Here is a 57,671-nt window from a genome sequence, read left to right as displayed (position 1 = left end):
TTCTGGTGATGACATTTATTATCAACGCGTGGGTGAATTATCGGCATGATAAGCAGCGGGGAGAATGATTCGCTGTATATTAAGCCATTACCAGAGATAACTCATTCCAGACAAAGGTGAGCTATTAATTATGTAATCGGCTTATAGCTCTTTACAAAAAGACCGCACGGGTGCAGGGGGCGGCGGCGATTGGCCGCCCCCTGCGCGCTCCCTGCGCCAGTGACTTTATATGGCATAGCACATTAAAGGAGCGCAACCGTTCTCATATTCCAAATAGTTTTGCCCATATGTTATCTAATCAGCCTTAGTAGCCAGTCCTTCCTTCTGTTTATGTCAAATAAATGTAACCATTAAGTTGCAAAATATGACCTCTCTTTAAAATCCAGCATTTTTCGCTTCCCGAAGCTGTAACTTTCCTTATACTCGACCTTGCAAACACTTTGTTACATCCTGAAAGATGCGTCGACAGAACGCACCAGGGATGTGCGACAACACAATGAAAGGATCGAAAAATGACTACGCAACATTCACCGGGGCTATTCCGGCGTCTGGCTCACGGCAGCCTGGTAAAACAAATCCTGGTCGGCCTTGTTCTGGGGATTCTTCTGGCATGGATCTCAAAACCGGCGGCTGAAGCTGTCGGTCTGTTAGGCACTTTGTTCGTTGGTGCATTGAAAGCTGTAGCGCCAATTCTGGTGCTGATGCTGGTAATGGCTTCCATCGCTAACCACCAGCACGGGCAGAAAACCAATATCCGCCCTATTTTGTTCCTCTATCTGCTGGGTACTTTCTCTGCCGCGCTGGCTGCGGTTGTCTTCAGCTTCGCCTTCCCTTCGACCCTGCATTTGTCCAGTAGCGCGGGCGATATTTCCCCGCCGTCAGGCATTGTGGAAGTGATGCGAGGGCTGGTGTTGAGCATGGTTTCCAACCCCATCGACGCCCTGCTGAAAGGTAACTACATCGGGATTCTGGTGTGGGCCATTGGCCTTGGTTTCGCTCTGCGTCACGGTAACGAAACCACCAAAAACCTGGTCAACGATATGTCGAATGCCGTTACCTTTATGGTGAAACTGGTGATTCGTTTCGCACCAATCGGTATTTTTGGTCTGGTAGCTTCAACGCTGGCAACCACCGGTTTCTCCACCCTGTGGGGCTACGCGCAACTGCTGGTCGTGCTGGTTGGCTGTATGTTACTGGTGGCGCTGGTGGTCAACCCATTGCTGGTGTGGTGGAAAATTCGTCGTAACCCGTTCCCGCTGGTACTGTTGTGCCTGCGCGAAAGTGGTGTATACGCCTTTTTCACCCGTAGCTCGGCGGCGAATATTCCGGTAAACATGGCATTGTGTGAAAAGCTGAATCTGGACCGCGATACCTATTCCGTTTCTATTCCGCTGGGTGCCACCATCAATATGGCAGGCGCAGCCATTACCATTACCGTGTTGACGCTGGCTGCGGTTAATACGCTGGGTATTCCGGTGGATCTGCCCACAGCGCTGCTGTTGAGCGTAGTTGCTTCTCTGTGCGCCTGTGGTGCTTCCGGCGTGGCAGGTGGTTCTCTGCTGCTGATCCCGCTGGCCTGTAATATGTTCGGTATTCCGAACGATATCGCCATGCAGGTGGTTGCCGTCGGCTTTATCATCGGCGTATTGCAGGACTCCTGCGAAACCGCTCTGAACTCTTCAACTGACGTGCTGTTCACCGCAGCGGCGTGCCAGGCGGAAGATGCACGTCTGGCAAATAGCGCCCTGCGTAACTAATACTTAGCCCCTTTCGTCTACGGCGGAAGGGGTTTTCTCCACTTTAAACGGATCAATTCCCCTTCTCTGCATACGCCAGAAACGAATGATGTTCAGGCCATTCATTAGCAGAAAACTACCCTCAATCATCGTGCCACCAATCGACCCGGCCCAAATGTTGTGAGTTAACCAGCAACAAGTAGAAAACCACATCACGCAGCGCATGGTCAGTCCTTTAAAGCGAAATAGCGCCCAGGTACTGACAATCGTGCCAATGACTGGCAGCAGCTCCATCGGATGATGGAACTTCGCCAGACCAACTCCTCCCGTCAGCACGATGAAGATCGCCATTATCCATAAACTACGGGTACGCAGAGTAATTAACGTACGGATAGCATTGAGGATTGAGCTGGCCCCCGCCGGGAAGACACCCATCAGGAAAAAATGTATGCCAATAAATACGCTATAGATGGAAAGCTGAATTTTGAAGCGACGTTCATCGCGGTTGAAGAATGTTGTAATACCAATCAGAAAGGCGATGACACCCACGCCCTGGGCCAGCCAATACGCGGTCATGATAAATCCTTAGCAGGTATGGAAAAGCAAACGGCGCTTCACATTATGAAACGCCGTTTTTTATTAACAACTCATTTCGACTTTATAGCGTTACGCCGCTTTTGAAGATCGCCAGTTCGCGGAAGTCGTTACGCTCGTTACAGGTTTGCTTACCGTTGGCAAACTCAACGATGGTATCGATAAATTCTTCCAGCAACTGCGGCATCGCTTTACCGTGGATCAGCTGACCCGCGTCAAAGTCGATCCAGTGTTTTTTCTTCGCTGCCAGTTCGCTGTTGGTGGCGATTTTCACCGTCGGTACAAATCCGCCGTACGGCGTGCCGCGACCGGTACTAAACAGCACCATGTGGCAGCCCGCACCCGCCAGGGCGCTGGTCGCTACGGCATCGTTACCCGGTGCACTTAACAGGTTCAGCCCTGGTGTTTTCAAACGTTCGCCGTAGCGCAGCACGTCTACCACCTGGCTGGAGCCCGCTTTCTGCGTACAGCCGAGAGATTTATCTTCCAGCGTGGTGATACCACCCGCTTTGTTCCCCGGCGATGGGTTTTCGTAGATCGGCTGGTCATGGGCAATAAAGTACTGTTTGAAGTCGTTGACCATAGTGACCAGTTTTTCAAACGTCGCTTCATCGCGACAATGGTCCATCAGTAACTGCTCTGCGCCGAACATTTCCGGTACTTCGGTCAGCACGGTAGTGCCGCCGTTAGCGATGACGTAATCAGAGAAACGCCCCAGCATTGGGTTAGCAGTAATACCGGAAAGACCGTCAGAACCACCGCACTCCAGACCAAACTTCAGTTCGCTGAGTTTGCCTGGCTCGCGTTTATCGTTGCGCATGACGTTATACAGCTGATGCAAATGCTCGATCCCGGCTTCGATCTCATCATCCTGCTGTTGGCAGATCATGAAATGGACGCGTTCAGGATCGATATCGCCCAGCGTTTCACGGAAAGCATCAACCTGGTTGTTTTCACAGCCCAGACCAATGACCAACACGGCGCCTGCGTTCGGATGACGCACCATGTTTTGCAGCATGGTGCGGGTATTAATGTGATCGTCGCCCAACTGCGAGCAGCCGTAGGTGTGGCTGAAGAGGAACACGCCGTCGGTACCTTCAGCGTTGTTTGTCTCTTTCAAAAAACGGTTCTGGATCTGTCGCGCGATGCCGTTAACGCAGCCCACGGTCGGCAGGATCCACAACTCGTTACGTACCCCGACATCACCGTTAGCGCGACGATAGATCTGCACTTCACGATCTGCCGCTTGCGCAGGCAGATCCTGAAAATCAGGTTGATAGCGATACTGATCCAGATCGCTCAGATTCGTGCGCGTATTGTGGGCGTGAACGTGTTCCCCCGCCGCAATATCCGCCAATGCATAACCAATCGGCAGGCCATATTTGATGACGTTGGCCCCTTTTGCGATATCCGTTAACGCAAATTTATGTCCACGAGCAACATCCTGGCGCAGCGTTACGGTCTGGTTATCGACACTGATTTCTGTGCCTTCAGCCAAATCCGCTAAAGCAACCGCGACGTTATCCAGCGCATGGATCTTGATGTATTGCATATCAACCCCAGACCTTAGTTCAGTTCAATGGCGAAGTAATCACGCGCATTGTTAAAGCAAATATTTTTCACCATCTCGCCCAGCAGGTTGATGTCCGCCGGTGCTTCGCCCGCTTCCACCCAGCGGCCAATCATCTGGCACAGAATGCGGCGGAAGTATTCGTGACGGGTGTATGACAGGAAGCTACGGCTGTCAGTCAGCATACCGACAAAGCGGCTCAGCAGACCGAGCTGCGCCAGTTGGGTCATCTGACGTTCCATACCGTCTTTCTGATCGTTAAACCACCAGCCGGAACCGAACTGCATTTTGCCCGGCATACCTTCGCCCTGGAAGTTACCGATCATGGTGCCCAGCACTTCGTTATCGCGCGGGTTCAGGCAGTAGAGAATAGTTTTCGGTAGCAGGTTTTCTTCGTTCTGTTTGCTCAGCAGCTTAGACAGTTCTTCCGCCATCGGACGGTCGTTGATGGAGTCAAAGCCGACATCCGGCCCCAGCAGTTTGAACTGACGCAGGTTGTTATTACGCAGCGCGCCAATGTGGTACTGCTGTACCCAGCCGCGACGTGCGTATTCGGCGCCCAGGAATACCAGCACCGCAGTTTTGAACTGTGCGACTTCATGCTCACTCAGGGTTTCGCCAGCCAGACGGCGCGCCAGAATGCTATCCAGTTCCGCTTCGTTCGCTTCGGCAAACATCACCACGTCCAGCGCGTGGTCAGACACTTTACAGCCGTGAGCCGCGAAGTGATCCAGACGTTTGGTCAGGGCAGTTTGCAGGTCTGCAAAGCGGCGAATGTCGGTATCGGAAACTTCACCCAGCTTCGCCATGTAGTCGTTAAAGGTCGCCTGTTCAATGTTGAAGGCTTTATCCGGACGCCAGCTCGGCAGCACTTTAATAGTGAAAGAGCCGTCTTTGGCGATCTCTGCGTGATGCTCCAGAGAGTCGATCGGGTCGTCGGTGGTGCCGACCATTTTCACGTTCATCTGCTGCATGATGCCGCGCGCGGAGAATTTGTCCTGCGCCAGCAGTTCGTTACATTCGTTCCAGATTTCATCCGCGGTAGACGGAGACAGCAGTTTGCCAGTGATGCCAAACGGACGACGCAGTTCGAGGTGCGTCCAGTGGTATAACGGGTTACCGATCGTGTGCGGAACGGTCGCCGCCCAGGCATCAAACTTCTCACGGTCAGATGCATCACCAGTACACAGGCGCTCAGCAACACCATTGGTACGCATTGCACGCCATTTGTAGTGGTCGCCTTTCAGCCAGATGTCATACAGATTCTTAAAGCGATAGTCTTCTGCGATTTGCTGCGGCGGTAAATGGCAGTGGTAGTCGAAAATCGGCTGGTCTTTTGCGTAGTCGTGATACAGACGGCGGGCAAATTCAGTATCTAACAGGAAATCTTCAGTCATAAACGGAGTCATTATCGTCTTCCTCTCAACGAGTGAGCTAGCTTGCTTAGGGTGCGATGCTGACAAAGTTATCACACCAATTTCCAGAGCCCGAAGATATTTTCGTGAGTTAGATCAATAAACGTAGTTAAAAAAATTACTCTCAAAGTGGTAAATCCCTCTGCAAGCCGCGCCAGTTCTGGCTTCACTCTCATCCAGTAATGCCCCTACAAATATTCCCACATTTGTGATGGCTCTCACCTTTTAAAGTTGTATGACAAGTTATCTTTCTGCCGTCGCGAATCATAAGTCGACGGAATGCAAATTGCCGATTCATTCATTTGTTAGATGGATTGGGTTGACCGGTACGGAAGCCGAATTAGCACGAAACTTTCATGGCAGCGTTCGGGGTGTACCGGTTTTTTTTTCGGTCATCCGGTCGTAACTAACATCCTCTGCCCCAGGCAGGATGATGACCGCGCTTATTGCGGATATAACAAAACGATGAGGTTTTACATGCGTAAAATTAAAGGGTTACGTTGGTACATGATCGCATTGGTGACGCTCGGCACCGTGCTCGGTTACCTGACGCGTAACACTGTGGCGGCAGCTGCACCAACTCTGATGGAAGAGTTAAACATCTCCACCCAACAGTATTCCTACATCATCGCAGCCTATTCTGCTGCATATACGGTCATGCAACCTGTAGCGGGTTATGTTCTGGATGTTCTGGGGACAAAAATCGGTTACGCAATGTTTGCCGTGTTGTGGGCGGTATTCTGTGGCGCAACTGCACTGGCTGGTAGCTGGGGCGGTCTGGCGATTGCCCGTGGTGCGGTAGGTGCGGCAGAAGCAGCGATGATCCCTGCAGGTCTGAAAGCCAGTTCCGAATGGTTCCCGGCGAAAGAACGCTCCATCGCAGTAGGTTACTTTAACGTTGGTTCCTCAATTGGTGCGATGATTGCGCCGCCGCTGGTGGTATGGGCAATCGTCATGCACAGCTGGCAGATGGCATTTATTATCTCCGGTGCGTTGAGCTTTATCTGGGCGATGGCATGGCTGATTTTCTATAAACATCCACGCGACCAGAAACATCTGACCGATGAAGAACGTGACTACATTATTAATGGTCAGGAAGCCCAGCACCAGGTTGGCGCGGCGAAGAAAATGTCCGTTGGTCAGATCCTGCGTAACCGTCAGTTCTGGGGTATCGCATTACCGCGCTTCCTGGCTGAACCTGCCTGGGGTACTTTTAACGCGTGGATCCCGCTGTTCATGTTTAAAGTTTACGGCTTTAACCTGAAAGAGATCGCGATGTTCGCCTGGATGCCAATGCTGTTTGCTGACCTTGGTTGTATCCTCGGTGGTTACCTGCCGCCACTGTTCCAGCGTTGGTTTGGTGTGAATCTGATTGTTTCCCGTAAGATGGTGGTAACACTGGGTGCGGTACTGATGATTGGCCCAGGTATGATCGGTCTGTTCACCAACCCGTATGTCGCGATTATGCTGCTGTGTATCGGTGGTTTTGCTCACCAGGCACTGTCTGGCGCGCTGATTACCCTCTCTTCTGACGTGTTTGGTCGTAACGAAGTGGCAACGGCAAACGGTCTGACTGGGATGTCTGCGTGGCTGGCAAGTACGCTGTTTGCGCTGGTTGTAGGTGCACTGGCTGACACCATCGGCTTCAGCCCGCTGTTCGCAGTACTGGCGGTGTTCGACCTGTTAGGCGCGCTGGTTATCTGGACCGTGTTGCAGAACAAACCGGCAATTGAGGTAGCGCAGGAATCACATAACGATCCCGCACCGCAACATTAACGTTTAGCGTAAGTTGTAATGACGAAGCCGCCTTATCAGGCGGCTTCGTCGCTTATATAGACAAAAGCGTTTGTCCGGCCTACGAGGTTAATTGATGGTTGGCAAGGAAGGCGTGAAGATTACCGACAATTTTCCCATGTAGTACCCCGCCTGTTTGTCCATCACACTAAATTTATCGACCGCCAGGGTTAACGGCGTGGGGACACACATCACAGCATAACGAATGCCTGGCAGTACCACCGGGCGTACTCGCTTCAGGTTGATGCTGTTCCAGACCATATTTTCATTGTTGCGCACATCTATTTGCCCGCCCGTTTCCGGGTTATACATTTTTACCCGATAGTCGATCCGTTCTGCGTCGTCAGTGGTTGTTCCTCCCTGACGATATATAGAGAAATAACCATCCCTGCGTCCTGCTGCCGGGCGACCTTCATCTTTGAGCTGGATTTCATAGCTGATGGCATTACCGTTAAAGCCATCGTACAAACACATATCCAGCATCGTCAGATCTTGTGCATAGTTGCTGCCATTAACGCTGCCCGTCGGGTGCAAGTCTAGCTGTACTCGAGGCGTGGCGTGGGCGAACTCCGGGAAAAACACGTCGATATGGTTGGGGTCAAGCGTATTCAGGGTAATATCCGCGAAATAGTCCTGGGATGGACTATTCAAATGCAGTTTTACCTGTCCTTTCCAGACACCACCAATTGGCAGTTTCTTCATTTCTGTCTGCTCAAGGTAGAGGGTTAGCTGTTTTCTGTCTGCGTCGTGTGGCCCATTTTCGTCATAGCAAGTTCGCCCACCACTATCATTTAATGGGCGTTGCCTGTTATAACCCGCTTCACCGCACCCTACCGATCCCGTTTCTGAGGTGATAACCTTTTGAAAACCCTTAAGTTTAACCGGCCAGCGCATACCGCTACGCTGTTCAGTGAGATAAATTTGTACAATGGATATTGAACCCGAGGTAGTACAAGTTTGTTGAAGATTGGCATAATTACATTCGTACCACATGAACATATTTTTTCCGGGCGGCTCTTCGTTGTCCCAGAAGTAATAATCCGCTCTGCCAGACGCCAAATCGTACGTAATTTCACTGGTCACGTTAGGAGCTGCCTGAACGCCAGTAAGCGCGCCAAACAAGCTCAATATCGCCGCAATCAATCGATTTCTCATGGTGCAACCTCCCTTTGCGCCGTCTGAACGTTTCCACGTAATTTAGGCTGTTTCAACTGTGCCTGAACCTGAATCGACTCCGGTAATTGTGAATAAGTCACCACACTACATGTGACATCTCCGCTGTAACGAATGCTGGCGCGTTTCTTCTGCACGCTCAGTGGGCATTTCAGAAACTCATGGCCGGAAAGCAGATAAAGCTCTTTCTCCTGACTATTAATTTCGAGGGTAAACCCACCGTCATCTGCCAGGAGCAGCATGGCGCTGTTCAGACCCACAATCGGGAATTTTTTCACCGATGCCGGGAGTAATAAGCGACCGATATAGTTGTAATTAAAGCTGGCTGATACTTCGCGATAACGTAATTTACCGGGCAATAGCATTAACTCACGATTCCCGGCACCGTTAATCACGTTGGTTGTCCCTTGCTGATTTCCCTGGTTGCTGTCGCTGACGTCCACAAAACCAGGCTGGAAACTGCCATAAGGGAAAAGCGCAGTGTCATTGGCACCAAGCTGCATTGTGCGACTTCCTGCCACCCGAGCTTCCAGTTGCATCTCCTGACTCTCTTCGTCACCTTCGGCAAAACCTTTGACATCTACCAGCACCGCCCCCAGTAAATCGTCGGTTCCGCTGGCACCTAAATTGATGCCGTAACGGCTGACCGCAAGCGTTGAACTGTACGTTCCGGTAAATGCGGTGAGATGATCGCGCTCATTACGGTCGTAACTGTCAGAAACCGTACCGTAGAGATTGCCGTATTGACCATCCAGTCGCCCATGAACCGCGCTGTTAATGGTGTCGGTGTTAAGGCCACCCACTTCCACTCCCAACTCTTTATGGCTAAAACTGTCGTTATAAAAAGTATGCGATACTTGCCACGATGTCTGGTCACCGTCCTGATCGCTGTGACGATAATCGGTGGTCACATTGGTCGAATGACTATTGTTATTGCTGTCCATGGCTGGCGTATCAGAGAGCGATAAGGTCAGATAGACACCGTTATCATCGTTATCATTGCCATCATCATTACGGTGGAAAACACCGACCGAGGTACTCAGCACCCAGTCGCGCATGACAAAAGCGCGTGAGGCGCTTAGTTGTACGGTTTCCGAGGTATTTTGTGCCGTAGTTTGGCGTAAGTAATTATTTTCAAAGCTTTCCTGTTTATCCCAGAGGAAGTTATCGTCAGTATGGTTTTGCGTGCGGCTATAACCCAGCAACATGTTCCAGCCAAACAGATTTTGCGATATCGTCGCGGAAATACTTTCGTAGCAGCTTAACGCGTTGTAATTATCATTACTGCTGCTTGAACAGGAATCACCTTCCGAATTAGTACGATAGAACCCTAGCGTCGGCCATCCTGCCAGGCTCCAGTTAGCCTGTTGCATATCGCCCTTGCCGCCATCATCATTACGAAACACACTCGCACTGACGTTTAAATTTCCCGCTCCGCCAAAGTCAGTATTCCAGTTATTCCCCAGTTCAAACGCATTTATGTCATCTGCATTCGCCAGACCTGCATAAAGTTCATAACGGGGATGCAATGGCAGCCGTAAACCCAGTTGATAGACAGCACTGGTGTCATCTGATGATTCAGAGGTCGTCTGCCCTGCCTGTAAAAACCATTGTATTTGCCCGTCTGTCAGACCACCTGTTTTGGTGAATGGCACCATCTCGGTACGCGTAAGTTGGTTATTTTCATACACTTTTAACGCGACGTTGTAGCTGCCAGAAGGGAAAGAAGTGGTATCAATAAACTGTGTACCGCTATTCAGGTAGAAAGAACCTAGCAGTTGTTCATTGCGCCAGGCATCGACACGAGCATTACGTGACAGCAGCAACATCACAGGCGTTCCCTGCTGACTTTGTGCCTGGTTCAGATAACTCAGTGTCGAACCCACGCGCATTCCGTCAATTGCACCGAGCGGTAAAAAATTAAAAGTAAAACTGCCACCCTGTGCATTAAATAAGGTACGACTATCCATTCGCCCAGCCTGGGCATAATAGCGACGGAAGAAATCGTAGCGGTAATAGAGGTCGCTGACATCGACGTTAGTATCGCTGCCATCATCGGTGTCATAACCGTTTAAATTCCAGTGACCACCAATATAACTATTTTCTGTTACTCCCAGCGCACCATTACCCTGAATGGATAAAGATTTGTAATCGTCCTGCGCCAACACGTTGATATCCTGCTGATGGATAAATGCGTTAACCACATTTTTATCGGGAGTCAGATAAAGTGATTTACCAAAATCGGCAGAAAACCATTGTGGATTCAGAAAAAGAGTAACAGAACCTTCTTCATCATTATAAATAATATCAACCGAATCCGTATTCAGATAACCGCAGCCATTATTAGTATGCATGTAGGCACAGGCTAATTCGCCGTGGCGTGCCAGCGGTTGTGATAGCTTTTCTTTTATCGTATTTGCAACTTTTCGGTCTTCAGTATCTAATTCGAGCTTATTAAATAAACTCTCTGATTCATTAAACGTTACAGTATCAAGGTTCACCATCGCGTAATATTTGCCAAGGCTTTTCCCTGCAAAGAAAACCTCTATGTATTCATGTTGCCCTTGAGCAATGACTTCAAACCCGGCGGGGATTTTCGTTAATGCCGCCCGTGCCGGGCTAAGACATGACAGGATCAAAAGAGCCAATATTTTTTTTATCCATGGCAAACCTGTAATCCATAAGCAATAAAATTATTCAGCAAAATAAGGGAGGCAATTACCTCCCTCATAGTGCAATTGTAAATCTCAACCTAAAAAAGAGGTATTAGATATCCTGGGAGAGATAAATGCTGACTACGCCACGATAAATACCGGTATCCAGAACACCTTTGGTAGTCTGAGCAAACATCAGGGTTTTAGCCAGAGAGCCGTTAGTTAACGCATCGGAAGCAAAGATTTTGGTTGCGGTAAAAGTGGTTGCCGCATCAGCTTTAATCTCGTCACCACCCCAGCTTACAGTCAGTGGAACGATTTTGCTGGCGTCCAGGTTGTGAACCAGCTGAGCTGGAGAAACTAACTGCATTTTGACGTTTTTGGTGGTGTCATTTGACCAAATTTTGGTCATCAATTGGTAAGATTGCAGACCCTGACCTGGCAGATATTGCATCTCTACTGCTTTCGGCAGCGCGGTGTTGTCGCTCTGAGTCATATCCAGAGCAGCATCAACGTTGGCTGTTACAGTAATGTCTTTCTGTACAGCTAACGCTGAACCGGCAACAGAGAACATTGCTGCAACGAGGAGAGATTTTACAAATACCTTTTTCATTACTATTCCTTTATTTAAAAAACACATTAATGAATTACTAGTTCAACTTCACCGTTGTCTTTAGTGATCCAGTTATTATATTTGACCACAATTTTATTGTAGCCAGATATGCTGTCTAATGTTCTTACTTGTCCTGGAAAGAGATTTTTGTTTACCGTCTGTGTCTTACAGGAACCGGTATTACAATAATCAATGGTAAGAATTTTTACACGCTGATTCCCTTCATTAAGCAACTCACCACTGGAATTCGTTTTTAAAGCAATAACAGGATTCTGTGGGGGAACGCTTACAACGATCCCCCAAATTAAATTAACTGTTAACTGCATAGAGAGATTTTTTTTATCCGTGGCAACGTCATCAATACTGGGAACCGCTTCAAATTTAACGCGATAATTTTTCTCTTTTTGCTCTGGTTCCATTGCGACAAAGCGCACGGTTTTGCTGCTACCCGCTGGCAGCGCGAACTTAGGCGGCATCACTACCAGATGAGTGGCATCCCCGGATTTTATTTCAACTTCCTGCTCTTGAGGCGTTGAAGGATTATCAATACGAAATACCGTCGCTTTAATATATTGGACTTCGTTCGTTTTCGATATTACGCGAACGCTTCCTTCTCCCTGACTGTTAATTGAAACCGCCATAGGGTAGACCGTCATATTTGACTGCGCAAAAAAAGGAGCGAACACGAATAAAAGCGGCGTAAGCCGTGATAAGAGGTTAATTTTCGCCACCATATAGATTTGATTTTACAATATTGTTTCCAAAAGTTAGCGCATTAGAAATGTATATTTATTGTAAGTCAATATAAAAAAGCATTTTTAGTTAAAATTAAATTTAAAAGCAAAGAATCAACTTACTGAAATATAGTAATTTTAACAATAGTGACACTTAATTTTTAGGAATTTATAAATATTCACAATATGAATTAAATACATTATTTCAATCAATATATTTATATATGAACAATGGCATACCCATAAACAAAGTGGTATGATAACTTTGTCCGCATTCCACTCCGGGAGACGCATATGGAAATCACTGAACCACGCCGTTTGTACCAACAGCTCGCCGCTGACCTGAAAGAGCGCATCGAGCAGGGCGTCTATCTGGTGGGTGATAAACTGCCCGCCGAACGTTTTATTTCTGATGAAAAAAACGTCAGCCGCACCGTGGTTCGTGAAGCCATCATCATGCTTGAAGTCGAGGGCTATGTAGAAGTACGCAAAGGCTCGGGAATTCATGTGGTTTCCAACCAGCCTCGCCATCAGCAGGCGGCGGACGCGAATATGGAATTTGCCAATTACGGTCCGTTTGAACTGCTCCAGGCACGTCAACTTATCGAAAGCAATATTGCCGAGTTTGCTGCAACCCAGGTAACGAAACAGGACATCATGAAACTGATGGCCATCCAGGAGCAGGCGCGCGGCGAACAATGCTTCCGTGATTCCGAGTGGGATTTGCAGTTTCATATTCAGGTCGCATTAGCGACGCAGAACTCTGCACTGGCTGCCATCGTTGAGAAAATGTGGACCCAGCGTAGTCATAACCCGTACTGGAAAAAATTGCACGAGCACATTGATTCCCGTACCGTCGATAACTGGTGTGATGACCACGATCAGATCCTCAAAGCGTTGATACGCAAAGATCCTCATGCCGCCAAACTTGCAATGTGGCAGCATCTGGAAAATACCAAAATTATGTTGTTTAACGAAACCAGTGACGATTTCGAATTCAATGCCGACCGCTATTTGTTCGCCGAGAATCCTGTCGTTCATCTGGATACTGTGGCCAACAGCAGCAAATAAACTCCCATTTCTGACAGGCGCAGCAACGCGCCTGTTCGCTTTATCAGTAAGCGAAAAGTATAAAGTGTCAGCCTGTGTAAATCCTCTCGCCACCCTCCTCTGCAATCAGCAAAATCAGACTCCACGGACATGTAATTTTGATAACGAACAACGTTGACCTTTGTTACAATTAGATTCAATTTGAATTTATGCTATTAAATGTTTTCTTATCTCACGTTTTAACAGGGAATAGTTCAGGCCGTATTGGTGTCTCGACCCGCAATATATACAACAACAGCAATAACCTGACGGGTGTGCATCATTTAAAACCGGCGTGGCGTTAACCGATTCACCAGGAATAATGAATGGAACTTTTGACCCAATTGCTGCAAGCCCTGTGGGCGCAGGATTTTGAAACCCTGGCCAATCCGTCGATGATTGGCATGTTGTATTTTGTCTTGTTTGTGATTTTGTTCCTCGAAAACGGCTTGCTTCCAGCGGCCTTTTTACCAGGCGACAGCTTGCTGGTGTTGGTTGGTGTATTGATTGCCAAAGGCGCAATGGGTTACCCGCAGACTATTATGCTGCTCACTGTTGCGGCCAGCCTCGGTTGCTGGGTCAGCTACATACAGGGGCGATGGCTGGGAAACACCCGCACCGTACAAAACTGGCTATCCCATTTACCTGCGCACTACCACCAACGCGCACACCATCTTTTTCATAAACACGGTTTATCTGCGCTGTTAATTGGTCGCTTTATCGCATTTGTCAGAACATTACTGCCGACCATTGCCGGACTGTCAGGGCTGAATAACGCCCGCTTCCAGTTCTTCAACTGGATGAGTGGCCTGCTGTGGGTGTTGATCCTGACAACCTTAGGTTACATGCTCGGCAAGACGCCGGTATTTTTGAAGTATGAGGACCAGCTGATGTCATGCCTGATGCTGCTCCCGGTGGTGCTGCTGGTGTTCGGCCTGGCAGGTTCTCTGGTTGTTTTATGGAAAAAGAAATATGGAAATCGGGGGTAAAGGATGCAAATACCTCGCATGTCGCTTCGCCAGCTAGCCTGGTTCGGCGCTGCTATATTGCTGGCTGGCACGCTGCTGCTGGCCTGGTCTGCGGTTCGTCAACAAGAATCCACGCTGGCGATCCGCGCCATTCATCAAGGGACGACGATGCCGGACGGTTTTTCCATCTGGCATCACCTTGACGCTCATGGCATACCTTTCAAAAGCATCACCCCTAAGAATGACACACTGTTGATTACGTTTGATTCCAGCGATCAAAGCGCCGCCGCCAAAGCGGTCCTCGACAGAACATTGCCTCATGGCTACATCATTGCGCAGCAGGACGATAATAATCAGGCCATACAATGGCTGACCCGGCTGCGGGACAATTCTCATCGCTTCGGATAACTTCCTGTTATCCGAAACATATCACTCACTTTGGTGATTTCACCGTTACTGTCTATGATTAATAAGGCGGTGGTTAATACCACCGCCTCGTTGTCTGGACAATCGTTCCTCTGTAATGGGTCCGAGTCACAATGGAAGGTTCAAGAATGAAATACCGCATCGCTTTAGCTGTTTCTCTTTTTGCTCTTAGTGTCAGTAGTTATGCCACTACCCTTTGTCAGGAAAAGGAGCAAAATATCCTTAAGGAGATCAGCTATGCCGAAAAACATCAAAACCAGAATCGTATCAACGGCCTGAACAAAGCCCTTAGCGAAGTGCGGGCGAATTGTTCAGATAACCAGTTGCGTGCCGATCATCAAAAGAAAATCGCGAAGCAGAAAGATGAAGTGGCAGAACGCAAGCATGATTTAGCCGAGGCGAAACAAAAAGGCGATGCGGATAAGATTGCTAAACGCGAACGGAAACTGGCAGAAGCGCAGGAAGAGCTGAAAAAGCTGGAAGCGCGCGACTACTAATCCCCAATAGTTAATACTTACTCACCTGGAGAAAACTATGTCGAAAGAACACACTACGGAACACCTGCGTGCTGAGTTGAAATCCCTGTCCGATACGCTGGAAGAGGTTCTTAGCTCCTCTGGCGAAAAGTCAAAAGAAGAGCTGAGTAAGATTCGTAGCAAAGCGGAACAGGCACTGAAGCAGAGTCGCTATCGTCTGGGTGAAACCGGTGATGCGATTGCTAAACAAACCCGCGAAGCGGCGGCGCGTGCCGATGAATATGTGCGTGAGAATCCGTGGGCGGGAGTTGGTATTGGCGCAGCCATCGGCGTGGTGCTGGGCGTTCTGCTGTCGCGTCGTTAATTATGGCGGAAACTCATCACGCGCAAGGGCCCGGTAAAAGCGTTCTGGGCATCGGGCAGCGAATTGTCACCATCATGGTCGAAATGGTGGAGACGCGTCTGCGGCTGGCGGTTGTTGAGCTGGAAGAAGAAAAAGCCAATATCTTTCAGCTTTTACTGATGCTCGGCCTGACGATGCTTTTCGCTGCATTTGGTCTTATGAGCCTGATGGTGCTGATTATCTGGGCCGTTGATCCGCAATATCGCCTGAATGCAATGATTGCCACCACTGTGGTGTTGCTGCTTCTGGCACTCATCGGCGGCATCTGGACGTTACGCAAGTCGCGCAAATCCACCTTGCTGCGCCATACGCGTCACGAACTGGCAAACGATCGACAACTTCTCGAGGAGGAGTCCCGTGAGCGGTAAAGTCGAACGTGAACAACGTAAGGCACAACTGCTTCGTCAGATCCAGCAACAACGGTTGGATCTTTCCGCCAGCCGCCGTGACTGGCTGGAGGCGACAGGCGCCTACGATCGTCGTTGGAATATGCTGTTGAGCCTGCGTTCCTGGGCGCTGGTCGGCAGCAGCGTGATGGCTATCTGGACGATTCGCCATCCGAATATGCTGGTCCGATGGGCCAGGCGCGGTTTTGGCGTCTGGAGTGCGTGGCGTCTGGTTAAAACCACCCTCAATCAGCAACAGCTTCGCGGTTAAATTCCTCTCTGGCCGGAACTATTCCGGCCTTATCCCTCAAATTTTTTGAAAATTTTTGACAGTTTTCCTTGCTAACAATCACCATTCACTACGTTTATGCTTCTCTCCATCGACAGCAATGACGCTAATACCGCGCCCTTGCACAAAAAACAATCAGCAGCCTGAGTGGTGCAGTGGAGAGTATGATGAAAAAATTAGAAGATGTTGGTGTACTGGTAGCGCGTATTTTAATGCCGATTCTGTTCGTTACCGCAGGCTGGGGAAAAATTACTGGCTACGCTGGTACTCAACAATATATGGAAGCAATGGGCGTCCCGGGCTTTATGCTGCCGCTGGTGATCCTGCTTGAGTTCGGTGGCGGTCTGGCAATCCTGTTCGGTTTCCTGACTCGCACCACCGCGCTGTTTACCGCTGGCTTTACACTGTTGACGGCGTTTTTATTTCACAGCAACTTTGCTGAAGGCGTCAACTCGCTGATGTTCATGAAAAACCTGACAATTTCTGGCGGATTCCTGCTGCTGGCGATTACCGGACCGGGCGCGTATAGCATCGACCGTCTGCTGAATAAAAAGTGGTAAGCACGCGCTATACTTAACGATAAAAAAACGAGGGGGAAACTCCTCGTTTCAGATTGTTGACAAAGTGCGCGTTGTTCATGCCGGATGCGGCGTGAACGCCTTATCCGGCCTACAAAAACATGCAAATTCAATATATTGCAAGAACCTCGTAGGCCTGATAAGCATAGCGCATCAGGCAGTTTTGCGTTTGCCATCAGTCTCAAACGAGGAGAAACGCTCCTCGTTTTTGCTATTGGAGGAGAGAAAAATGGGTCAACTGATTGACGGCGTCTGGCATGACACCTGGTACGACACCAAATCCACTGGCGGTAAATTTCAACGTTCAGCTTCCGCATTTCGTAACTGGCTCACTGCCGATGGCGCACCAGGCCCCACTGGCAAAGGTGGATTTGCCGCAGAAAAAGATCGTTATCATCTCTATGTTTCACTCGCCTGCCCGTGGGCGCACCGCACGCTGATCATGCGTAAACTCAAAGGACTGGAACCGTTTATTTCCGTTTCCGTGGTGAATCCGCTGATGCTGGAAAACGGCTGGACCTTTGATGACAGTTTCCCGGGTGCAACCGGCGACACGCTCTATCAACATGAATTCCTGTACCAGCTTTATCTCCACGCTGATCCACACTACAGCGGACGTGTTACTGTCCCCGTGCTGTGGGACAAAAAAAATCACACCATTGTCAGTAACGAATCAGCAGAAATCATCCGCATGTTCAATACTGCGTTTGATGCGCTGGGCGCAAAAGCGGGTGATTATTACCCCCCTGCTCTGCAAACTAAAATTGACGAACTTAACGGCTGGATATACGACACCGTAAATAATGGCGTCTATAAAGCTGGTTTTGCCACCAGCCAGGAAGCGTACGACGAAGCGGTGGTGAAAGTGTTTGAATCGCTGGCGCGACTGGAACAGATACTAGGGCAGCATCGCTTCCTGACGGGTAACCAGTTAACCGAAGCCGATATTCGCCTGTGGACCACGCTGGTTCGTTTTGATCCGGTGTATGTCACCCACTTCAAGTGCGATAAGCACCGTATCAGCGATTACCTGAATTTGTATGGCTTCCTGCGCGATATCTATCAGATGCCGGGAATAGCTGAAACCGTCAATTTCGACCATATCCGTAATCACTACTTCCGCAGCCATAAGACCATCAACCCAACGGGAATTATTTCGATTGGTCCGTGGCAGGATCTCGATGAACCGCACGGGCGGGATGTTCGCTTCAGTTAAACAAAGGCACCCTTCGTGGTGCCTCTGGTTGTTGGCTAAGTGCGTGTTGTTATGTCGGATGCGGCGGGAACGCCTTATCTGACCCACAAAACATTGTACATTCAATATATTGCAGAACCCGCCCAGGCCAGATAAGCGTAGCGCATCTGGCGATTTTGCGCTTGCCCTTATCCTTCACAGCGCCTTATTAATTCATCGAGATAATATTTACTGCAAATTCATTCATGTCTATTCTTAATTTGCTGCTTTAAAAACAAGTGATTGAGCAAAATTGAGGCAAAAATGGACTGGTATCTGAAAGTACTAAAAAATTATGTCGGTTTCCGGGGGCGTGCACGGCGCAAAGAGTACTGGATGTTTATTCTGGTCAACATCATCTTTACGCTCGTGCTGGGACTGCTGGATAAAATGCTGGGCTGGCAACGTGCCGGTGGCGAAGGCATCCTGACGACTATCTACGGCATTCTGGTGTTTTTGCCGTGGTGGGCTGTACAGTTCCGTCGCCTGCATGACACCGACCGTTCAGCATGGTGGGTGCTACTGTTCTTAATTCCGTTTATCGGTTGGCTGATTATCATCATCTTTAACTGCCAGCCGGGGACACCAGGCGAAAACCGGTTTGGACCTGATCCAAAACTGGAACAGGAATAATAATTAAGCACCTTGTGAAAGGTGCTTCAGATTGTTGACAACGTGCGCTTTGTTTATGCCGGATGCGGCGAAAACGCCTAATCCAACCTACAAAATCGCCAAAATTCAATATATTGCAGTGACTGCATAGGCCTGATAAGCGTAGCGCATCAGGCAGTTTTGCGTTTGTCAGCAGTCAGAAGCACCTTGTGAAAGGTGCTTAATAGATTATTTTCCAGCGAACAACTTTGGAATTTCCCGGAGACACCAGGATTTTGCTTCCCCCATACTGTCGCGACGCCAGGCCATAATAATATCGATTTCACTGGTCGATTCCGGACTAACTACACGCAAACGCCCTTCAGCAATATCTTTCTCTACCATCGGGTACGGCATCGTTGCGACGCCAAGCCCTGCCAGCAATGCCTGACGTTTATCTTCAATGGTACTGACCGTCAGGCGCGGTTGTTTATCCAGTAACTGTACGGTCAATACCGGGCGTTCACGAGCAGTATCTGCCACTGCAATTCCGCGATATTTCACGCGCGTCACTTCAGAAAGCGGTTCCGGCTCCTGATGAATCGGGTGATCAGGCGCTGCCACGTAGACGTTCATCAAGGTGTAAAGCTTACGAGAGTTGATCTCCGACGAGGAGCGAAAATGCATATCCGGCGCGATAACAATATCCGCTCGCCCCTGTTCCAGCCGCTCCCACGCCCCCGCCAGCACTTCGGTGATGATTGCCAGTTGGGTATTGGCTTTAGCCGCCAGTTTGTCGATCAACGGGAAAAAGGCAGGCGTGGGCACCAGCGCTTCAGTCACGATGGTGAGATGCGTTTCCCAACCACGCGCGAGGGCTTCGGCGTCGGTGGTCAGTTTATCTGCGGCTTCCAGCAGAACACGTCCCCGCTCCAGCAACATCCGCCCGACATTGGTGAATTTGGTGCGATGGCCCGAGCGGTCAAACAGCACCACATCGAGCTCTTCTTCCAGTTTTTGCATGGTGTAGCTAAGCGCGGAAGGCACGCGTCCCAGCTCATCGGCCGCCGCCGCAAAACTACCACGGCGATCGATCGCATCCATAACCCTTAATGCTTCCAGCGTTAATGCCCTTTCTTTGGCCATTTCGTTCTCATTCAGGAAATTTGAACATACCGGGCAGAATATCTGGCTAACAATGTAGCGTCCAGCCCCTTACCATAAAAGGAAGTAAAGAGAGGTCAAGAATTATGATTACTACCCGAACTGCCAGGCAGTGTGGACAAGCAGACTACGGATGGTTGCAGGCCCGGTATACTTTTTCCTTTGGACACTACTTCGACCCTAAATTGTTAGGCTATGCCTCCCTGCGCGTGCTTAACCAGGAAGTGTTGGCTCCAGGGGCCGCCTTCCAGCCACGTACCTACCCAAAAGTTGATATTTTGAATGTGATTCTCGACGGAGAAGCAGAGTATCGGGACAGCGAAGGTAATCATGTTCAGGCCCGCGCCGGTGAAGCCTTATTGCTTTCTACTCAGCCGGGCGTGAGTTATAGCGAACATAATATCAGCAAGGACAAACCGTTAACGCGAATGCAGCTCTGGCTGGATGCTTGCCCACAACGGGAGAATCCGCTGATTCAAAAACTGGCGCTAAATATGGATAAACAGCAATTAATCGCCTCGCCAGATGGCGCGAAAGGTAGCCTGCAACTGCGCCAGCAGGTGTGGTTGCATCATATTGTGCTCGCCGAGGGAGAAAGCGCGAACTTTCAACTGCACGGTCCGCGTGCTTATTTGCAATCGATCCACGGTCAATTTCATGCGCTTACGCATCACGAAGAGAAAGCAGCGCTGACCTGCGGTGATGGCGCATTTATTCGTGACGAGGCTAACATTACACTCGTTGCTGATTCCCCGCTGCGCGCTTTGCTGATAGATTTACCTGTCTAGTTTTTTTACAGGGAGAAGATGATGAGTAAAAAATCGGCGAAAAAACGTCAGCCAGTAAAGTCCGTTGCAGCGAAAGAAACCACCCGCGCTACCAAAAGTTTTGGCTATGAAGAGATGTTGAGTGAGTTGGAGGCGATAGTCGCCGACGCCGAAATACGGTTAGCCGAGGATGAAGCTACCGCGTAAACACAGGTTGCCGGATGCGGCGTAAACGCCTTATCCGGCCTACAAAACCAACAAATTGCACACCCCGTAAGCCGGATAAGATGCGCCAGCATCGCATCCGGCACCAGGTATAACATCCGAAATCCGGCGCTTACCTGGCCTTACTGGCCATAATCTCGATAATCTGCCGATCCGTTTGCTGCATTGAATGGCTTGCCAGCGCACACAGGTTGGCGATTGACTGCTCAACATCATGCTCCACAATCCCTTCATTGCCAGTCACGGCGGTATCATCCAGCGCCATTAACACCGCTTTCCACGCCGCCGACGCACTGGTCGAAACCTTCATCGCGCAACTGTTCGACGCGCCATCGCAAATCATACCGCTGACATCGCCGATCATGCTGCTGATCGCCATCGAGATGGTTTCATAACGCCCATCCACCAGCCATGCCATCCCGGCGGCGGCGCCCATTGCGGCGGTCGTTGCGGCACACAGCGCAGACAAACGCGGTAACTGGTTATGGATATAAATCGCGCTCAAATGCGAAAGCATCAGCGCACGTGCCAGCCGTTCATCATCTGCCCCGAAGTGTTCCGCGACCACCACCACGGGCATTGTTGCGGTGATCCCCTGGTTGCCAGAACCGGAGTTACTCATTGCCGGAAGCGTTGCGCCACCCATACGCGCATCGGATGCCGCGCTGGTACGAATCACAATTGACGAGGAGAGATCTTTCGCCAGCAAACCGCGTGCACACTGTTTTTCCAGCGTCGCGCCAATATGCAGCCCCCAGTTCCCACTCAAACCTTCTTGCGATAACGCGCAGTTTAATTTCGCAGAATCGAGAATAAAGCGGATCGCCTCAAACGGCACTTCATTGACGAACTTCAGGATCTCGGCCAGCGTCGTTCTGGAGAGCACCGCCAGCGGCGACTCTTGCTCGCCCTCTGCCACACACGCCTGCTGGGTAAACACCACGCCATTGTGCGTCTCGATATGCACAATGTTAGTATGCCCGCCGACGATGGTGACACAAGCCCACTGCTCGCCGTTCCAGACTTTGGCGCGTGAGAAGAGGATTTCATCGCAAGGTTCCTGGATCTTGACCGAGACTTTCCCCGCCGCCAGCAACGCTTTGGCATCGGCAATTGCCTGCGCCGTTGCGTCTTTCAGCACTTCCAGCCCGGCGTTGGCATTTCCACCTAACGCCCCCAGCGCCGCTGCAATCGGCAGCCCCACCATTCCCGTACCGGGAACGGTAACGCCCAGACCGTTCTTCATCAGATTTGGCGAAACCCAGGCTTCTACACGTTCAACCGGACCTTCCAGTTCTGCCGCAGCAACCGCCGCCGCCAGCGCCAGTGAGATCGGTTCAGTACATCCCAGCGCCGGTTTTACTTCCTCCTGAACTGCAAGGATGTAACGCTGCCATAACGGATTTAAAGTCGAATCAAACATAATAAAAACCTTAAAATTTCAGGTAAATCATGAAAATGCCAGGAACGGAGAAACGCAAAGCAACAAACCGGTGATGATAATCAGGTACAGAGAGGCACCTTTGTATTTGTGCAATGCCGGTACTTTGTAAACCAACCACGCCGGGATCAGGCACCCTACCATGCCGAAAATCGGGCTACAGATAGAGGTAAAGCTCAACACTGGCGCATTCAGTACGATGGCGCTCCAGGCCAGTAAAATGGCGAAAATCATGATGCCGCGCTGAACGAGATTTTCGTTAATCTTCTCAGCTGGCATCTTGCGGCGCAGGATGTTCATTACGATCCCTTGCGTTGCTTCGCGAAAGCCTAAATAAACGCCAAAGAACGCTGTCATTACGGCAAAGATATTGAGGATGACGCTGACCACTTTCACCCATGCTGCACCGTCACCGCTAATAAATTGAGCTGCAATCGCCAGCGCGGAAATATTCTGCTCATAGGCTTTTACTGCTTCGTCATGTCCCATCGCCAGAGTGAACGACACTGCGTAGAAAAAGACGGTGACAAACAAAATGCCAAACGCGATATTCATTGCCCGCAATGCTTTATGCCGCGCCACTTCAATTGATTTTTCCCGCGAGCGATAAGAGATCACCATCGGGCTTAACGTCTGGATAAACAGAATCGAGGTTAAGGTAAACGGCAGTGTGATAATGGCGTTTTTCACCAGCAGCCCCAGCGGCGGCAGCGAACCTACGTTATACAGATGCCACATCCCGACCATCGATACACCCAGCGCCGCCACCACCAGCAGTTTGGTCAGCACCATGCCGGTCGAAATTTTGAATAACAGTTTCTCGCCGCGTGAAGAGATCGCTACCAGAATACAAATCAGTACTAGGCCATAAAACGGACTGTCAGACAGCAATCCTTCCGTCACGCCGAAAGTGTGCAGATAGGAGGCGCTATCGTTAGTGATGGCGGTGGAGTAAACAAACATCCAAATAACCAGCATCACAAAGTAAAGTGCACCTAATAAAATGCCCCAGTTTTTACCCAAATAACCACTAATGACACTCGGGTAATCTTTACACTCTGGAGATTCCGCCAGCGTATTAATAAACAATCGCTGAAACAGATACATTGCCGGGTAGCCAATCACTGATGAGAGCAAAAATACCCACAATCCCATCAATCCGACCTGCACCGGGAGAAAAACTATCCCCGCGCCAATCGCCATCCCAATACTCATAATCACCCAACCGGTGTCGGTACTGTCGAATTTGATAGCTTCACGCCATTCACTTTCACTCATTCCAGCACGACCCGCCGGGGTCGAAGCGTCTGCAATGACGCCTTTATTCGTTGCAATTTCCATAAGTTCTCGCTCAATATTTTGTAGGGCTTATTATTTTTTTCGAGCCGCATCAAGGCGATACGCGGTCTACGTTTTTTTGCAGGCGAGTTATTAGAATGAAGAAATGATACGCGTGAGGTCAGAGAAAATCTTCACAATCAAGACTTTGAAATAGCAGTTATGGATAATAATTTTCTATCAAATCAATCTTAGAGAAATAGTTATTCTCTATTTGCGGCAGATCACAATAAAAAAGGGTGCACATTTTGTGCACCCCAGTATAAACGCGGCTGAGATATCAGCCGCAGACCACTTTAATGGCCAGTCCTCCGCGTGAAGTTTCGCGGTATTTATCGTTCATATCTTTGCCGGTTTCGTACATCGTCTCGATAACTTTATCGAGAGAAACACGCGGTGCAGAAGTGCGTCCCATCGCCATCCGCGCGGCGTTCACGGCTTTAACAGCATTAATAGCATTGCGTTCAATACACGGAATTTGCACCTGCCCGGCAACCGGATCGCAGGTCAGTCCCAGGTTGTGTTCCATAGCGATTTCCGCCGCATTGCACACCTGCGCCGGGCTGCCGCCCAGCAGTTCGGTTAACCCTGCCGCCGCCATTGAACAGGCCACGCCAATTTCGCCCTGACAGCCCACTTCCGCACCGGAAATGGAGGCATTCATTTTATACAGCGCACCGATAGCGCCAGCCGCCAGCAGAAAACGGGCAATGGAGCGCTCATTGAGCGGGCGGCGGAATTTATCGTAATAGGCCAGCACCGCAGGAATAATGCCGCAAGCGCCGTTAGTTGGCGCTGTCACAACACGTCCGCCAGCGGCGTTTTCTTCGCTGACTGCCAGAGCAAACATATTGATCCAGTCGATCACGTTCATCGGATCGTTAGAGATATTGTCGCTGGAAACCAGCAAACGTCGCAGCGCCACCGCCCGACGTGGCACATTGAGCGGGCCGGGCAGCACACCTTCGGTATTCATACCGCGTTCAATACCGTCATGCATCACCTGCCAGATACGCGAAAAACCAGCATCAATTTCGGCTTTGCTACGTAGCGCCAACTCGTTTTGCAGCATCAAACCAGAAATAGATAACCCGTTGTAATCACACATTTTCAGCAGCTCACCTGCTGAATGGAAATCGTAAGGGACGAGCGTTTCAACATCCAGTGACAGGCCGAATTGTTCTTCTTCGACAATAAATCCGCCACCGACTGAATAATAGGTTTTGCTTAACAGTTCTTCCTGCTCTTTCCACGCGGTAATACGCATCCCATTCTCATGACGGGGCAGCGTTTCCGCATGGAAAATAATGTTCTTTGCCACTGGGAAATCAACGACATGTGCGCCCGCTGCCACCGGCAACCTTCCGTTGCGCGTCACTAATTCCATAAATGCAGGTATCTCATCAATAACAACGTCCTGCGGACTATTTCCTGCCAGTCCCATGATGATAGCGATATCCGTGGCGTGACCTTTGCCCGTCAGTGACAACGATCCATAAAGATCGACCACAATGTGGCTCGTCGCGGTTAATAAGCCGCTCTTCTCCAGTCGATCAATAAAACTTTTTCCGGCATTCATTGGCCCCACGGTATGAGAACTGGAGGGACCAATCCCAATTTTGAAAATATCGAATGCACTAATCATATCCACACCCTCGGATTGCCGTTCGTGAAGAGGAGCGGAGCGACCCTGCGATCGCCCCGCTCAGGAGCTTTATGCGTTGCGTACCGCGATAGCTTCAATTTCCAGCTTCACATCTTTCGGCAAACGCGCTACCTGCACGCAGCTGCGTGTCGGGTAGGTCGCCTGATGCTCGTCAAAAAACTGCTTGTAAACTTCATTGATGGTGCCAAAGTCATTAAGGTCGGTAATGAACACCGTCATCTTCACGATATCGCCAACGGTCAGCCCGGCAGCAACCACGATCGCTTTGACGTTTTCCAGGCTTAAACGCGCCTGATCTTTCACGTCCGCAGGGATCTCCCCGGTCTGCGGGCAAACCGGAATTTGTCCGGAGGTGAAGACCATGCTGCCTAAATCAACGCCCTGAACATACGGGCCAATTGCGCCTGGCGCACGTTGCGTTTCGATAATCTTTTTCATACATCCTCCGGCATCAAAGCGCCTGGGTAAAGGTACGTGAAATCACATCCTGCTGCTGTTCACGGGTCAGTGCGTTGAAGCGCACGGCGTAGCCAGAGACACGGATTGTCAGGTTTGGATATTTTTCCGGGTGCTCAATGGCATCCAGCAACATTTCCCGATTCATAACGTTGACGTTGAGGTGCTGACCGCCTTCCACATCCGCTTCGTGGTGGAAATAACCATCCAGCAGGCCGACAAGGTTGGTTTTGCGTACCGGATCTTCTTTGCCCAGCGCCGCAGGGACAATTGAGAAGGTGTACGAAATACCGTCTTTGGCGTAGGTGAACGGCAGCTTGGCAACGGAGGTCAGCGAAGCCACGGCCCCTTTGCGGTCACGACCATGCATCGGGTTAGCGCCCGGTGCGAACGGTGTTCCGGCGCGACGACCGTCCGGCGTATTACCGGTTTTCTGGCCGTACACCACGTTAGAGGTGATGGTCAGAATCGACTGAGTTGGTACAGCGTTACGATAGGTTGGCAGGGCTTTAATTTTCTTCATAAAGCGTTCAACCAGGTCGCAAGCAATGCTGTCTACGCGCTCGTCGTTGTTGCCGTACTGCGGATATTCGCCGTCGATTTCAAAGTCGACCGCCAGGCCGTTTTCGTCACGAATCGGTTTCACGCGGGCATATTTGATTGCGGAAAGTGAATCCGTCGCCACCGACAGGCCCGCAATACCACATGCCATCGTGCGATAAACATCACGATCGTGCAGCGCCATCAGTGAGGCTTCGTAGCTGTACTTGTCATGCATGTAATGGATGATGTTCAGCGCGCTGATGTACTGCACTGCCAACCAGTCCATGAAATGGTCGAGGCTGCTCATGACTTTGTCGTAGTCCAGAACGTCGTCCATCAGTGGTGCTGTTTTCGGGCCGACCTGAATCTTCAGCTTCTCATCCACCCCGCCGTTAATTGCGTACAGCAGCGTTTTCGCCAGGTTAGCGCGTGCGCCGAAGAACTGCATCTGCTTACCAATCACCATCGGGCTGACGCAGCAGGCAATCGCGTAATCGTCGCTGTTGAAGTCAGTACGCATCAGATCGTCGTTTTCATACTGCAAAGAAGAAGTGACGATGGAGACTTGTGCCGCATATTTTTTGAAGGCAATCGGCAATGCTTCCGACCACAGAATGGTCAGGTTAGGTTCCGGTGCTGGCCCCATGGTGTGCAGTGTATGCAGATAACGGAAGGAGTTTTTGGTCACCAGGGTACGGCCGTCCAGCCCCATCCCGCCGATGACTTCCGTTGCCCAGATAGGGTCGCCGGAGAACAGCGAATCAAATTCCGGCGTACGCAGGAAGCGTACCATGCGGATCTTCATGATGAAGTGGTCGATCAATTCCTGCGCCTGCTGCTCGTTGAGCACACCAGCTTTAAAGTCGCGTTCAATGTAGATATCGAGGAACGATGCAGTACGACCCAGCGACATCGCGCCGCCATTTTGCGATTTCACCGCCGCCAGGTAAGCGAAGTAGAGCCACTGCACCGCTTCCTGCGCATTCTGCGCTGGACGAGAGATGTCGAAGCCGTATTTCGCCGCCATTTCCTGAATCTGCAGCAGCGCATGACGATGTTCTGCCAGCTCTTCACGCAGACGGATGGTGGCTTCCAGATCTTGCCCTTTTTCCAGACGAGACTGGAGATCGGCAAATTGCAGTTCGCGTTCACGGACCAGATAACTGATGCCGTACAACGCCACGCGGCGATAGTCACCGATAATACGTCCACGGCCATAACCGTCCGGCAGACCAGTCAATACGCCAGATTTACGGCAGCGCAGCATATCCGGTGAGTAAGCATCAAATACGCCCTGGTTATGGGTTTTACGCAGATCGGTAAACACGTATTCAAATTCGCTGTCCATTTCACGGCCATAGGCGTGGAATGAACTTTTAATCATGTTGATGCCGCCGAACGGATGCAGCGCACGTTTCAGTGGCGCATCTGTTTGCAGGCCAACAATTTTTTCCAACGGCTGGTTGATATAACCGGCATCATGGGCAGTAATGGTGGTGGCAATATTGGTATCGAAATCAACCGGCGCATGGGTCGCGTTTTCGATACGAATACCTTCCATCACCTTTTCCCACAATGCCGTAGTGGCTGGCGTCGCTTCGGCGAGGAAAGATTCATCCCCTTCATACGGTGTATAGTTATGTTGAATAAAATCGCGGACATTAATTTCGTTTTTCCAGTCCGTACCTTTAAAGCCAAGCCATGCGTCGGCGTACAGCTTATCGCTGGTATCAATATCTACCTTCATGAAAAATAATCTCTCTACAATACTTCAACTAAATTATGCAAATTCTGCGGGTGCTTTAACTTTGCCTAAATGAATTGCATCTAGCGCAATCATTTTTTCTTCATTAGTCGGAATAACGGCGCAAATTACGCGCGCATTTTCACTGGACACAATTCTTTCACCGTAAGCGTTAGAGCGATTATTCATTTCTGCATCAATCTCTACGCCTAATACAGTCAAATGTTCCATGACCAGACGACGAATTAAACTTGAATTCTCACCTATTCCACCGGTGAATATAATTCCATCCAGGCGATGTAATGAGGCAGCGTGTCCGGCAATATGACGGGCAATTCGGTGAACAAACGTTTTAATTGCCAGTTGTGCACGTTCATGACCTTCATGCCAGGCTTTTTCCAGTACACGCAAGTCGGAAGAAAGACCGGAAATCCCCAATAGTCCCGATTCTTTATTCACCACGCGTTCCAGGTCGCTAAGACTCTGGTTGGTTTGACTGGCCACCCAGGACATCGCGCCGAAGTCGACATCGCCACTGCGCGTCCCCATCATCAACCCTTCCAGCGGCGTCATACCCATTGAGGTATCCACACTCTGCCCGTTACGAACCGCGCAAATAGATGCGCCATTGCCAAGATGCGCCACCACCAGGCCGGAGTCTTCTTCCGCCAGATTCAGCAGAGAATGCGCACGCTGGGACACATAGCGGTGAGACGTGCCGTGGAAGCCGTAGCGGCGCACACCCAGCTCTTCGTAATATTTCCACGGCAAGCCGTATAAAAACGCTTCCGGGGCCATTGTCTGGTGGAAGCTGGTATCAAATACTGCTACCTGAGTTACGCCAGGAAATAATTGCTGGGCCGATTCAATGCCACTTAAATTGGCGTAATTATGCAGCGGCGCCAGTGGAGAAACGCGACGGATATTATCAATGACTTCATCGGTAATAATGGCGGACTCGGTAAAAATACTGCCGCCGTGGGCGATGCGGTGGCCAATTAAGGCCACGCTGTCATTTAAATTCCTCTTTTCCAGTTCAAACGCAATTGCCTTCAATGCACCTTCGTAGCTGTGGTGAGCCAGCGGTGCTGGCTCTCCTCCATTTACGGATAAGAATGCATTTTCCGAATTAATACCGTCGGCAATACCTGACATTAATACTTCACAGTTCGAGGCATCCAACACGGAAAACTTAATTGAAGACGAACCACAGTTAATAACCAAAACAACCGGAAATTCATTCATCTCTTTTCTCATCCTGAGTTACGGATTAAAACAGTTTGTACACGATGTTCAGGATGGTCAGCAGACCAATCACGGTAACAAACACGTTATCCAGACGACCACGGTATTTCGCCAGCGACGGCGCTTTACGGATGGCATACATCGGCAACAGGCACAGCAGTGAAGCGATAATCGGCGCGCCCATGGCTTCAATCAGGTCCAGAATGTTCGGGTTGGCGTAAGCAACTACCCAGGTGGAACCCATGATGAAGATCATGCTGATGGTGTTCAGTTTGCCGGAAGACACTTTCGTCTTATCGCCTTTGTAGCCGAACTTCAGTACCAAACCGTTCAGACCTTCCAGCGTTCCCAGATAGTGACCGAAGAAAGATTTGAAGATAGCAACCAGTGCGATGATAGAAGCGGCATATTCCAGTACGGTGGCGAACGTCGATTTCTCACCGGACATGGAAGCAAAGTGGTTAGCCAGATAAGAAAGCACCGGAATGTTCTGTGCTTTTGCTTCCGCCATGTTTGCCGGAGACAGCGTAAACAGGCAGCTGAAGGCAAAGAACATGACCACGGCAACCATCAGCATGCTGGCACGGGAGATGATCTGTGAGCATTTCTGCTCGGTGAAGTCGCGACCGAAGTCTTTCTCATACTCTTCACGCTTAGAAACCACGAAGGAAGAGACGATTGGCGAGAAGTTAAAGGAGAAGACCATGATGGAAATCCCCAGCCAGACGGTGATCAGGATACCGTCATGACCGGTTAACGTCAGCGCACTGAGGTCAACTTGATCAATAACAGCAGAGTTCCAGTAAGGGATCAGTGACAGAGAAATCAGTACCAGGCTGGCGATAAATGGCCATACCAGGTAACTCATCACTTTAACCATCAGATCCTTACCAAACCAAATGACGAACGCCATCAGCAGCAGCAGGAACAGCGCCACGAAGCCGCGGTTTAACGCCGCAAAGCCAAGCTGGTTTTCCCAGAACGTCATAAAGGTGTTGGTAATGGTTACGCCATAAATCCACAACAGAGGGCAAATCGCGAAGAAGTACAGGAACGTGATGACCACGCCACCCGTTTTACCAAAGTGCTCTTCCACCGTTTCCGTAATGTTGCCGGAAGGGTTAGAGCCAGAAAGACACAGACGCGCCAGCGCCCGGTGGCAATAAAACGCGATGGGGTATGCCAATACCAACATCAGAAGAATCGGGATCAGTCCGCCAAAACCTGCGCGGATAGGGAAGAACAGCACGCCGGCACCAATAGCTGTGCCGAACAAACCCAACGTCCATGTGGTATCTGATTTACGCCAGGACGATTGTTTTGTCTGGCTGGATACAATGCTATCTGAAGTACTCATATCCTATCCTCAACGAATTAATTAAGCGTCAACGAAACCGGTGATTTGAGAGACGCGAGAAAGATCGATATTGCCGCCGGAAATAATGCTGACGGTTTTTCTGTTTTGAATATATTGGTCTAATTTACCGCTTAATAACGCAGCACATGCCAGAGCGCCTGCGCCTTCGGTGACGACTTTATTACGCTGAATTAAGGCAATCATACTGTTTCTGATTTCGTCTTCGCTGACCAGCACGATGTCATCGACTAATTCACGAACGATTTGGTAAGTTAAATTACCCGGGCGGGCGACATCACAACCATCCGCCAGGGTGCCGGTAGTTCGGTGCGTGGTTATTTCTCCCGAGTGGAAAGAAGCCGCCATGCCGTGAACGTTTTCTGATTGCACACCAATAACACGAATTGTCGGGTTAATAGATTTAATCGCTACCGCAATACCAGCAATTAAACCGCCACCGCCAATTGGCACAATCACATTATCGACATCATAGAGATCTTCCATAATTTCCAGGCCAATCGTTCCCTGACCGGCAATCACTTTCGGATCATCATAAGGTGGGATAAAAATACGGCCTTCCGTTTCGACAATTTCGCTAACTTTGGCGATGGTGTCGTTAAAGTTGTCGCCGTGCAGAACAACTTCAGCGGAGTAGTCACATGTCGCCGCGACCTTGGATTTTGGCGCGCCTTTCGGCATTACCACTTTCCCGTCGATGCCCAGCATTGCGCAGGAGAGCGAAACCCCTTGCGCATGGTTACCCGCAGAACAGGCCACCACACCTTTGCGTTTTTCAGCATCGGTTAAAGAGCTTAATTTATTAAATGCGCCACGAATTTTAAATGAACCAGTACGCTGCATATTTTCAAACTTAAGGAATATTTCACCTTTGCAACGTTCACTAAAATAATTGGATCGAGGCATGCCTGTTTTATAAATTCGCCCAGCCAGTCGTTGTTTTGCTTCGATAATGTCATCAATAGCAACCGGGAGATCGTATGTAATATGCATGATAAACCTCTTAACCTGAATTAAATATGTAGGTAACCGTAACCGACACCCGAAAAAAGACAGGTGGATTATTTATGTTTGAGAAAAACAAATAACTAATCAGCTTCTATTAATTGTCTTCGTCTACACCCATTATAAGATGAATACTCTTTGGCTAGTTCAACCAAAACCGATGCTGCTTTTTTAATACGATAATTTTTTGACCATACCGCGGCATATCGCGCCACGGGCAACGTTTCTTCAACCGGAATAGTAATAAATTGATTAGAACCAAAAGGTGAAGTCATATCACAAGGAATCACGGTTAAGAAATCAGCATTGAGAACAAGATTATAAATTGTCACGACTGAGTCGGTTTTAACGATGTTTTCAATACTGATGCCATTTCTTTGTAACGTGGTGAGAAGTTCGCTGTAGTATCCCATATTAGTTTGCGGCAACACCCACTGTTCGTTTTTCAACGACTCCAGCGTGGTAGTGCCGGTGCATGTTCGGGACTTGCTGGCCACCAGCACAAACTCGGACTCGAACAGCGGCTCAACATGCAAATCCTGAAGCTTCATCTCTGCACTTAATGTACCAATCGCAAAATCGAGGCGTCCGTCGCGGATAGCAGGTAAGAACGAGGACAACTGTGCTTCATACATTGAGACTTGCGCTCTCGGGAACACCTCTTTGAATTTGTTGATCATCCCGGACATAAAGGTAAAGCCAATTAGCGAAGGAAAACCAAATGAGACTTCCACCACGGCTTCAGAGGACATACCGCTTATCTCATTAACCATATTTTTCATTTCGCGGGTAATGGATTCGGAACGTGAGAGCAACAATTGACCGGCTGGCGTCAGCGTTACACCGGTATTTTTCCGTACCACTAATTCCACGCCAAAATAATCTTCAATATCGTTAATGATTTTACTTACAGCAGGTTGAGTTAAACCTAATTCTTTTGCAGCCGAGCCAATAGAGCCACTTCTGATGACTTCCTGAAAGACTACCAGGTGCTGCGTTTTAGGAAGAAGAATAGTGCTCATATCGACCTGCATTAATTACCTCATTGACGACATGAAGTGTATCAAAATGGAATGAATAGGATATGTGCGACCACTCACAAATTAACTTCCAATTGCTTTCCAGGCATCTACTTAAATCAATATAAATCTTTAATATCAATGAGTTGACATAATAAAATCAGCGTAAAGCCTGACTTTTATCAAAAAACAAAGGGGGGATAACCATATTTTATGGCGATAACAACACGCTTTATCTGGCTTATTAAAAAATGTCCTTCGACGATATTTCAAGCAAATATCGTGTATTTCTCAGGCGAATTTTAAGTTAAATTTAATGAGCAACTTATCAAATTTTATTATAAACAAATCATATTTACAGGTAAATAATGCGCCGCGTCACATTTTTTCGCGGAATTTGTTGGTCACAAAACATTTATTTTATCAATATTTTAAAAAGTCGAATACAGATATTGATCATCTCGAACAATTGATTAACGTCAACTTTTACCATCATAGCAGGACGTCATTTTGTGAATGCAATCGTTTTCCATGATTTCTGCTGCCCTCATAATGCACGGATAGCATTTTGTGTTGATGATCACAAAACTAATAATTCATATTTGAAGGTAAGTAATCTCGGGAGACAACAAGGGTGACGAAAAAAGAGTATTTATACTGAAAAAAAGAAACTGATCGATAAGCCGCTTTCTTTTGGGTATAGCGTCGTGGACAGTCATTCATCTTACCGCCGCGCAAAAGCAAAAACCCGCCAAGTTTACGCTGGCGGGTTTTCGTTGAAGAGGTGAAACTGACCGATAAGCCGCTTTCTTTTAGGTATAGCGTCGTGGACAGTCATTCATCTTACTCGCCCCGCTAAAAGCAAAAACCCGCCAGTTTGCACTAGCGGGTTTTCGTTGAAGAGGTGAAACTGACCGATAAGCCGGGTTCTGTCGTGGACAGTCATTCATCTAGGCCAGCAATCGCTCACTGGCTCAAGCAGCCTACCCGGGTTCAGTACGGGCCGTACCTTATGAACCCCTATTTGGCCTTGCTCCGGGTGGAGTTTACCGTGCCACGGACTGTTACCAGCCGCGCGGTGCGCTCTTACCGCACCCTTTCACCCTTACCTGATCCCACTCGCGTGGGCCATCGGCGGTTTGCTCTCTGTTGCACTGGTCGTGGGTTTCCCCCCCAGGCGTTACCTGGCACCCTGCCCTATGGAGCCCGGACTTTCCTCCCCTCCGCCCGTCTCCCCCGAAGAGGACGACGACGAAGCGGCGACTGTCTGGTCAGCTTCGGCGCGCAGTATAGAGGGTTTACACGCCCTTGTCACCCCGCGTTGCGCATTCCAATCGCCAGTGTTGCAGCAATATTGCGCGAAGCTCGGTAAATATTGTCATAAGCCCCGCTGAAAGCTTCATCCAGCGTAACAATACTGTTTAACACGCTGAATACAGCATCGATACCATGCTGGTGCACAACGCCAACATCCTTCGTAAGACTACCCGCAATGCCAATTACCGGTTTATTGTATTTCTTCGCCACATTAGCCACCCCAATCGGTACTTTGCCATGGATGCTCTGGCTATCAATGCGCCCTTCTCCGGTGATAACCAGCGTGCAATCATGAATATGTTCTTCCAGATTAAGCGCCGTAGTCACAATCTCAATGCCGCTCTTTAGCTCTGCGCCAAGAAAAGCCATCAACGCCGCGCCCATTCCGCCCGCCGCACCTGCACCGGGGACGTCTTTCACATCAACATGCAGCGATTTTTTGATGACATCAGCATAGTGAGAGAGATTCTTGTCCAGCTCGACAATCGTGGCTTCATTCGCCCCTTTTTGCGGGCCAAAGATCCGCGAAGCGCCACTGTCGCCCACCAGCGGATTGGTGACATCACAGGCGACGCGAATCGTACAATTCTTTAAACGTGGATCGAGGCCAGTGATATCAATGGTATTCAGAGTATTAAGACTGCCGCCGCCAAAGCCGATTTCATTGCCATTGGCATCGCTTAACTTCGCTCCCAGCGCCTGCATCATCCCTGCACCGCCATCGTTGGTGGCGCTGCCGCCAATGCCGATAATGATACTTGTTGCACCGCTCTCCAGCGCCTGCAGGATTAACTCCCCTGTGCCGCGTGAAGTGGTTACCAGCGGATCACGCTTTTCCGATGGCACCAGCGCCAGCCCACTGGCCGCCGCCATTTCGATAAACGCGGTTTTGCCGTCGCCGGAGATCCCCCAACTGGCATTCACTTTCTCGCCCAGCGGCCCTGTAACCCAGGCGTGACGTTCAGCCCCCTGGGTGGCAGCAATCATCGCTTCCACCGTTCCTTCGCCACCGTCGGCAACAGGAACAGAAACGTACTGTGCATCAGGAAAAATTTCCCGAAATCCTTTTTCTATCGCCTGCGCAACCTCGCTGGCTGATAAACTTTCTTTATAAGAGTCTGGGGCGATTACGATTTTCATACCTTTGCCTGTTACCACATGACGCCGGGGGGCGTTTCTCTTATTCGGCCTGGATTCCAGGCCCGGATAGCAATAAGCCATCCGGGCACGACGTCATTAGCGAGTAACTTCGACTTTCGCCAGTTTTTCGTAGTAGCACGCAAGGGCGCTATGGTCTGCTGTTCCCAGACCATCGGCACGCAGCGCTTGCATCATCTCCATAACCGCAGCCGTCAGCGGCAGTTGCGCGCCAACGCCGTGGGAGGTATCCAGCGCATTCGCCAGATCCTTAATATGCAGATCAATACGGAAACCTGGCTTGAAGTTACGGTCCATCACCATTGGCGCTTTCGCATCCAGCACGGTACTGCCCGCCAGTCCGCCACGAATTGCCTGATAAACCAGATCCGGGTTAACGCCTGCTTTGGTTGCCAGCGTCAACGCTTCTGACATCGCGGCAATATTCAGCGCCACAATGACCTGGTTGGCCAGTTTGGTGACGTTGCCTGCGCCGATTTCCCCGGTATGTACCACAGACCCCGCCATCGCTTTCATTAAGTCATAGTATTTGTCGAAAATAGCCTTATCGCCACCCACCATCACTGACAGAGTGCCATCAATCGCTTTCGGCTCACCACCGCTAACCGGAGCATCCAGCATATCAATGCCTTTCGCTTTCAGCGCTTCGCTGATTTCACGGCTTGCCAACGGTGCGATAGAACTCATGTCGATCAATACCGTGCCGGGTTTCGCGCCTTCAATAATGCCATTTTCACCCAGCGCCACTTCTTTCACATGAGGAGAGTTTGGCAGCATGGTAATGATGACGTCGCACTGTTCAGCGATCGCTTTAGCCGTAGACGCTGTTTCTGCACCTGCAGCAATCACTTCTGCGATAACTTCAGGGTTACGGTCAGAAACCACCAGCGAGTAACCTGCTTTCAGAAGGTTTTTACTCATTGGTTTACCCATAATACCCAGGCCAATAAAACCAACTTTCATAATCATATCAATCATCTCTCTTGTTGCGGTGGTGGTTATTTTTTAAAGGTATCTGCCAGTTTCTGGGTGGCAGTGCGGAACACGCCGAGATCGCTACCAACAGCCACAAACGTCGCGCCCCATTCCAGATAACGACGCGCATCGGCTTCGACCGGTGCGAGGATACCGCTGGGTTTGCCGTGCGCTCTGGCACGGTTAAAAATATGTTGAATCGCTTTTTGTACATCCGGGTGTGATGCATTGCCGAGATGGCCTAATGCCGCAGCCAGATCGCTGGGACCGACGAAGATGCCGTCTACACCTTCGGTAGCGGCGATGGCATCGACGTTATCTACGCCTTGCTGACTTTCAATCTGGACCAGAATGGTGATGTTCTTGTTCGACTGAGCGAAATAATCCGCCACGGTGCCAAACATATTGGCACGGTGAGAAACGGAGACGCCGCGAATACCTTCTGGTGGATAACGAGTAGATGCCACAGCTTGTACCGCTTCCTCTTCTGTTTCGACAAATGGAATCAGGAAGTTATAGAAACCGATATCCAGAAGACGCTTAATAATTACCGGTTCGTTGGTCGGCACCCGCACCACTGGCGCGCTGGGGCTACCTTTCAGGGCCATCAGTTGGGGAATAAATGTGGAGATATCGTTTGGCGCATGTTCGCCATCCAACACCAGCCAGTCAAAGCCAGCCAAACCAAGAACTTCAGTGCTAATCGGGTTAGAGAGAGCTGACCAGCAACCAATTTGTACCTGTTTCGCAGCTAGTGCGGCTTTGAATTTATTGGGAAAAATATCGTTATTCATCGCTTATACCTTTGCTTATTTCTGCAATTCCATACGTTTAATGTCGCCAACCACGAAGAGGTAGCAGACCATCGCCATCAGCGCCGAACATCCCACGAAAACCAGTGCTGCATTGAAGGAGTGCAGTTCACTTACCAGGTAGCCAATCACCAGTGGAGTGACAATGGAGGCAACATTGCCAAAGACGTTAAAGACGCCGCCGCAGAGACCAACAATCTCTTTCGGCGCGGTGTCAGAAATCACCGGCCAGCCCAGCGCACCAAATCCTTTGCCAAAGAAGGCCAGCGCCATCAGCATGACCACCAGCGTGGTGTTGTTGGTGTAGTTACATAAGATGATGGTGGAAGCCAGCAACATTCCCAGTACAATCGGTAGCTTACGAGCCAGGGTCAGTGACAAACCGCGTTTGATCAGATAATCCGAGAAGACACCACCGAGCACGCCTCCAGCAAAACCACACAGTGCCGGAATCGAGGCGACCAGGCCTACCTTCAGAATCGACATACCTTTTTCCTGCACCAGATAAATCGGGAACCAGGTAAGGAAGAACCAGGTGATGGTGTTGATAAAATATTGTCCGAAAAATACACCCAGCATCATGCGACTGGAGAGCAATTGCTTGATGTAATGCAGTTTGGGACCGCTTGCCACTGCACTGCCCGGCGTTTTATGGTCCATATCAACCACCGCGCCATTTTCAGAGATAAACTTCAACTCTTCCGCGGACATGCGTGGATGATCTGTCGGGTTATGAATCAACTTGATCCACAGCGCCGTCAGCACAAAGCCAATCACTCCCATAACGGTAAAGACGTGCTCCCAGCCCCAGGCAAAAGTCAGCCAGCCAAGCAGCGGTGAGAAGAGCGCCAGCGAAAAATATTGCGCCGAGTTAAAGATGGCGGAGGCAGTACCACGTTCTTTCGTCGGGAACCAGGCCGCGACAATACGGGCGTTCGCCGGGAATGACGGCGCTTCCGAAAACCCCAGCATAAAGCGCATAAAGAACATGGAGAGCCCTGCCCAGGCCAGCGGGAACATATCAACAAAGCCTTGCAGGAAGGTGAACAGCGACCAGAAAAAGAGGCTGTAAGTGTAAACTTTCTTCGAGCCAAACTTATCAAGCAGCCAGCCGCCGGGGATTTGCATCAGCAGGTAGGCCCAGCCAAAAGCGGAGAAGATGTAACCCATCGAAACCGCACTTAACTGCAACTCTTTTGCCACTTCGGTACCAGCAATAGACAGCGTTGCACGATCGGCGTAGTTAACGGCGGTAACAATAAAAATAATCAGTAATATTAAATAGCGGGTATGCACGCCTTTCTTTTTTTCGTCAACGGTGTCCAGAATCATTTTATTTACCTCGGGTACTTATGCTGATTTTTATTATTATGGGGAAGATGTTATTTATGAGTTTCATTTATGCCGTAATGACAATGAACTCGGGAATCAGTATAAGCAGCGCGAGAATAATAATCATTGTGCAAATGCTAATTTAATTAATACGATTTAAATATTATTTTGAGCATATGCACATAAGGTTGCGCGCTAAAGCACAGATTTACGCATTGCCTTGCCGGGCGGTACTGCAATCCCTGAAATGATTGACATTGATCACATTTCTGCGTTTAAACTCCTGACATTCTTATTTCACCCAATGAAGTCATTTATTTTTAAATGAGACCAGGTCCTCATTTTAATAGTCCCTGGCTGGAGAATATTGCACAATGGCCAACATCGAAATCAGACAAGAAACGCCAACTGCGTTTTATATAAAAGTTCACGACACAGATAATGTGGCAATTATTGTTAATGATAATGGCCTGAAAGCAGGAACGCGTTTTCCGGACGGACTGGAATTAATTGAACATATTCCCCAGGGGCATAAAGTCGCATTGCTGGACATTCCGGCTAATGGTGAAATTATTCGTTATGGCGAAGTGATTGGTTACGCCGTGCGCGCAATCCCACGCGGAAGCTGGATCGACGAATCAATGGTAGTACTACCGGAAGCGCCGCCGTTACACACGCTACCACTGGCAACCAAAGTCCCGGAACCCTTACCGCCGCTGAAAGGTTATACCTTTGAGGGCTATCGCAATGCTGATGGTAGCGTGGGTACCAAAAACCTGCTCGGCATTACCACCAGCGTCCACTGTGTGGCAGGCGTGGTGGATTACGTAGTAAAAATCATTGAGCGCGATCTGCTGCCAAAATACCCGAACGTCGATGGCGTGGTGGGGTTGAATCACCTGTACGGTTGTGGCGTGGCGATTAATGCTCCGGCGGCTGTAGTGCCAATACGTACCATTCACAATATTTCGCTCAATCCAAATTTTGGCGGCGAGGTGATGGTGATTGGCCTGGGCTGTGAAAAGTTACAGCCTGAACGTTTATTGATTGGAACGGATGATGTGCAAGCTATTCCAGTAGAAAGCGCCAGCATTGTCAGCTTGCAGGATGAAAAGCATGTCGGCTTTCAGTCCATGGTCGAGGATATTTTGCAGGTCGCCGAACGCCATCTACAAAAACTGAATCAACGTCAGCGAGAAACCTGCCCGGCTTCAGAACTGGTTGTCGGCATGCAATGCGGCGGCAGCGATGCATTTTCTGGCGTAACGGCAAACCCGGCGGTTGGATATGCGTCTGATTTACTGGTGCGCTGCGGTGCAACGGTGATGTTTTCAGAAGTCACGGAAGTGCGTGACGCGATTCATCTACTGACACCGCGCGCCATTAACGAAGAGGTCGGCAAACGGCTGCTGGAAGAGATGGAGTGGTACGATAACTATCTCAATATGGGAAAAACCGACCGCAGCGCCAACCCTTCGCCGGGCAACAAGAAAGGCGGTCTGGCAAACGTGGTAGAGAAGGCACTCGGCTCCATTGCTAAATCGGGTAAAAGTGCAATTGTTGAAGTGCTGTCGCCCGGTCAACGCCCGACTAAACGCGGATTAATTTACGCCGCGACGCCAGCCAGCGATTTTGTCTGTGGCACGCAACAGGTGGCTTCGGGTATCACCGTGCAAGTGTTTACGACCGGCCGTGGTACACCGTACGGCCTGATGGCGGTACCCGTCATTAAAATGGCGACCCGCACCGAGCTGGCAAACCGTTGGTTTGACTTAATGGATATCAACGCGGGCACCATCGCCACCGGCGAAGAAACCATTGAAGAGGTGGGCTGGAAGCTGTTCCACTTTATTCTCGACGTCGCCAGCGGGAAGAAGAAAACCTTCTCGGATCAATGGGGACTGCATAACCAGCTGGCGGTGTTTAACCCGGCACCGGTGACCTGATTTCTTTTGGAACGTCCCTCGCAAAACATGGCCTTAGTGCCATGTTTTTATTGTTTAAAGTCCCCACGTCCATTAATAATGCATTTGCATTACCTTAGTTCAAGCTTATAATTTGAGCAGAAAACAGGCTGTAAAAGGACAGTGAATCATGCCCGCTAATGCTCGCTCTCACGCTGTACTGACCACTGAATCAAAGGTCACGATACGCGGACAAACAACTATCCCCGCGCCAGTGCGTGAGGCCTTAAAACTGAAGCCAGGCCAGGACAGCATTCATTACGAAATTCTGCCTGGTGGGCAAGTATTTATGTGCCGACTGGGAGATGAACAGGAGGATCATACTATGAATGCATTTTTGCGTTTTCTGGATGCAGATATCCAGAACAACCCGCAAAAACTCGTCCATTCAACATTCAACAAGGAAAGAAACTTGTCGCTGGCATGGACGTCAACATTGATGATGAGATTGGCGACGACGAATAATGGATTTTCCACAAAGGGTTAATGGTTGGGCGCTATATGCTCATCCCTGCTTTCAGGAAACCTACGACGCTTTAGTTGCCGAAGTCGAGACATTAAAGGGGAAAGAGCCTGAAAATTATCAGAGAAAAGCCGCCACAAAGTTATTGGCGGTAGTCCATAAAGTGATTGAGGAGCATATCACGGTCAATCCATCATCACCGGCATTCCGTCATGGTAAGTCGTTAGGCTCTGGGAAAAATAAAGACTGGTCACGGGTAAAATTTGGCGCTGGTCGTTATCGTCTCTTCTTTCGTTACAGCGAAAAAGAGAAAGTCATCATTCTGGGATGGATGAACGATGAAAACACGCTGCGCTCCTACGGTAAAAAAACAGATGCCTATACCGTATTCAGCAAAATGTTAAAAAGAGGACATCCTCCTGCCGACTGGGAAACCCTCACCCAAGAGACAGAAGAAAAGCATTGATAGTGTTCACAATGCCCGCCGAACGCATTGGTGTTGACCAGCGGGCACCCTTTCTCACTCCCCGACCAGAATCACTTCAACCCCTGCCTTTCGCAGCCCTTCCAGACTATCCGCAGGAATGCCTTCATCAACAATGATCATGTCGATCCGCTGGGTATCGATGATCTTATGTAGGCTGGAGCGGTTGAACTTACTGGAATCGGTGACTACGATGATCCGTTCCGCAACTTCGCACATCCGACGGTTTAAACGAGCTTCATCTTCATTATGCGTGCTGACGCCGCGCTCCAGATCAATAGCATCAACACCAAGAAACAGCATATCGAAGTGGTAATTTTGCAGCGATTGTTCAGCCTGATCGCCGTAAAAAGATTGTGACTGACGGCGCAAATGCCCGCCGGTCATCAGCAGCTCAACGCCTTCCGCTTCCAGCAAAGCATTGGCCACGTTCATACCGTTGGTCATTGCAATCACATCTGTGTGCTTGCGCATCAGACGAGCAATCTCAAAAGTGGTGGTCCCGGAGTCGAGGATCACCCGATGACCTGGCTGAATCAACTCAACGGCAGCTTTCGCAACGCTGCGTTTCATCGCCGTGTTGAGCGCGCTTTTATCTTCCACTGATGGCTCGACTGACGGCGTCGTGCTATCGCAGATCAACGCGCCACCATAGGCACGCACAGCGATCCCCTGCTTTTCCAGAAACGCCAGATCGTTGCGAATCGTCACAGTAGATACGCCATACAATGCCGATAGATCATTTACTTGCACACTTCCTTGCTGGCGTAGACGCTGAATGATCTGTTCTCGTCGCTCGCTGGTGCCTGTCACTCGCTTCTCACCTGAAGCGTCGGTATTACTCATAGTAAGTCCTTTCGTAAAACTTTCGTTTCATTTCGTTTTGCCTATTAACGCCTTTCTATTAAGCAAATGCAAGCCCACCTTGCCCATTGGCGCAAGCTTCTCTCGTTTCAATTGCTTTCATTATGTTTCTTTTGTGAATCAGATCAGAAAACCATTATCTTTCGTTTTATTTTTATCTCACCATGAAGCAGTATCAACTGAAACAAAACGAAAGATTAATATCGCAGCAATCTAAACTGGAGAGGAAAGTGAAACATCTGACAGAAATGGTGAGACAGCACAAAGCGGGCAAAACAAATGGGATTTATGCCGTTTGTTCCGCACATCCGCTGGTGCTGGAAGCTGCAATCCGCTACGCCAGTACAAACCAAACGCCGTTACTGATTGAAGCAACCTCCAATCAGGTGGACCAGTTCGGCGGTTATACCGGAATGACGCCCGCCGATTTTCGCGGCTTTGTTTGCCAGCTTGCTGACTCGCTGAATTTCCCACAGGACGCGTTGATTCTGGGTGGCGACCATCTGGGGCCAAACCGCTGGCAAAACCTGCCTGCCGCTCAGGCGATGGCCAATGCCGATGATTTGATTAAAAGCTACGTCGCGGCAGGATTCAAAAAAATTCACCTTGATTGCAGCATGTCCTGTCAGGACGATCCGGTTCCCTTAACTGATGGCATCGTTGCCGAACGCGCCGCTCGTCTGGCGAAAGTGGCGGAAGAAACCTGCCGTGAACATTTTGGCGAGGCCGATCTGGTGTATGTCATTGGTACCGAAGTTCCGGTGCCTGGCGGCGCACATGAAACCTTAAGCGAACTGGCAGTCACCACGCCGGATGCCGCCCGCGCCACGCTGGAAGCCCATCGTCACGCTTTTGAAAAGCAAGGTCTGAATGCCATCTGGCCACGCATCATTGCGCTGGTAGTTCAGCCTGGCGTCGAATTCGATCACACCAACGTTATTGATTATCAGCCCGCCAAAGCGACCGCCTTAAGCCAAATGGTCGAAAACTACGAAACGCTGATTTTCGAAGCTCACTCTACGGATTATCAAACGCCGCAATCGCTGCGCCAGCTGGTGATTGACCACTTTGCCATTCTGAAAGTCGGCCCGGCGCTGACCTTCGCCCTGCGTGAAGCCCTGTTCTCTCTGGCAGCGATTGAAGAAGAACTGGTGCCAGCGAAAGCCTGTTCCGGTCTGCGTCAGGTACTGGAAAACGTGATGCTCGACCGCCCGGAATACTGGCAAAGCCACTACCACGGTGACGGCAACGCGCGTCGTCTGGCGCGTGGTTATAGCTACTCGGATCGCGTGCGTTACTACTGGCCGGACAGCCAGATTGATGACGCTTTCGCCCATCTGGTTCGTAATCTGGCGGATTCACCAATTCCGCTACCGCTCATCAGCCAGTATCTGCCGCTGCAGTACATGAAAGTTCGCTCCGGCGAGCTGCAGCCAACGCCACGGGAACTCATTATCAACCATATTCAGGACATCCTGGCGCAGTACCACACAGCCTGTGAAGGCCAATAAGCAAAACAAAGAGGAACACGCTATGCCAAATATTGTTTTAAGCCGGATTGATGAACGCTTGATTCACGGTCAGGTCGGCGTTCAGTGGGTCGGATTTGCGGGGGCAAATCTGGTGCTGGTAGCCAACGATGAGGTTGCCGAAGATCCGGTACAACAAAACCTGATGGAAATGGTACTGGCAGAAGGGATCGCCGTACGTTTCTGGTCGCTGCAAAAAGTTATCGACAACATTCATCGCGCCGCCGATCGGCAGAAAATCCTGCTGGTTTGTAAAACACCCGCCGATTTCCTGACGCTGGTGAAAGGTGGCGTCCCGGTTAGCCGCATTAACGTTGGCAATATGCACTACGCCAATGGCAAGCAGCAAATCGCCAAAACGGTTTCTGTGGATGCGGGCGATATCGCAGCATTTAACGACCTGAAAGCCGCTGGGGTGGAATGCTTCGTTCAGGGCGTCCCGACAGAGCCTGCTGTGGACCTCTTTAAATTACTTTGAGGTATTAATCATGGAAATCAGTCTGTTACAGGCATTTGCGTTGGGCATTATCGCCTTTATCGCTGGCCTGGATATGTTTAACGGCTTAACCCATATGCACCGCCCGGTGGTTCTCGGCCCGTTGGTCGGGCTGGTACTTGGCGATCTGCATACCGGTATTTTAACCGGCGGTACGCTGGAACTGGTGTGGATGGGACTGGCCCCGCTGGCGGGCGCACAGCCGCCTAACGTGATTATCGGTACTATCGTCGGCACAGCGTTTGCCATTACTACTGGCGTGAAACCCGATGTCGCGGTCGGTGTCGCCGTACCTTTCGCGGTTGCGGTACAGATGGGGATAACCTTCCTGTTCTCGGTGATGTCTGGCGTGATGTCTCGCTGCGACCGGATGGCGGAGAACGCCGATACTCGCGGCATTGAACGCGTGAACTATCTGGCACTGCTGGCACTCGGCACTTTCTATTTTCTCTGCGCTTTCCTGCCTATCTACTTCGGTGCGGAACATGCAAAAACCATCATTGATGTCCTGCCGCAACGATTAATCGACGGCCTCGGCGTCGCGGGCGGCATCATGCCAGCAATCGGTTTTGCCGTGCTGCTGAAAATCATGATGAAAAATGTCTACATCCCCTACTTCATCCTGGGCTTTGTTGCCGCAGCCTGGCTCAAGTTACCGGTGCTGGCTATTGCTGCCGCCGCGCTGGCGATGGCGCTGATCGATCTGCTGCGTAAATCTCCTGAACCGACTCAACCTGCGGCACAGAAAGAGGAATTTGAAGATGGCATCTAATCAAACCACCCTGCCGAACGTCAGTGAAAACGAAGAAACATTGCTGACTGGCGTCAATGAAAACGTGTATGAAGATCAGAGCATTGGCGCGGAACTGACGAAAAAAGATATCAACCGCGTCGCCTGGCGTTCCATGCTGTTACAGGCTTCTTTTAACTACGAACGTATGCAGGCTTCCGGCTGGTTGTACGGTCTGCTGCCTGCTCTGAAAAAGATCCACACTAATAAACGCGACCTGGCGCGCGCCATGAAGGGGCATATGGGTTTCTTCAATACCCATCCGTTTCTGGTGACGTTTGTTATCGGCATTATCCTTGCGATGGAGCGTTCTAAGCAGGATGTAAACAGTATTCAGAGCACCAAAATTGCCGTCGGTGCGCCGCTCGGCGGGATTGGCGATGCGATGTTCTGGCTAACGCTACTGCCGATTTGTGGCGGGATAGGTGCAAGCCTCGCACTACAAGGCTCTATTCTCGGCGCAGTCGTATTTATTGTGCTGTTCAACGTGGTGCATCTTGGTTTGCGTTTTGGTCTTGCGCATTACGCGTATCGAATGGGCGTCGCAGCGATCCCGCTGATTAAAGCGAATACCAAAAAAGTCGGCCATGCAGCGTCTATCGTTGGGATGACGGTAATCGGTGCGCTGGTGGCAACCTATGTTCGCTTAAGTACCACGCTGGAAATCACGGCGGGCGACGCAGTGGTTAAGTTACAGGCTGATGTTATCGACAAACTGATGCCTGCCTTCTTACCACTGGTCTACACCCTGACCATGTTCTGGCTGGTACGCCGCGGCTGGAGTCCGCTGCGCCTGATTGCGGTGACCGTGGTTCTCGGCATCGTCGGTAAATTCTGTCATTTCCTTTAAATACAATGAGGTATTAGATGTTAAGTATTATTTTGACAGGGCATGGCGGATTTGCCAGCGGCATGGAAAAAGCAATGAAGCAAATCCTCGGCGAGCAATCACAGTTTATTGCCATCGATTTTCCCGAAACCTCAAGCACCGCGCTGCTTACATCGCAGCTTGAAGAGGCCATTGCCCAACTGGATTGTGAAGACGGCATTGTTTTTCTGACGGATTTGCTGGGCGGCACGCCGTTTCGCGTAGCTTCAACGCTGGCGATGCAAAAACCGGGCTGTGAAGTGATCACCGGCACCAATTTGCAACTGCTACTGGAGATGGTGCTGGAGCGCGAAGGGTTAAGCGGTGAAGAATTCCGTGTGCAGGCGCTGGAGTGTGGACATCGTGGGCTGACCAGTCTGGTGGACGAGTTAGGCCGCTGCCATGAGGAATGTCCGGTCGAGGAAGGAATATGACACACGTTCTGCGCGCCAGAAGGCTGCTGACTGAAGAAGGATGGCTCGATGACCATCAGTTGCGTATTGCTGACGATGTCATCGCAGCAATCGAACCGATTCCAGTGGGCGTGACTGAACACGATGCGGAACTGCTCTGCCCTGCTTACATCGACACTCATGTACACGGTGGTGCGGGCGTTGATGTAATGGATGACGCGCCGGATGTGCTCGACAAACTGGCAATGCACAAAGCGCGCGAAGGTGTCGGCAGTTGGTTGCCGACTACCGTAACCGCGCCGATTAATGCCATTCATGCGGCGCTGAAACGTATTGCTCAACGTTGCCAACGCGGCGGACCTGGTGCGCAAGTGCTGGGGAGTTATCTCGAAGGACCGTACTTCACGCCGCAGAATAAAGGCGCACATCCGCCGGAGCTGTTCCGCGAGCTGGAAATTGCCGAGCTGGATCAATTGATTGCCGTTTCTCAGCACACCTTGCGCGTGGTAGCGCTGGCACCAGAAAAAGAAGGGGCATTGCAGGCCATCCGCCATCTTAAACAGCAAAACGTACGGGTGATGCTGGGGCATAGCGCGGCGACCTGGCAACAAACCCGTGCCGCGTTTGATGCTGGTGCCGACGGCCTGGTGCATTGCTATAACGGGATGACAGGTTTACATCACCGCGAACCGGGAATGGTTGGCGCGGGATTAACGGACAAGCGCGCCTGGCTGGAACTGATAGCCGATGGGCATCATGTGCATCCGGCGGCGATGTCGCTGTGTTGTTGCTGTGCGAAAGAGAGAATCGTACTGATCACCGACGCGATGCAGGCAGCCGGGATGCCGGATGGTCGTTATACGTTATGTGGTGAAGATGTGCAGATGCGCGGTGGCGTTGTCCGTACCGCGTCCGGTGGGCTGGCGGGCAGTACGCTGTCTGTCGATGCGGCAGTGCGCAACATGGTTGAGCTGACGGGCGTAACGCCTGCGGAAGCGATCCATATGGCGTCGCTGCATCCGGCGCGAATGCTGGGTGTTGATGGTGTTCTGGGATCGCTTAAACCGGGCAAACGCGCCAGCGTCGTTGCGCTGGATAGCGGGCTGCATGTGCAACAAATTTGGGTTCAGGGTCAATTAGCTTCGTTTTAATTGTTTGCTCCGTTGTTGGGCCTTCACTTCCCCCGTAAGGCCTTTCTTTTTCTTTCGTTTTGATCTGAGCAGTGGTGTCGGATGCGACGCTGACGCGCCTTATCCGACCTACAGTTGGTGACCGTAAGGCCGGATAAAGCGTTTACGCCGCATCCGGAAATCCCTTTTGCTTCCCTTATCTTTTCTTTCAACGATCACAGATTTCGTTTTATTTCCCTTTTCTCCATTGAACTTTCAGTTTCTTTTCTATAGATTTTAATCAACGAAAGAAATCACTAAGTGAAATGAAACGAAAGGCAAGCGAAAGCTACCACGCCGGAAGTCAAGTTCATCAGACTAAGGATTGAGTTATGCCAGAAAATTACACCCCTGCTGCCGCGACCACCGGCACATGGACTGAAGAAGAGATCCGCCATCAGCCTCGCGCATGGATCCGTTCACTCACCAACATCGACGCGCTACGTTCCGCACTCAATAACTTCATTGAACCGTTACTGCGCAAAGAGAATCTGCGGATCATCCTGACCGGAGCCGGAACCTCGGCATTTATCGGTGACATCATCGCGCCGTGGCTTGCCAGCCATACCGGCAAAAACTTCAGCGCCGTACCAACCACCGATCTGGTCACCAATCCAATGGACTACCTGAATCCAGCCCATCCGCTGCTGTTGATCTCCTTCGGTCGATCCGGCAACAGCCCGGAAAGCGTCGCCGCCGTGGAGCTGGCGAATCAGTTTGTACCAGAATGCTATCACCTGCCGATCACCTGCAACGAAGCGGGCGCTCTTTACCAAAACGCGATCAACAGCGACAACGCGTTCGCCCTGCTGATGCCCGCAGAAACACACGATCGCGGCTTTGCGATGACCAGCAGCATTACCACCATGATGGCCAGCTGCCTTGCGGTTTTCGCACCTGAGACGATCAACGGCCAAACCTTCCGCGATGTGGCGGATCGTTGCCAGGCGATCCTGACCTCACTGGGCGATTTCAGCGAAGGTGTGTTTGGTTACGCACCGTGGAAACGGATCGTTTATCTCGGCAGCGGTGGCTTACAGGGCGCAGCACGCGAGTCGGCGCTGAAAGTGCTGGAACTGACGGCGGGTAAGCTGGCGGCCTTTTATGATTCCCCGACCGGATTCCGTCATGGACCAAAATCGCTGGTCGATAACGAAACGTTGGTGGTGGTGTTTGTCTCCAGCCACCCTTACACCCGTCAGTATGATCTTGATCTGCTGGCAGAACTCCGCCGTGACAACCAGGCAATGCGCGTAATCGCCATCGCCGCGGAAAGCACCGACGTTATCGCCGCTGGCCCGCATATCATCCTGCCGCCATCCCGTCACTTTATCGACGTTGAACAGGCATTTTGCTTCCTGATGTACGCCCAGACGTTTGCACTCATGCAGTCATTGCACATGGGCAATACGCCGGATACCCCATCAGCCAGTGGCACCGTAAACCGCGTGGTGCAAGGCGTAATCATTCATCCGTGGCAGGCATAAGAGGATCGCATTATGAGCATTATCTCCACCAAATATCTGTTACAGGACGCCCAGGCCAATGGCTACGCGGTGCCAGCCTTTAACATTCATAACGCCGAGACGATCCAGGCGATCCTCGAAGTATGTAGCGAAATGCGATCGCCGGTGATCCTCGCCGGAACGCCGGGGACCTTTAAACACATCGCGCTGGAAGAGATCTACGCCCTGTGTAGCGCCTATTCCACAACCTACAACATGCCACTGGCGCTGCATCTCGACCACCACGAATCGCTGGATGATATTCGCCGTAAAGTCCACGCAGGCGTGCGCAGTGCGATGATCGACGGCAGCCACTTCCCGTTTGCCGAGAACGTGAAGCTGGTGAAATCGGTTGTCGACTTCTGCCACTCCCAGGATTGCAGCGTGGAAGCAGAACTGGGCCGCCTGGGCGGTGTGGAAGATGACATGAGCGTTGACACCGAAAGTGCATTCCTGACCGATCCACAAGAAGCTAAACGCTTTGTCGAACTGACTGGCGTCGACAGCCTGGCAGTAGCGATTGGTACGGCGCACGGCTTATACAGCAAAACGCCGAAGATTGATTTCCAGCGGCTGGCGGAAATTCGTGAAGTGGTGGATGTTCCTCTGGTGCTGCATGGTGCCAGCGATGTCCCGGATGAATTTGTCCGCCGCACTATTGAGCTTGGTGTAACAAAAGTGAACGTTGCCACGGAATTAAAAATTGCCTTCGCAGGTGCGGTAAAAGCCTGGTTCGCGGAAAATCCGCAGGGTAATGATCCTCGTTATTATATGCGCGTCGGTATGGATGCGATGAAAGAAGTTGTCAGAAATAAAATTAATGTCTGTGGTTCAGCGAATCGAATTTCCGCGTAATCATTAATTTTATACGATTTTTCAGAATGCACTGCCCGATTAATATCGGGTAGTGCATTAATGGCAAAGGAGATAACCAAACATTAATAAATACATCAGTACAATGTCTCAATAATAATATATTTAAAAAATTATATTATTCAACTTTATGGTGAGGATGACACAATGAGCAGTCCAAATATTCTCTTAACCCGTATTGATAACCGTCTGGTTCATGGCCAGGTTGGCGTGACCTGGACATCCACTATCGGTGCGAATCTGCTGGTGGTCGTGGATGATGTCGTCGCGAACGATGATATTCAACAGAAATTGATGGGGATTACCGCGGAAACCTACGGCTTTGGCATTCGTTTCTTTACTATCGAAAAAACCATTAACGTTATCGGCAAAGCTGCGCCGCATCAGAAAATCTTCCTGATTTGCCGGACGCCGCAGACGGTACGTAAATTGGTAGAAGGTGGTATTGACCTGAAAGATGTCAACGTCGGTAATATGCATTTCTCGGAAGGGAAAAAGCAAATCAGCAGTAAAGTGTATGTCGATTCTCAAGATCTCACGGACTTACATTTTATTAAACAACGCGGCGTGAATGTTTTTATCCAGGACGTCCCCGGCGATCAAAAAGAACAAATTCCTGACTAAATTTAAAATCGCCTTAATATTGGTTTGAGGTAATAAAAATGCATGAAATAACCCTAATTCAGGGGCTATCCCTGGCGGCGTTAGTTTTCGTTCTGGGGATTGATTTTTGGCTGGAAGCCTTATTTTTATTCCGCCCGATAATCGTTTGTACCCTCACTGGCGCTATTCTCGGTGATATTCAGACTGGCTTAATTACCGGTGGTCTGACAGAGCTGGCTTTCGCCGGATTAACCCCTGCCGGTGGTGTTCAGCCGCCCAACCCGATTATGGCGGGGCTGATGACCACTGTCATTGCATGGTCTACGGGCGTTGATGCCAAAACGGCAATTGGTCTTGGCCTGCCATTTAGTTTGTTAATGCAGTACGTCATTCTGTTCTTCTATTCCGCTTTCTCATTATTTATGACCAAAGCCGATAAATGCGCGAAAGAGGCGGATACAGCAGCGTTTTCCCGACTTAACTGGACAACGATGCTCATCGTCGCTTTAGCGTATGCGGTGATTGCTTTCCTCTGTACTTACCTGGCGCAGGGCGCGATGCAGGCGCTGGTGAAGGCGATGCCCGCCTGGCTGACCCACGGCTTTGAAGTGGCTGGCGGCATTCTACCTGCCGTTGGTTTTGGTCTGCTGCTGCGCGTGATGTTCAAAGCGCAATATATCCCTTACCTGATCGCTGGTTTCCTGTTTGTTTGCTACATCCAGGTCAGCAACCTGTTGCCGGTTGCCGTGCTGGGCGCAGGCTTTGCGGTGTATGAGTTTTTCAATGCGAAATCCCGGCAGCAAGCGCAACCGCAGCCCGTTGCCAGTAAAAATGAAGAAGAGGACTACAGCAATGGGATCTGAAATCAGTAAAAAAGATATCACCCGTCTGGGCTTTCGTTCGTCGCTGCTGCAAGCGAGCTTTAACTACGAAAGGATGCAGGCGGGCGGTTTTACCTGGGCGATGTTGCCGATCCTGAAAAAGATTTATAAGGACGACAAACCGGGCTTAAGCGCGGCGATGAAAGATAATCTCGAATTTATTAATACCCATCCGAATCTGGTCGGATTCCTGATGGGATTGTTAATTTCGATGGAAGAGAAAGGGGAAAACCGCGACACCATTAAAGGCCTCAAAGTGGCGCTGTTTGGCCCAATCGCCGGGATTGGCGATGCGATTTTCTGGTTCACTTTGTTGCCGATTATGGCGGGAATTTGCTCATCATTTGCCAGCCAGGGAAACCTGCTGGGGCCGATTCTGTTCTTCGCCGTTTACCTGCTTATCTTTTTCCTCCGCGTCGGCTGGACCCACGTCGGTTATTCAGTCGGCGTAAAGGCTATCGATAAAGTGCGAGAGAACTCGCAGATGATCGCCCGTTCGGCAACCATCCTCGGGATCACGGTAATTGGCGGGCTGATCGCTTCATATGTGCATATTAACGTGGTAACGTCGTTTGCCATCGACAGTACCCACAGCGTCGCGCTGCAGCAGGATTTCTTCGATAAAGTCTTCCCGAATATTTTGCCGATGGCTTATACCCTGCTGATGTATTACTTCCTGCGGGTGAAAAAAGCGCATCCGGTGCTGTTAATCGGCGTGACTTTTGTGCTTTCCATCGTTTGTTCCGCCTTCGGCATTTTATAAATAAAACGAGGCACTGCGTCTGGCGGTGCCTCAGATTGTTAACAAAAATCGCTTTGTTCATGCCGGATGCGGCGTTACCGCCTTATCCGGCCTACAAAATCATGCAAATTCAATATATTGCAGAAACGATGTAGGCCTGATAAGCGTAGCGCATCAGGCAATTTTGCGTTTGCCATCGGTCTGAGCATCGCACCTGACGGAGCCTCTTTACTTAAGGAATTTCATCCTGTGCAAATCCTTCAGCAAGTTGAAAACTATACGGCGTTAAGTGAACGCGCCAGCGAATATTTATTGGGTGTGATTCGTAGTAAACCGAACGCCGTGATCTGCCTGGCGACCGGAGCCACGCCATTACTGACGTATTATTATCTGGTGGAGAAAATCCACCAGCAGCATGTTGATGTCAGCCAGCTGACCTTCGTCAAGCTCGACGAATGGGTGGATCTGCCATTAACCCTGCCCGGCACCTGCGAGACCTTCCTTCAGCAACATATCGTACAGCCGCTGGGGCTACGTGAAGACCAGTTCATCAGCTTTCGCTCTGAAGATATTAACGAGACGGAGTGTGAGCGGGTAACGAACCTGATTGCGCTCAAAGGTGGTATCGATTTGTGCGTACTTGGACTGGGGAAAAACGGTCATCTGGGGCTGAACGAGCCGGGAGAAAGCCTGCAACCGGCCTGCCATATCAGCCAACTTGATGCCAGAACGCAGCAACATGAAATGTTAATAACCGCGGGTCGCCCCGTAACCCGGGGGATCACCTTAGGACTGAAGGATATTCTCACTGCCCGCGAAGTTTTGCTACTGGTGACTGGCGAAGGAAAGCAGGATGCAACAGCGCGTTTTCTCACGGCTAAAGTCTCCACCGCTATCCCGGCTTCGTTTTTATGGCTGCATAACCATTTCACATGCGTGATTGATGAGATGTGTCGTCGTTAACTCGCCTGGTACAGGCGTTGTAGCTCTATTCCTGCTGCGACGCCTGTAATCAAATCACTCCCCTTGCTGCTCCAGCGCATACTTATACAGAGCATTTTTCTTCACGCCGTGAATCTCTGCCGCCAGCGCCGCCGCTTTCTTCAGCGGAAGCTCGGCCTGTAACAGCGCCAGCGTGCGCAGCGCATCTGCGGGTAAGTCGTCTTCCTGCGCCTTATGGCCTTCGATAATCAGCACCATTTCGCCTTTGCGGCGATTTTCATCTTCCTTTACCCACGCCAGCAGCTCGCCAACGGGCGCGCCGTGAATGGTTTCCCAGGTTTTGGTGAGCTCACGTGCCAGCACCACGTAGCGCGATTCGCCTAATACCGCAACGATATCTTCAAGGCTATCTAGCAGACGGTGGGTCGATTCATAAAAAATCAGCGTACGTGGTTCCGCTTCAATGGCTTTCAACGCATCGCGGCGGCCTTTTGATTTGGCAGGCAGGAAGCCTTCATAACAAAAACGATCTGATGGTAAACCCGCGGCGCTTAACGCAGTGATGGCAGCACATGGCCCCGGTAGTGGCACTATGCGAATCCCCGCTTCACGGCAGGTTCGCACCAGATGGTAGCCCGGATCGTTTATCAGCGGCGTCCCGGCATCGGAAACCAGCGCAATGTTTTGCCCTTCCTGTAGCTTCGCCAGCAGCGTTTCGGCTTTTTGTTGTTCATTATGGTCATGAAGCGCGAACAACCGGGCGTTTATGCCAAAATGTTGCAGCAGTAAACCGGTATGACGGGTATCCTCGGCAGCAATCAGATCAACAGCCTGCAATACCTCAAGCGCACGCTGGGTAATGTCCGCCAGATTACCGATTGGCGTAGGTACAATATAGAGCTGGCCTTGAGAATTATCCGCCGATTGGTGTTGTTTCATTGTGTCGTCCGTATTGCCGATTTAATATTGAGCATTGCGTAAAAAAAATATCACTGGATACATTATGGTACCCTCAACATTTTCTCGTTTGAAAGCCGCGCGTTGTCTGCCTGTTGTTCTGGCAGCCCTAATTTTCGCCGGTTGTGGCACCCATACCCCCGATCAGTCCACTGCCTACATGCAGGGGACGGCGCAGGCCGATTCTGCCTTTTATCTTCAGCAGATGCAGCAAAGCTCCGATGATACCAGGATCAACTGGCAATTACTCGCCATTCGTGCACTGGTGAAAGAAGGTAAAACCGGGCAGGCGGTGGAGTTGTTTAACCAACTGCCGCAAGAACTGAACGATACCCAGCGTCGCGAGAAAACGCTACTAGCGGTAGAGATTAAACTGGCGCAAAAAGATTTTACTGGCGCACAGACCTTGCTGGCGAAAATCACACCTGCCGATTTAGAGCAAAACCAGCAGGCGCGTTACTGGCAGGCAAAAATCGATGCCAGTCAGGGACGTCCTTCAATTGAATTGCTGCGTGCGTTAGTCGCCCAGGAACCTCTGCTCGGCGCGAAAGAAAAGCAGCAGAATATTGACGCTACCTGGCAGGCGCTATCGTCCATGACTCAGGAACAGGCGAATACGCTGGTGATTAACGCCGAAGAAAATATCCTGCAAGGCTGGCTGGATCTGCAACGCGTCTGGTTTGATAACCGTAACGATCCCGACATGATGAAAGCCGGGATCGCCGACTGGCAAAAACGTTATCCGAACAACCCGGGCGCGAAAATGCTGCCAACACAGTTGGTAAACGTAAAAGCGTTCAAACCAGCATCGACCAATAAAATCGCCCTGCTGCTGCCGTTGAATGGTCAGGCTGCGGTATTTGGTCGCACAATTCAGCAAGGCTTTGAAGCGGCGAAAAACATTGGCACTCAGCCAGTGGCGGCTCAGGTAGCTGCCGCACCTGCCGCTGACGTAGCAGAACAACCCCAGCCACAAACCGTGGATGGCGTTGCCAGCCCGGCACAAGCCTCGGTTAGCGATCTAATGGGTGAAGAAACCGCAGCGCAGCCGGTGCCTGTAAGCGCCCCTGCGGCAAGTACTGCGGCGGTAAGCACGCCAGCGAATCCAGCCGCAGAACTGAAAATCTACGATACCTCATCACAACCGCTTAGCCAGATCTTAAGCCAGGTTCAGCAAGACGGCGCGAGCATTGTGGTCGGTCCGCTGCTGAAAAATAATGTTGAGGAGTTGCTGAAGAGCAACACTCCACTGAACGTTCTGGCGCTGAATCAGCCGGAAAATATCGAAAACCGCGCTAATATCTGTTACTTCGCGCTATCGCCGGAAGATGAAGCACGCGATGCGGCACGTCATATTCGTGACCAGGGGAAACAGGCGCCGCTGGTGCTGATCCCGCGCAGTTCGCTTGGCGACCGCGTAGCAAACGCCTTCGCGCAAGAGTGGCAGAAATTGGGTGGCGGCACCGTTCTGCAACAAAAATTTGGTTCCATCAGCGAATTACGCGCGGGCGTGAACGGCGGCTCCGGCATCGCCTTAACGGGTAGCCCGATTACTCCCAGAGCGACAACCGATTCCGGCATGACCACAAACAATCCGACGCTGCAAACCACACCAAACGATGACCAGTTCACTAATAACGGTGGTCGTGTCGACGCGGTCTATATTGTGGCAACGCCGGGCGAAATCGCTTTCGTCAAACCGATGATCGCCATGCGTAACGGCAGTCATAGCGGCGCAACGCTGTACGCCAGTTCCCGCAGCGCACAAGGCTCCGCTGGCCCTGATTTCCGACTTGAGATGGAAGGATTACAGTACAGCGAGATCCCGATGCTGGCAGGCGGTAATCTGCCGTTAATGCAGCAGGCACTAAGCGCGGTGAATAACGATTATTCGCTGGCTCGCATGTATGCAATGGGTGTTGATGCATGGTCGCTGGCAAATCATTTCTCACAAATGCGCCAGGTTCAGGGTTTTGAAATCAACGGTAATACCGGAGGTCTGACGGCTAACCCGGATTGCGTGATTAACAGGAAGTTATCATGGCTACAGTACCAACAAGGTCAGGTAGTCCCCGCCAGTTAACCACTAAACAGACCGGCGATGCGTGGGAAGCGCAAGCGCGTCGCTGGCTGGAAGGCAAAGGACTGCGGTTTATCGCCGCTAACGTGAACGAGCGTGGCGGCGAGATCGATCTGATAATGCGTGAAGGCCAGACCACCGTTTTTGTCGAAGTGCGCTACCGCCGCTCTGCCCTTTACGGCGGCGCGGTAGCCAGTGTGACCCGCAGCAAACAACACAAATTATTACAGACTGCCCGCTTGTGGCTCGCGCGTCATAATGGGAGTTTTGATACTGTGGATTGCCGGTTCGATGTGGTAGCCTTCACCGGGAATGAGGTTGAGTGGATTAAGGATGCCTTTAATGACCACTCATAATTAAGGTTTAAGGATTAGCGTGCAAGAAAGAATTAAAGCTTGCTTCACTGAAAGCATTCAAACTCAAATTGCGGCGGCAGAGGCGCTTCCGGATGCCATCTCCCGTGCAGCCATGACGCTGGTTCAGTCTCTGCTCAATGGCAACAAAATCCTCTGTTGTGGTAATGGAACCTCCGCTGCCAACGCACAGCATTTTGCTGCCAGCATGATCAACCGTTTCGAAACGGAGCGGCCCAGCCTACCTGCCATTGCACTAAATACTGATAATGTTGTCTTAACGGCGATTGCCAACGATCGCTTACATGATGAAGTGTATGCAAAACAGGTGCGGGCGCTGGGTCATGCGGGAGATGTATTGTTAGCCATTTCCACCCGTGGCAACAGCCGCGATATCGTAAAAGCGGTTGAAGCCGCCGTTACGCGTGATATGACCATTGTGGCATTAACCGGCTATGACGGCGGTGAACTTGCTGGTTTGTTAGGGCCACAGGATGTAGAGATCCGCATTCCTTCACATCGTAGTGCTCGCATTCAGGAAATGCATATGCTGACGGTAAATTGCCTGTGCGATCTGATCGATAACACGCTTTTCCCTCACCAGGATGATTAAGGAGAATACATGAAGGCATTATCGCCAATCGCAGTCCTTATTTCCGCGCTGCTGTTGCAAGGTTGTGTTGCCGCTGCCGTAGTGGGTACCGCTGCTGTGGGTACCAAAGCCGCAACTGACCCACGCAGTGTCGGTACCCAGGTGGACGATGGTACTCTGGAAGTGCGCGTGAACAGCGCATTGTCGAAAGACGAACAGATTAAGAAAGAAGCGCGCATTAATGTAACGGCCTATCAGGGCAAAGTGCTGCTGGTTGGGCAGTCACCAAACTCTGAGCTTTCGGCTCGCGCCAAACAGATTGCTATGGGCGTAGACGGTGCCAACGAAGTGTATAACGAGATTCGTCAGGGCCAGCCGATTGGTCTGGGCGAAGCGTCTAACGATACGTGGATCACCACCAAAGTGCGTTCGCAGCTCTTAACCAGCGATCTGGTGAAATCGTCCAACGTGAAAGTGACCACCGAAAATGGTGAAGTGTTCCTGATGGGGCTGGTGACTGAACGTGAAGCGAAAGCAGCGGCAGATATTGCCAGCCGGGTGAGCGGCGTAAAGCGGGTAACCACGGCGTTTACGTTTATTAAATAGCAGCCCTTGTAATGCCTGATGCGACGCTTGCCGCGTCTTATCAGGCCTACAACGATACAAACGTAGGCCGGATAAGGCGTTTACGCCGCATCCGACTGCTGTTGCCTGATGCGACGCTTGCCGCGTCTTATCAGGCCTACAACGACACAAAACGTAGGCAGATAAGGCGTTTACGCCGCATCCAACTGCCGT

At 50.5% G+C, this 57,671-nt stretch carries 59 protein-coding genes, 1 other RNA gene and 1 pseudogene (1 of these 61 running past the window's edge); 37 read left to right on the top strand and 24 right to left on the bottom strand.

The window, feature by feature from the left end:
- Positions 1-68: the 3' end of a TerC family membrane protein Alx gene (gene alx, locus AACU94_RS00440; protein WP_001098819.1), read on the top strand. 898 nt of this gene lie to the left of the window's left edge; 68 of the gene's 966 nt are visible here — the last part of the coding sequence; its start codon lies off the left edge, out of view; it ends in the stop codon at positions 66-68.
- 444 nt (positions 69-512) lie between these two features.
- Positions 513-1,757, top strand: a complete 1,245-nt coding sequence (gene sstT, locus AACU94_RS00435; protein ID WP_135385457.1) for a serine/threonine transporter SstT — start codon at positions 513-515, stop codon at positions 1,755-1,757.
- A 3-nt stretch (positions 1,758-1,760) separates the two neighbouring features.
- On the opposite strand, the gene AACU94_RS00430 is transcribed toward sstT, so the two are convergent.
- The 3 genes from AACU94_RS00430 to uxaC form a co-directional block, all read right to left on the bottom strand.
- Complete coding sequence (locus AACU94_RS00430; RefSeq protein WP_130210398.1) at positions 1,761-2,312, bottom strand: YgjV family protein; 552 nt, start codon at positions 2,310-2,312, stop codon at positions 1,761-1,763.
- A gap of 82 nt (positions 2,313-2,394) precedes the next feature.
- Positions 2,395-3,882, bottom strand: a complete 1,488-nt coding sequence (gene uxaA, locus AACU94_RS00425; RefSeq protein ID WP_130218271.1) for an altronate dehydratase — start codon at positions 3,880-3,882, stop codon at positions 2,395-2,397.
- Positions 3,883-3,896: 14 nt separating this feature from the next.
- Positions 3,897-5,309, bottom strand: a complete 1,413-nt coding sequence (gene uxaC / locus AACU94_RS00420) for a glucuronate isomerase (protein ID WP_053292087.1) — start codon at positions 5,307-5,309, stop codon at positions 3,897-3,899.
- Between the two features lie 483 nt (positions 5,310-5,792).
- Between uxaC and exuT the strand changes: the two genes are divergently transcribed.
- On the top strand, positions 5,793-7,091 hold the full coding sequence (gene exuT, locus AACU94_RS00415; protein WP_130223858.1) for a hexuronate transporter ExuT: 1,299 nt from the start codon (positions 5,793-5,795) through the stop codon (positions 7,089-7,091).
- Between the two features lie 87 nt (positions 7,092-7,178).
- Here the strand turns inward: exuT and AACU94_RS00410 are convergent, their stop codons facing one another.
- From AACU94_RS00410 to AACU94_RS00395, 4 genes are all read right to left on the bottom strand, one after another.
- Positions 7,179-8,264 (bottom strand): CfaE/CblD family pilus tip adhesin, encoded by a 1,086-nt coding sequence (locus tag AACU94_RS00410; protein ID WP_135488717.1) that lies wholly within the window; start codon positions 8,262-8,264, stop codon positions 7,179-7,181.
- Positions 8,261-10,942 (bottom strand): TcfC E-set like domain-containing protein, encoded by a 2,682-nt coding sequence (locus AACU94_RS00405; protein WP_135488731.1) that lies wholly within the window; start codon positions 10,940-10,942, stop codon positions 8,261-8,263. Before AACU94_RS00405 ends, AACU94_RS00410 begins: the two co-directional genes overlap by 4 nt.
- Positions 10,943-11,048: 106 nt before the next feature.
- Positions 11,049-11,549, bottom strand: coding sequence for a CS1 type fimbrial major subunit (locus tag AACU94_RS00400; RefSeq protein WP_130223854.1), 501 nt, complete (start codon positions 11,547-11,549; stop codon positions 11,049-11,051).
- A gap of 26 nt (positions 11,550-11,575) precedes the next feature.
- On the bottom strand, positions 11,576-12,283 hold the full coding sequence (locus tag AACU94_RS00395; RefSeq protein WP_135488716.1) for a fimbria/pilus periplasmic chaperone: 708 nt from the start codon (positions 12,281-12,283) through the stop codon (positions 11,576-11,578).
- A gap of 294 nt (positions 12,284-12,577) precedes the next feature.
- Between AACU94_RS00395 and exuR the strand changes: the two genes are divergently transcribed.
- The 11 genes from exuR (at position 12,578) to AACU94_RS00345 (ending at position 18,765) form a co-directional block, all read left to right on the top strand.
- Positions 12,578-13,354: a transcriptional regulator ExuR gene (gene exuR, locus AACU94_RS00390; RefSeq protein WP_064529587.1), complete on the top strand. Its 777-nt coding sequence runs from the start codon at positions 12,578-12,580 to the stop codon at positions 13,352-13,354.
- Positions 13,355-13,542: 188 nt separating this feature from the next.
- Positions 13,543-13,677, top strand: a complete 135-nt coding sequence (locus AACU94_RS24660) for a hypothetical protein (protein ID WP_441316611.1) — start codon at positions 13,543-13,545, stop codon at positions 13,675-13,677.
- Positions 13,678-13,698: 21 nt separating this feature from the next.
- Positions 13,699-14,361 (top strand): DedA family general envelope maintenance protein YqjA, encoded by a 663-nt coding sequence (gene yqjA / locus AACU94_RS00385; RefSeq protein WP_064529586.1) that lies wholly within the window; start codon positions 13,699-13,701, stop codon positions 14,359-14,361.
- A gap of 3 nt (positions 14,362-14,364) precedes the next feature.
- Positions 14,365-14,748, top strand: a complete 384-nt coding sequence (gene mzrA, locus AACU94_RS00380; protein WP_135488715.1) for an EnvZ/OmpR regulon moderator MzrA — start codon at positions 14,365-14,367, stop codon at positions 14,746-14,748.
- Positions 14,749-14,894: 146 nt separating this feature from the next.
- A complete protein-coding gene (yqjC, locus tag AACU94_RS00375; RefSeq protein ID WP_130210388.1) occupies positions 14,895-15,263 on the top strand; it encodes a DUF1090 family protein YqjC in 369 nt (122 codons plus the stop codon).
- 37 nt (positions 15,264-15,300) lie between these two features.
- The gene (locus tag AACU94_RS00370; protein WP_130210386.1) at positions 15,301-15,606 is read left to right on the top strand and encodes a DUF883 family protein; all 306 of its coding nucleotides are present in this window, start codon (positions 15,301-15,303) and stop codon (positions 15,604-15,606) included.
- Between the two features lie 2 nt (positions 15,607-15,608).
- A complete protein-coding gene (locus AACU94_RS00365; RefSeq protein ID WP_135488714.1) occupies positions 15,609-16,013 on the top strand; it encodes a phage holin family protein in 405 nt (134 codons plus the stop codon).
- Positions 16,003-16,302 carry a YqjK-like family protein gene (locus tag AACU94_RS00360; protein WP_130210382.1) on the top strand — a complete coding sequence of 100 codons (300 nt, stop codon included), beginning with the start codon at positions 16,003-16,005 and terminating at the stop codon, positions 16,300-16,302. The genes AACU94_RS00365 and AACU94_RS00360 overlap by 11 nt, the downstream gene beginning before the upstream one ends.
- Before the next feature lie 185 nt (positions 16,303-16,487).
- Complete coding sequence (locus tag AACU94_RS00355; protein WP_135488730.1) at positions 16,488-16,880, top strand: DoxX family protein; 393 nt, start codon at positions 16,488-16,490, stop codon at positions 16,878-16,880.
- Between the two features lie 247 nt (positions 16,881-17,127).
- Complete coding sequence (gene yqjG, locus AACU94_RS00350) at positions 17,128-18,114, top strand: glutathionyl-hydroquinone reductase YqjG (protein ID WP_135488713.1); 987 nt, start codon at positions 17,128-17,130, stop codon at positions 18,112-18,114.
- A gap of 282 nt (positions 18,115-18,396) precedes the next feature.
- Positions 18,397-18,765 (top strand): DUF805 domain-containing protein, encoded by a 369-nt coding sequence (locus AACU94_RS00345; protein WP_130218283.1) that lies wholly within the window; start codon positions 18,397-18,399, stop codon positions 18,763-18,765.
- A gap of 207 nt (positions 18,766-18,972) precedes the next feature.
- Here AACU94_RS00345 and yhaJ read toward each other — a convergent pair whose 3' ends face one another.
- Complete coding sequence (gene yhaJ, locus AACU94_RS00340; protein WP_001041008.1) at positions 18,973-19,869, bottom strand: DNA-binding transcriptional regulator YhaJ; 897 nt, start codon at positions 19,867-19,869, stop codon at positions 18,973-18,975.
- Positions 19,870-19,973: 104 nt separating this feature from the next.
- Here yhaJ and AACU94_RS00335 point away from each other — a divergent pair, with 104 nt between their 5' ends.
- Entirely contained in the window at positions 19,974-20,675 is a 702-nt protein-coding gene (locus tag AACU94_RS00335) for a pirin family protein (protein WP_130259081.1), read from the top strand.
- A gap of 21 nt (positions 20,676-20,696) precedes the next feature.
- Positions 20,697-20,861 (top strand): protein YhaL, encoded by a 165-nt coding sequence (yhaL, locus tag AACU94_RS00330; RefSeq protein WP_130210466.1) that lies wholly within the window; start codon positions 20,697-20,699, stop codon positions 20,859-20,861.
- 130 nt (positions 20,862-20,991) lie between these two features.
- Here yhaL and cyuA read toward each other — a convergent pair whose 3' ends face one another.
- The 9 genes from cyuA to tdcA form a co-directional block, all read right to left on the bottom strand.
- Positions 20,992-22,302 carry a cysteine desulfidase gene (cyuA, locus tag AACU94_RS00325; RefSeq protein ID WP_135488712.1) on the bottom strand — a complete coding sequence of 437 codons (1,311 nt, stop codon included), beginning with the start codon at positions 22,300-22,302 and terminating at the stop codon, positions 20,992-20,994.
- 27 nt (positions 22,303-22,329) lie between these two features.
- Entirely contained in the window at positions 22,330-23,661 is a 1,332-nt protein-coding gene (locus tag AACU94_RS00320) for an amino acid permease (RefSeq protein WP_130218289.1), read from the bottom strand.
- A gap of 277 nt (positions 23,662-23,938) precedes the next feature.
- Positions 23,939-25,303, bottom strand: a complete 1,365-nt coding sequence (gene tdcG, locus AACU94_RS00315) for an L-serine ammonia-lyase (RefSeq protein ID WP_130223840.1) — start codon at positions 25,301-25,303, stop codon at positions 23,939-23,941.
- A 69-nt stretch (positions 25,304-25,372) separates the two neighbouring features.
- Complete coding sequence (locus AACU94_RS00310; RefSeq protein WP_064529572.1) at positions 25,373-25,762, bottom strand: enamine/imine deaminase; 390 nt, start codon at positions 25,760-25,762, stop codon at positions 25,373-25,375.
- Between the two features lie 13 nt (positions 25,763-25,775).
- On the bottom strand, positions 25,776-28,070 hold the full coding sequence (gene tdcE / locus AACU94_RS00305; RefSeq protein WP_130218293.1) for a 2-ketobutyrate formate-lyase/pyruvate formate-lyase: 2,295 nt from the start codon (positions 28,068-28,070) through the stop codon (positions 25,776-25,778).
- A gap of 33 nt (positions 28,071-28,103) precedes the next feature.
- Complete coding sequence (tdcD, locus tag AACU94_RS00300) at positions 28,104-29,312, bottom strand: propionate kinase (protein ID WP_135488711.1); 1,209 nt, start codon at positions 29,310-29,312, stop codon at positions 28,104-28,106.
- Positions 29,313-29,337: 25 nt separating this feature from the next.
- On the bottom strand, positions 29,338-30,669 hold the full coding sequence (gene tdcC / locus AACU94_RS00295) for a threonine/serine transporter TdcC (RefSeq protein ID WP_130210806.1): 1,332 nt from the start codon (positions 30,667-30,669) through the stop codon (positions 29,338-29,340).
- Between the two features lie 21 nt (positions 30,670-30,690).
- Positions 30,691-31,680, bottom strand: coding sequence for a bifunctional threonine ammonia-lyase/L-serine ammonia-lyase TdcB (gene tdcB, locus AACU94_RS00290; protein WP_130218297.1), 990 nt, complete (start codon positions 31,678-31,680; stop codon positions 30,691-30,693).
- Between the two features lie 95 nt (positions 31,681-31,775).
- Positions 31,776-32,714 (bottom strand): transcriptional regulator TdcA, encoded by a 939-nt coding sequence (tdcA, locus tag AACU94_RS00285; RefSeq protein ID WP_130210820.1) that lies wholly within the window; start codon positions 32,712-32,714, stop codon positions 31,776-31,778.
- A 313-nt stretch (positions 32,715-33,027) separates the two neighbouring features.
- Between tdcA and tdcR the strand changes: the two genes are divergently transcribed.
- The gene (gene tdcR / locus AACU94_RS00280) at positions 33,028-33,246 is read left to right on the top strand and encodes a transcriptional activator TdcR (RefSeq protein WP_240726410.1); all 219 of its coding nucleotides are present in this window, start codon (positions 33,028-33,030) and stop codon (positions 33,244-33,246) included.
- A 367-nt stretch (positions 33,247-33,613) separates the two neighbouring features.
- Here tdcR and rnpB read toward each other — a convergent pair.
- The 5 genes from rnpB to garP form a co-directional block, all read right to left on the bottom strand.
- Positions 33,614-33,990, bottom strand: an RNA gene (rnpB, locus tag AACU94_RS00275) — RNase P RNA component class A.
- 32 nt (positions 33,991-34,022) lie between these two features.
- Positions 34,023-35,168 carry a glycerate 2-kinase gene (garK, locus tag AACU94_RS00270; RefSeq protein ID WP_130219249.1) on the bottom strand — a complete coding sequence of 382 codons (1,146 nt, stop codon included), beginning with the start codon at positions 35,166-35,168 and terminating at the stop codon, positions 34,023-34,025.
- Between the two features lie 96 nt (positions 35,169-35,264).
- The gene (gene garR, locus AACU94_RS00265) at positions 35,265-36,155 is read right to left on the bottom strand and encodes a 2-hydroxy-3-oxopropionate reductase (RefSeq protein WP_135488710.1); all 891 of its coding nucleotides are present in this window, start codon (positions 36,153-36,155) and stop codon (positions 35,265-35,267) included.
- Between the two features lie 29 nt (positions 36,156-36,184).
- Positions 36,185-36,955, bottom strand: coding sequence for a 2-dehydro-3-deoxyglucarate aldolase (garL, locus tag AACU94_RS00260; RefSeq protein ID WP_135488709.1), 771 nt, complete (start codon positions 36,953-36,955; stop codon positions 36,185-36,187).
- Between the two features lie 15 nt (positions 36,956-36,970).
- Complete coding sequence (gene garP / locus AACU94_RS00255; protein WP_135488708.1) at positions 36,971-38,305, bottom strand: galactarate/glucarate/glycerate transporter GarP; 1,335 nt, start codon at positions 38,303-38,305, stop codon at positions 36,971-36,973.
- 374 nt (positions 38,306-38,679) lie between these two features.
- Here garP and garD point away from each other — a divergent pair, with 374 nt between their 5' ends.
- The 3 genes and pseudogenes from garD to yhaV all read left to right on the top strand — a co-directional run bounded on the left by garD (position 38,680) and on the right by yhaV (position 41,198).
- Positions 38,680-40,251, top strand: a complete 1,572-nt coding sequence (gene garD / locus AACU94_RS00250) for a galactarate dehydratase (RefSeq protein ID WP_135488707.1) — start codon at positions 38,680-38,682, stop codon at positions 40,249-40,251.
- 148 nt (positions 40,252-40,399) lie between these two features.
- Positions 40,400-40,734 (top strand): annotated as a pseudogene (prlF, locus tag AACU94_RS00245) (type II toxin-antitoxin system antitoxin PrlF).
- Complete coding sequence (gene yhaV, locus AACU94_RS00240; RefSeq protein ID WP_135488706.1) at positions 40,734-41,198, top strand: type II toxin-antitoxin system ribonuclease toxin YhaV; 465 nt, start codon at positions 40,734-40,736, stop codon at positions 41,196-41,198. Before prlF ends, yhaV begins: the two are co-directional and overlap by 1 nt.
- A gap of 54 nt (positions 41,199-41,252) precedes the next feature.
- On the opposite strand, the gene agaR is transcribed toward yhaV, so the two are convergent.
- Entirely contained in the window at positions 41,253-42,062 is an 810-nt protein-coding gene (agaR, locus tag AACU94_RS00235) for an aga operon transcriptional regulator AgaR (RefSeq protein WP_000072187.1), read from the bottom strand.
- A 248-nt stretch (positions 42,063-42,310) separates the two neighbouring features.
- On the opposite strand from agaR, the gene kbaZ reads away from it, so the two are divergent.
- From kbaZ to AACU94_RS00175, 12 genes are all read left to right on the top strand, one after another.
- Positions 42,311-43,591 carry a tagatose-bisphosphate aldolase subunit KbaZ gene (gene kbaZ, locus AACU94_RS00230; protein ID WP_130259087.1) on the top strand — a complete coding sequence of 427 codons (1,281 nt, stop codon included), beginning with the start codon at positions 42,311-42,313 and terminating at the stop codon, positions 43,589-43,591.
- Positions 43,592-43,613: 22 nt separating this feature from the next.
- Complete coding sequence (agaV, locus tag AACU94_RS00225) at positions 43,614-44,087, top strand: PTS N-acetylgalactosamine transporter subunit IIB (protein ID WP_002461030.1); 474 nt, start codon at positions 43,614-43,616, stop codon at positions 44,085-44,087.
- Between the two features lie 10 nt (positions 44,088-44,097).
- On the top strand, positions 44,098-44,877 hold the full coding sequence (gene agaW / locus AACU94_RS00220) for a PTS N-acetylgalactosamine transporter subunit IIC (protein ID WP_000406214.1): 780 nt from the start codon (positions 44,098-44,100) through the stop codon (positions 44,875-44,877).
- Positions 44,867-45,745 (top strand): PTS N-acetylgalactosamine transporter subunit IID, encoded by an 879-nt coding sequence (gene agaE, locus AACU94_RS00215; protein WP_001295548.1) that lies wholly within the window; start codon positions 44,867-44,869, stop codon positions 45,743-45,745. Before agaW ends, agaE begins: the two co-directional genes overlap by 11 nt.
- Before the next feature lie 17 nt (positions 45,746-45,762).
- Positions 45,763-46,197: a PTS galactosamine/N-acetylgalactosamine transporter subunit IIA gene (gene agaF / locus AACU94_RS00210; RefSeq protein WP_000948824.1), complete on the top strand. Its 435-nt coding sequence runs from the start codon at positions 45,763-45,765 to the stop codon at positions 46,195-46,197.
- Positions 46,194-47,327: an N-acetylglucosamine-6-phosphate deacetylase gene (nagA, locus tag AACU94_RS00205; protein ID WP_135488705.1), complete on the top strand. Its 1,134-nt coding sequence runs from the start codon at positions 46,194-46,196 to the stop codon at positions 47,325-47,327. Before agaF ends, nagA begins: the two co-directional genes overlap by 4 nt.
- 350 nt (positions 47,328-47,677) lie before the next feature.
- Positions 47,678-48,832: an AgaS family sugar isomerase gene (locus AACU94_RS00200; protein WP_135488704.1), complete on the top strand. Its 1,155-nt coding sequence runs from the start codon at positions 47,678-47,680 to the stop codon at positions 48,830-48,832.
- Between the two features lie 12 nt (positions 48,833-48,844).
- Entirely contained in the window at positions 48,845-49,705 is an 861-nt protein-coding gene (kbaY, locus tag AACU94_RS00195; RefSeq protein ID WP_135488703.1) for a tagatose-bisphosphate aldolase subunit KbaY, read from the top strand.
- Between the two features lie 165 nt (positions 49,706-49,870).
- Entirely contained in the window at positions 49,871-50,347 is a 477-nt protein-coding gene (agaB, locus tag AACU94_RS00190; protein ID WP_130219231.1) for a PTS galactosamine transporter subunit IIB, read from the top strand.
- Between the two features lie 38 nt (positions 50,348-50,385).
- Positions 50,386-51,189 (top strand): PTS galactosamine transporter subunit IIC, encoded by an 804-nt coding sequence (gene agaC / locus AACU94_RS00185; RefSeq protein ID WP_130204632.1) that lies wholly within the window; start codon positions 50,386-50,388, stop codon positions 51,187-51,189.
- Complete coding sequence (agaD, locus tag AACU94_RS00180) at positions 51,179-51,970, top strand: PTS galactosamine transporter subunit IID (RefSeq protein ID WP_000534351.1); 792 nt, start codon at positions 51,179-51,181, stop codon at positions 51,968-51,970. Before agaC ends, agaD begins: the two co-directional genes overlap by 11 nt.
- 174 nt (positions 51,971-52,144) lie before the next feature.
- Positions 52,145-52,912, top strand: a complete 768-nt coding sequence (locus AACU94_RS00175) for a galactosamine-6-phosphate isomerase (protein ID WP_135488728.1) — start codon at positions 52,145-52,147, stop codon at positions 52,910-52,912.
- A 54-nt stretch (positions 52,913-52,966) separates the two neighbouring features.
- On the opposite strand, the gene rsmI is transcribed toward AACU94_RS00175, so the two are convergent.
- Positions 52,967-53,830 carry a 16S rRNA (cytidine(1402)-2'-O)-methyltransferase gene (gene rsmI, locus AACU94_RS00170; protein ID WP_135488702.1) on the bottom strand — a complete coding sequence of 288 codons (864 nt, stop codon included), beginning with the start codon at positions 53,828-53,830 and terminating at the stop codon, positions 52,967-52,969.
- A gap of 64 nt (positions 53,831-53,894) precedes the next feature.
- Between rsmI and lpoA the strand changes: the two genes are divergently transcribed.
- The 5 genes from lpoA to AACU94_RS00145 form a co-directional block, all read left to right on the top strand.
- On the top strand, positions 53,895-55,931 hold the full coding sequence (lpoA, locus tag AACU94_RS00165) for a penicillin-binding protein activator LpoA (protein ID WP_135488701.1): 2,037 nt from the start codon (positions 53,895-53,897) through the stop codon (positions 55,929-55,931).
- Complete coding sequence (locus AACU94_RS00160) at positions 55,889-56,284, top strand: YraN family protein (protein WP_130219225.1); 396 nt, start codon at positions 55,889-55,891, stop codon at positions 56,282-56,284. The genes lpoA and AACU94_RS00160 overlap by 43 nt, the downstream gene beginning before the upstream one ends.
- A gap of 19 nt (positions 56,285-56,303) precedes the next feature.
- A complete protein-coding gene (diaA, locus tag AACU94_RS00155; RefSeq protein ID WP_001158034.1) occupies positions 56,304-56,894 on the top strand; it encodes a DnaA initiator-associating protein DiaA in 591 nt (196 codons plus the stop codon).
- Positions 56,895-56,903: 9 nt separating this feature from the next.
- Positions 56,904-57,479, top strand: coding sequence for a division/outer membrane stress-associated lipid-binding lipoprotein (dolP, locus tag AACU94_RS00150; RefSeq protein WP_000646037.1), 576 nt, complete (start codon positions 56,904-56,906; stop codon positions 57,477-57,479).
- Between the two features lie 11 nt (positions 57,480-57,490).
- On the top strand, positions 57,491-57,671 hold a 181-nt coding region (locus tag AACU94_RS00145; RefSeq protein ID WP_205713087.1), incomplete at its 3' end, for a hypothetical protein.

Source organism: Escherichia sp. E4702, assembly GCF_963883545.1.
Lineage (GTDB): Bacteria > Pseudomonadota > Gammaproteobacteria > Enterobacterales > Enterobacteriaceae > Escherichia.
The sequence above is the reverse complement of the archived record's forward strand: the minus strand, read 5'-3'. Positions and strand labels throughout refer to the sequence as shown.

Bases quoted from the DNA above. Each gene is read 5' to 3' on its own strand.
- garD (WP_135488707.1), top strand. From the start codon at position 38,680: ATGGCCAACATCGAAATCAGACAAGAAACGCCAACTGCGTTTTATATA.
- AACU94_RS00370 (WP_130210386.1), top strand. From the start codon at position 15,301: ATGTCGAAAGAACACACTACGGAACACCTGCGTGCTGAGTTGAAATCC.
- AACU94_RS00410 (WP_135488717.1), bottom strand. From the start codon at position 8,264: ATGAGAAATCGATTGATTGCGGCGATATTGAGCTTGTTTGGCGCGCTT.
- agaB (WP_130219231.1), top strand. From the start codon at position 49,871: ATGAGCAGTCCAAATATTCTCTTAACCCGTATTGATAACCGTCTGGTT.
- AACU94_RS24660 (WP_441316611.1), top strand. From the start codon at position 13,543: ATGCTATTAAATGTTTTCTTATCTCACGTTTTAACAGGGAATAGTTCA.
- kbaY (WP_135488703.1), top strand. From the start codon at position 48,845: ATGAGCATTATCTCCACCAAATATCTGTTACAGGACGCCCAGGCCAAT.
- yqjG (WP_135488713.1), top strand. From the start codon at position 17,128: ATGGGTCAACTGATTGACGGCGTCTGGCATGACACCTGGTACGACACC.
- uxaC (WP_053292087.1), bottom strand. From the start codon at position 5,309: ATGACTCCGTTTATGACTGAAGATTTCCTGTTAGATACTGAATTTGCC.
- tdcA (WP_130210820.1), bottom strand. From the start codon at position 32,714: ATGAGCACTATTCTTCTTCCTAAAACGCAGCACCTGGTAGTCTTTCAG.
- AACU94_RS00365 (WP_135488714.1), top strand. From the start codon at position 15,609: ATGGCGGAAACTCATCACGCGCAAGGGCCCGGTAAAAGCGTTCTGGGC.
- AACU94_RS00395 (WP_135488716.1), bottom strand. From the start codon at position 12,283: ATGGTGGCGAAAATTAACCTCTTATCACGGCTTACGCCGCTTTTATTC.
- tdcG (WP_130223840.1), bottom strand. From the start codon at position 25,303: ATGATTAGTGCATTCGATATTTTCAAAATTGGGATTGGTCCCTCCAGT.
- yhaV (WP_135488706.1), top strand. From the start codon at position 40,734: ATGGATTTTCCACAAAGGGTTAATGGTTGGGCGCTATATGCTCATCCC.
- garL (WP_135488709.1), bottom strand. From the start codon at position 36,955: ATGAATAACGATATTTTTCCCAATAAATTCAAAGCCGCACTAGCTGCG.
- AACU94_RS00310 (WP_064529572.1), bottom strand. From the start codon at position 25,762: ATGAAAAAGATTATCGAAACGCAACGTGCGCCAGGCGCAATTGGCCCG.
- yhaJ (WP_001041008.1), bottom strand. From the start codon at position 19,869: ATGGCCAAAGAAAGGGCATTAACGCTGGAAGCATTAAGGGTTATGGAT.
- exuR (WP_064529587.1), top strand. From the start codon at position 12,578: ATGGAAATCACTGAACCACGCCGTTTGTACCAACAGCTCGCCGCTGAC.
- tdcD (WP_135488711.1), bottom strand. From the start codon at position 29,312: ATGAATGAATTTCCGGTTGTTTTGGTTATTAACTGTGGTTCGTCTTCA.
- dolP (WP_000646037.1), top strand. From the start codon at position 56,904: ATGAAGGCATTATCGCCAATCGCAGTCCTTATTTCCGCGCTGCTGTTG.
- agaV (WP_002461030.1), top strand. From the start codon at position 43,614: ATGCCAAATATTGTTTTAAGCCGGATTGATGAACGCTTGATTCACGGT.
- agaC (WP_130204632.1), top strand. From the start codon at position 50,386: ATGCATGAAATAACCCTAATTCAGGGGCTATCCCTGGCGGCGTTAGTT.
- rsmI (WP_135488702.1), bottom strand. From the start codon at position 53,830: ATGAAACAACACCAATCGGCGGATAATTCTCAAGGCCAGCTCTATATT.
- agaR (WP_000072187.1), bottom strand. From the start codon at position 42,062: ATGAGTAATACCGACGCTTCAGGTGAGAAGCGAGTGACAGGCACCAGC.
- AACU94_RS00345 (WP_130218283.1), top strand. From the start codon at position 18,397: ATGGACTGGTATCTGAAAGTACTAAAAAATTATGTCGGTTTCCGGGGG.
- tdcR (WP_240726410.1), top strand. From the start codon at position 33,028: ATGAGCAACTTATCAAATTTTATTATAAACAAATCATATTTACAGGTA.
- yqjA (WP_064529586.1), top strand. From the start codon at position 13,699: ATGGAACTTTTGACCCAATTGCTGCAAGCCCTGTGGGCGCAGGATTTT.
- AACU94_RS00160 (WP_130219225.1), top strand. From the start codon at position 55,889: ATGGCTACAGTACCAACAAGGTCAGGTAGTCCCCGCCAGTTAACCACT.
- tdcE (WP_130218293.1), bottom strand. From the start codon at position 28,070: ATGAAGGTAGATATTGATACCAGCGATAAGCTGTACGCCGACGCATGG.
- tdcB (WP_130218297.1), bottom strand. From the start codon at position 31,680: ATGCATATTACATACGATCTCCCGGTTGCTATTGATGACATTATCGAA.
- agaW (WP_000406214.1), top strand. From the start codon at position 44,098: ATGGAAATCAGTCTGTTACAGGCATTTGCGTTGGGCATTATCGCCTTT.
- agaF (WP_000948824.1), top strand. From the start codon at position 45,763: ATGTTAAGTATTATTTTGACAGGGCATGGCGGATTTGCCAGCGGCATG.
- nagA (WP_135488705.1), top strand. From the start codon at position 46,194: ATGACACACGTTCTGCGCGCCAGAAGGCTGCTGACTGAAGAAGGATGG.
- sstT (WP_135385457.1), top strand. From the start codon at position 513: ATGACTACGCAACATTCACCGGGGCTATTCCGGCGTCTGGCTCACGGC.
- AACU94_RS00400 (WP_130223854.1), bottom strand. From the start codon at position 11,549: ATGAAAAAGGTATTTGTAAAATCTCTCCTCGTTGCAGCAATGTTCTCT.
- tdcC (WP_130210806.1), bottom strand. From the start codon at position 30,669: ATGAGTACTTCAGATAGCATTGTATCCAGCCAGACAAAACAATCGTCC.
- uxaA (WP_130218271.1), bottom strand. From the start codon at position 3,882: ATGCAATACATCAAGATCCATGCGCTGGATAACGTCGCGGTTGCTTTA.
- lpoA (WP_135488701.1), top strand. From the start codon at position 53,895: ATGGTACCCTCAACATTTTCTCGTTTGAAAGCCGCGCGTTGTCTGCCT.
- agaE (WP_001295548.1), top strand. From the start codon at position 44,867: ATGGCATCTAATCAAACCACCCTGCCGAACGTCAGTGAAAACGAAGAA.
- AACU94_RS00430 (WP_130210398.1), bottom strand. From the start codon at position 2,312: ATGACCGCGTATTGGCTGGCCCAGGGCGTGGGTGTCATCGCCTTTCTG.
- AACU94_RS00320 (WP_130218289.1), bottom strand. From the start codon at position 23,661: ATGGAAATTGCAACGAATAAAGGCGTCATTGCAGACGCTTCGACCCCG.
- garK (WP_130219249.1), bottom strand. From the start codon at position 35,168: ATGAAAATCGTAATCGCCCCAGACTCTTATAAAGAAAGTTTATCAGCC.
- yhaL (WP_130210466.1), top strand. From the start codon at position 20,697: ATGAGTAAAAAATCGGCGAAAAAACGTCAGCCAGTAAAGTCCGTTGCA.
- AACU94_RS00335 (WP_130259081.1), top strand. From the start codon at position 19,974: ATGATTACTACCCGAACTGCCAGGCAGTGTGGACAAGCAGACTACGGA.
- cyuA (WP_135488712.1), bottom strand. From the start codon at position 22,302: ATGTTTGATTCGACTTTAAATCCGTTATGGCAGCGTTACATCCTTGCA.
- garR (WP_135488710.1), bottom strand. From the start codon at position 36,155: ATGATTATGAAAGTTGGTTTTATTGGCCTGGGTATTATGGGTAAACCA.
- agaD (WP_000534351.1), top strand. From the start codon at position 51,179: ATGGGATCTGAAATCAGTAAAAAAGATATCACCCGTCTGGGCTTTCGT.
- mzrA (WP_135488715.1), top strand. From the start codon at position 14,365: ATGCAAATACCTCGCATGTCGCTTCGCCAGCTAGCCTGGTTCGGCGCT.
- AACU94_RS00200 (WP_135488704.1), top strand. From the start codon at position 47,678: ATGCCAGAAAATTACACCCCTGCTGCCGCGACCACCGGCACATGGACT.
- yqjC (WP_130210388.1), top strand. From the start codon at position 14,895: ATGAAATACCGCATCGCTTTAGCTGTTTCTCTTTTTGCTCTTAGTGTC.
- garP (WP_135488708.1), bottom strand. From the start codon at position 38,305: ATGATTCTGGACACCGTTGACGAAAAAAAGAAAGGCGTGCATACCCGC.
- AACU94_RS00355 (WP_135488730.1), top strand. From the start codon at position 16,488: ATGAAAAAATTAGAAGATGTTGGTGTACTGGTAGCGCGTATTTTAATG.
- exuT (WP_130223858.1), top strand. From the start codon at position 5,793: ATGCGTAAAATTAAAGGGTTACGTTGGTACATGATCGCATTGGTGACG.